General features: G+C 62.4%; 61 protein-coding genes, 3 pseudogenes and 1 riboswitch (2 of these 65 only partly in view). Of the genes and pseudogenes, 23 read left to right on the top strand and 41 right to left on the bottom strand.

All coding sequences use genetic code 11. From position 1 onward, the window contains the following. From rpsE to KBX19_RS05710, 7 genes are all read right to left on the bottom strand, one after another. On the bottom strand, positions 1-650 hold the 5' portion of the coding sequence (gene rpsE, locus KBX19_RS05740) for a 30S ribosomal protein S5 (RefSeq protein WP_005286663.1). It extends 73 nt beyond the left edge of the window; the window shows 650 of its 723 coding nt (coding positions 1-650); its start codon is at positions 648-650; the stop codon falls past the left edge of the window. A 46-nt stretch (positions 651-696) separates the two neighbouring features. Next, on the bottom strand, positions 697-1101 hold the full coding sequence (gene rplR, locus KBX19_RS05735; RefSeq protein ID WP_005286666.1) for a 50S ribosomal protein L18: 405 nt from the start codon (positions 1099-1101) through the stop codon (positions 697-699). Between the two features lie 3 nt (positions 1102-1104). After that, a complete protein-coding gene (gene rplF / locus KBX19_RS05730; RefSeq protein WP_255994423.1) occupies positions 1105-1641 on the bottom strand; it encodes a 50S ribosomal protein L6 in 537 nt (178 codons plus the stop codon). 17 nt (positions 1642-1658) lie between these two features. Next, positions 1659-2057, bottom strand: coding sequence for a 30S ribosomal protein S8 (gene rpsH, locus KBX19_RS05725; RefSeq protein WP_005286671.1), 399 nt, complete (start codon positions 2055-2057; stop codon positions 1659-1661). Between the two features lie 368 nt (positions 2058-2425). After that, a complete protein-coding gene (locus KBX19_RS05720; RefSeq protein ID WP_370687002.1) occupies positions 2426-3313 on the bottom strand; it encodes a lipase family protein in 888 nt (295 codons plus the stop codon). 113 nt (positions 3314-3426) lie between these two features. Continuing rightward, a complete protein-coding gene (locus tag KBX19_RS11370; protein ID WP_255997869.1) occupies positions 3427-3648 on the bottom strand; it encodes a hypothetical protein in 222 nt (73 codons plus the stop codon). 205 nt (positions 3649-3853) lie between these two features. After that, positions 3854-4021 (bottom strand): hypothetical protein, encoded by a 168-nt coding sequence (locus KBX19_RS05710; RefSeq protein ID WP_255997859.1) that lies wholly within the window; start codon positions 4019-4021, stop codon positions 3854-3856. Positions 4022-4234: 213 nt separating this feature from the next. Between KBX19_RS05710 and KBX19_RS05705 the strand changes: the two genes are divergently transcribed. The 4 genes from KBX19_RS05705 to KBX19_RS05690 all read left to right on the top strand — a co-directional run bounded on the left by KBX19_RS05705 (position 4235) and on the right by KBX19_RS05690 (position 6018). Continuing rightward, the gene (locus tag KBX19_RS05705; RefSeq protein WP_255997858.1) at positions 4235-4729 is read left to right on the top strand and encodes a hypothetical protein; all 495 of its coding nucleotides are present in this window, start codon (positions 4235-4237) and stop codon (positions 4727-4729) included. Between the two features lie 213 nt (positions 4730-4942). Next, positions 4943-5209 (top strand): hypothetical protein, encoded by a 267-nt coding sequence (locus KBX19_RS05700; protein WP_255997857.1) that lies wholly within the window; start codon positions 4943-4945, stop codon positions 5207-5209. 255 nt (positions 5210-5464) lie between these two features. After that, complete coding sequence (locus tag KBX19_RS05695) at positions 5465-5896, top strand: recombinase family protein (protein ID WP_255997856.1); 432 nt, start codon at positions 5465-5467, stop codon at positions 5894-5896. A gap of 11 nt (positions 5897-5907) precedes the next feature. After that, positions 5908-6018 (top strand): helix-turn-helix domain-containing protein, encoded by a 111-nt coding sequence (locus KBX19_RS05690; protein WP_370687001.1) that lies wholly within the window; start codon positions 5908-5910, stop codon positions 6016-6018. 243 nt (positions 6019-6261) lie between these two features. Here the strand turns inward: KBX19_RS05690 and KBX19_RS05685 are convergent, their stop codons facing one another. After that, positions 6262-6882, bottom strand: a complete 621-nt coding sequence (locus tag KBX19_RS05685; protein ID WP_255997855.1) for an NYN domain-containing protein — start codon at positions 6880-6882, stop codon at positions 6262-6264. 328 nt (positions 6883-7210) lie between these two features. Between KBX19_RS05685 and KBX19_RS05680 the strand changes: the two genes are divergently transcribed. Continuing rightward, entirely contained in the window at positions 7211-8374 is a 1164-nt protein-coding gene (locus KBX19_RS05680; protein WP_255997854.1) for a protein kinase family protein, read from the top strand. 247 nt (positions 8375-8621) lie between these two features. On the opposite strand, the gene KBX19_RS05675 is transcribed toward KBX19_RS05680, so the two are convergent. Beyond that, complete coding sequence (locus tag KBX19_RS05675; protein WP_255997852.1) at positions 8622-9269, bottom strand: hypothetical protein; 648 nt, start codon at positions 9267-9269, stop codon at positions 8622-8624. A gap of 133 nt (positions 9270-9402) precedes the next feature. On the opposite strand from KBX19_RS05675, the gene KBX19_RS05670 reads away from it, so the two are divergent. Further along, positions 9403-9768 (top strand): hypothetical protein, encoded by a 366-nt coding sequence (locus KBX19_RS05670; RefSeq protein ID WP_255997851.1) that lies wholly within the window; start codon positions 9403-9405, stop codon positions 9766-9768. Between the two features lie 443 nt (positions 9769-10211). Here KBX19_RS05670 and KBX19_RS05665 read toward each other — a convergent pair. Then, positions 10212-10789 (bottom strand): annotated as a pseudogene (locus KBX19_RS05665) (AAA family ATPase). A gap of 79 nt (positions 10790-10868) precedes the next feature. On the opposite strand from KBX19_RS05665, the gene KBX19_RS05660 reads away from it, so the two are divergent. Beyond that, entirely contained in the window at positions 10869-11078 is a 210-nt protein-coding gene (locus KBX19_RS05660; RefSeq protein ID WP_255997849.1) for a hypothetical protein, read from the top strand. Beyond that, positions 11072-11509, top strand: coding sequence for an MFS transporter (locus tag KBX19_RS05655; protein ID WP_255997848.1), 438 nt, complete (start codon positions 11072-11074; stop codon positions 11507-11509). The genes KBX19_RS05660 and KBX19_RS05655 overlap by 7 nt, the downstream gene beginning before the upstream one ends. Here KBX19_RS05655 and KBX19_RS05650 read toward each other — a convergent pair. Then, the gene (locus KBX19_RS05650; RefSeq protein ID WP_255997846.1) at positions 11506-12231 is read right to left on the bottom strand and encodes a DUF2786 domain-containing protein; all 726 of its coding nucleotides are present in this window, start codon (positions 12229-12231) and stop codon (positions 11506-11508) included. The genes KBX19_RS05655 and KBX19_RS05650 overlap by 4 nt on opposite strands. Positions 12232-12426: 195 nt before the next feature. On the opposite strand from KBX19_RS05650, the gene KBX19_RS05645 reads away from it, so the two are divergent. After that, positions 12427-13434, top strand: a complete 1008-nt coding sequence (locus tag KBX19_RS05645) for an L-lactate dehydrogenase (protein ID WP_255997845.1) — start codon at positions 12427-12429, stop codon at positions 13432-13434. Between the two features lie 335 nt (positions 13435-13769). Here the strand turns inward: KBX19_RS05645 and KBX19_RS05640 are convergent, their stop codons facing one another. The 4 genes and pseudogenes from KBX19_RS05640 to rplE (KBX19_RS05625) form a co-directional block, all read right to left on the bottom strand. Next, on the bottom strand, positions 13770-15173 hold the full coding sequence (locus tag KBX19_RS05640) for an FtsX-like permease family protein (protein ID WP_255997842.1): 1404 nt from the start codon (positions 15171-15173) through the stop codon (positions 13770-13772). Positions 15174-15177: 4 nt separating this feature from the next. Then, the gene (locus KBX19_RS05635) at positions 15178-15900 is read right to left on the bottom strand and encodes an ABC transporter ATP-binding protein (protein WP_255997841.1); all 723 of its coding nucleotides are present in this window, start codon (positions 15898-15900) and stop codon (positions 15178-15180) included. Positions 15901-16140: 240 nt separating this feature from the next. After that, a complete protein-coding gene (locus tag KBX19_RS05630) occupies positions 16141-17403 on the bottom strand; it encodes an esterase-like activity of phytase family protein (protein ID WP_255997840.1) in 1263 nt (420 codons plus the stop codon). Between the two features lie 174 nt (positions 17404-17577). Then, positions 17578-18064 (bottom strand): annotated as a pseudogene (gene rplE / locus KBX19_RS05625) (50S ribosomal protein L5). Here rplE (KBX19_RS05625) and KBX19_RS05620 point away from each other — a divergent pair. Further along, positions 18061-18246: pseudogene (locus tag KBX19_RS05620) on the top strand (HAD hydrolase-like protein); the annotation flags it as partial. The pseudogenes rplE (KBX19_RS05625) and KBX19_RS05620 sit on opposite strands and share 4 nt — an antisense overlap. A 35-nt stretch (positions 18247-18281) precedes the next feature. Here KBX19_RS05620 and KBX19_RS05615 read toward each other — a convergent pair. The 4 genes from KBX19_RS05615 to KBX19_RS05600 are packed head-to-tail and all read right to left on the bottom strand — an operon-like array spanning position 18282 to position 22121. Further along, positions 18282-19088, bottom strand: a complete 807-nt coding sequence (locus tag KBX19_RS05615) for an ABC transporter ATP-binding protein (protein ID WP_255997839.1) — start codon at positions 19086-19088, stop codon at positions 18282-18284. Positions 19089-19123: 35 nt separating this feature from the next. Further along, positions 19124-20152: an iron chelate uptake ABC transporter family permease subunit gene (locus KBX19_RS05610; RefSeq protein ID WP_255997838.1), complete on the bottom strand. Its 1029-nt coding sequence runs from the start codon at positions 20150-20152 to the stop codon at positions 19124-19126. Next, entirely contained in the window at positions 20153-21172 is a 1020-nt protein-coding gene (locus tag KBX19_RS05605; protein WP_005286706.1) for an iron ABC transporter permease, read from the bottom strand. 7 nt (positions 21173-21179) lie between these two features. Continuing rightward, the gene (locus tag KBX19_RS05600) at positions 21180-22121 is read right to left on the bottom strand and encodes an ABC transporter substrate-binding protein (protein ID WP_255997837.1); all 942 of its coding nucleotides are present in this window, start codon (positions 22119-22121) and stop codon (positions 21180-21182) included. Between the two features lie 130 nt (positions 22122-22251). Between KBX19_RS05600 and KBX19_RS05595 the strand changes: the two genes are divergently transcribed. Further along, complete coding sequence (locus tag KBX19_RS05595; protein WP_005286711.1) at positions 22252-23046, top strand: siderophore-interacting protein; 795 nt, start codon at positions 22252-22254, stop codon at positions 23044-23046. 91 nt (positions 23047-23137) lie between these two features. Here KBX19_RS05595 and rplE (KBX19_RS05590) read toward each other — a convergent pair whose 3' ends face one another. The 3 genes from rplE (KBX19_RS05590) to rplN are packed head-to-tail and all read right to left on the bottom strand — an operon-like array spanning position 23138 to position 24405. Then, complete coding sequence (rplE, locus tag KBX19_RS05590) at positions 23138-23722, bottom strand: 50S ribosomal protein L5 (protein ID WP_255997835.1); 585 nt, start codon at positions 23720-23722, stop codon at positions 23138-23140. Continuing rightward, positions 23722-24036 carry a 50S ribosomal protein L24 gene (gene rplX, locus KBX19_RS05585; RefSeq protein ID WP_005286714.1) on the bottom strand — a complete coding sequence of 105 codons (315 nt, stop codon included), beginning with the start codon at positions 24034-24036 and terminating at the stop codon, positions 23722-23724. The genes rplE (KBX19_RS05590) and rplX overlap by 1 nt, the downstream gene beginning before the upstream one ends. Next, complete coding sequence (gene rplN, locus KBX19_RS05580; RefSeq protein ID WP_040423424.1) at positions 24037-24405, bottom strand: 50S ribosomal protein L14; 369 nt, start codon at positions 24403-24405, stop codon at positions 24037-24039. 327 nt (positions 24406-24732) lie between these two features. Between rplN and KBX19_RS05575 the strand changes: the two genes are divergently transcribed. The 5 genes from KBX19_RS05575 (at position 24733) to KBX19_RS05555 (ending at position 31897) form a co-directional block, all read left to right on the top strand. Next, positions 24733-25527, top strand: a complete 795-nt coding sequence (locus KBX19_RS05575) for a formate/nitrite transporter family protein (protein ID WP_255997833.1) — start codon at positions 24733-24735, stop codon at positions 25525-25527. Between the two features lie 21 nt (positions 25528-25548). After that, positions 25549-27417, top strand: a complete 1869-nt coding sequence (locus tag KBX19_RS05570; RefSeq protein WP_255997832.1) for a GTPase domain-containing protein — start codon at positions 25549-25551, stop codon at positions 27415-27417. Then, positions 27417-29015, top strand: coding sequence for a GTPase (locus KBX19_RS05565; protein WP_255997831.1), 1599 nt, complete (start codon positions 27417-27419; stop codon positions 29013-29015). The genes KBX19_RS05570 and KBX19_RS05565 overlap by 1 nt, the downstream gene beginning before the upstream one ends. 356 nt (positions 29016-29371) lie before the next feature. Further along, positions 29372-29476: riboswitch (TPP riboswitch) on the top strand. After that, the gene (locus tag KBX19_RS05560) at positions 29466-31025 is read left to right on the top strand and encodes a bifunctional hydroxymethylpyrimidine kinase/phosphomethylpyrimidine kinase (RefSeq protein WP_255997830.1); all 1560 of its coding nucleotides are present in this window, start codon (positions 29466-29468) and stop codon (positions 31023-31025) included. Its footprint overlaps the riboswitch before it by 11 nt. Next, a complete protein-coding gene (locus tag KBX19_RS05555) occupies positions 31022-31897 on the top strand; it encodes a carbohydrate kinase (protein ID WP_255997828.1) in 876 nt (291 codons plus the stop codon). The genes KBX19_RS05560 and KBX19_RS05555 overlap by 4 nt, the downstream gene beginning before the upstream one ends. 71 nt (positions 31898-31968) lie before the next feature. On the opposite strand, the gene rpsQ is transcribed toward KBX19_RS05555, so the two are convergent. Genes rpsQ through rpsJ form a run of 11 tightly spaced genes read right to left on the bottom strand, consistent with a single transcriptional unit; the run spans position 31969 to position 37166 of the window. Continuing rightward, positions 31969-32283 carry a 30S ribosomal protein S17 gene (rpsQ, locus tag KBX19_RS05550; RefSeq protein WP_005286733.1) on the bottom strand — a complete coding sequence of 105 codons (315 nt, stop codon included), beginning with the start codon at positions 32281-32283 and terminating at the stop codon, positions 31969-31971. Positions 32284-32287: 4 nt separating this feature from the next. Continuing rightward, positions 32288-32518 (bottom strand): 50S ribosomal protein L29, encoded by a 231-nt coding sequence (rpmC, locus tag KBX19_RS05545; protein WP_005286736.1) that lies wholly within the window; start codon positions 32516-32518, stop codon positions 32288-32290. After that, positions 32518-32934 carry a 50S ribosomal protein L16 gene (gene rplP, locus KBX19_RS05540; protein WP_005286739.1) on the bottom strand — a complete coding sequence of 139 codons (417 nt, stop codon included), beginning with the start codon at positions 32932-32934 and terminating at the stop codon, positions 32518-32520. The genes rpmC and rplP overlap by 1 nt, the downstream gene beginning before the upstream one ends. A 4-nt stretch (positions 32935-32938) precedes the next feature. After that, a complete protein-coding gene (rpsC, locus tag KBX19_RS05535; RefSeq protein ID WP_005286742.1) occupies positions 32939-33688 on the bottom strand; it encodes a 30S ribosomal protein S3 in 750 nt (249 codons plus the stop codon). Between the two features lie 6 nt (positions 33689-33694). Next, the gene (gene rplV, locus KBX19_RS05530) at positions 33695-34051 is read right to left on the bottom strand and encodes a 50S ribosomal protein L22 (RefSeq protein WP_005286744.1); all 357 of its coding nucleotides are present in this window, start codon (positions 34049-34051) and stop codon (positions 33695-33697) included. Positions 34052-34054: 3 nt separating this feature from the next. Beyond that, the gene (rpsS, locus tag KBX19_RS05525) at positions 34055-34330 is read right to left on the bottom strand and encodes a 30S ribosomal protein S19 (RefSeq protein WP_005286746.1); all 276 of its coding nucleotides are present in this window, start codon (positions 34328-34330) and stop codon (positions 34055-34057) included. Positions 34331-34346: 16 nt separating this feature from the next. Next, positions 34347-35183 (bottom strand): 50S ribosomal protein L2, encoded by an 837-nt coding sequence (gene rplB / locus KBX19_RS05520; RefSeq protein WP_005286747.1) that lies wholly within the window; start codon positions 35181-35183, stop codon positions 34347-34349. Between the two features lie 46 nt (positions 35184-35229). After that, the gene (gene rplW, locus KBX19_RS05515; protein ID WP_005286752.1) at positions 35230-35535 is read right to left on the bottom strand and encodes a 50S ribosomal protein L23; all 306 of its coding nucleotides are present in this window, start codon (positions 35533-35535) and stop codon (positions 35230-35232) included. After that, positions 35535-36197, bottom strand: coding sequence for a 50S ribosomal protein L4 (rplD, locus tag KBX19_RS05510; protein WP_005286755.1), 663 nt, complete (start codon positions 36195-36197; stop codon positions 35535-35537). The genes rplW and rplD overlap by 1 nt, the downstream gene beginning before the upstream one ends. After that, the gene (gene rplC / locus KBX19_RS05505; protein ID WP_255997827.1) at positions 36194-36847 is read right to left on the bottom strand and encodes a 50S ribosomal protein L3; all 654 of its coding nucleotides are present in this window, start codon (positions 36845-36847) and stop codon (positions 36194-36196) included. Before rplC ends, rplD begins: the two co-directional genes overlap by 4 nt. 13 nt (positions 36848-36860) lie before the next feature. After that, positions 36861-37166: a 30S ribosomal protein S10 gene (gene rpsJ / locus KBX19_RS05500; protein ID WP_003848085.1), complete on the bottom strand. Its 306-nt coding sequence runs from the start codon at positions 37164-37166 to the stop codon at positions 36861-36863. A gap of 636 nt (positions 37167-37802) precedes the next feature. Between rpsJ and KBX19_RS05495 the strand changes: the two genes are divergently transcribed. From KBX19_RS05495 to KBX19_RS05470, 6 genes are read left to right on the top strand one after another with little or no spacing between them, the layout of a single operon-like run. Then, positions 37803-38333 (top strand): Asp23/Gls24 family envelope stress response protein, encoded by a 531-nt coding sequence (locus KBX19_RS05495; RefSeq protein WP_255997826.1) that lies wholly within the window; start codon positions 37803-37805, stop codon positions 38331-38333. Next, positions 38333-38668, top strand: a complete 336-nt coding sequence (locus tag KBX19_RS05490) for a hypothetical protein (RefSeq protein WP_005286765.1) — start codon at positions 38333-38335, stop codon at positions 38666-38668. Before KBX19_RS05495 ends, KBX19_RS05490 begins: the two co-directional genes overlap by 1 nt. 17 nt (positions 38669-38685) lie before the next feature. Next, the gene (locus KBX19_RS05485; protein ID WP_255997824.1) at positions 38686-38901 is read left to right on the top strand and encodes a hypothetical protein; all 216 of its coding nucleotides are present in this window, start codon (positions 38686-38688) and stop codon (positions 38899-38901) included. Further along, the gene (locus tag KBX19_RS05480) at positions 38901-39920 is read left to right on the top strand and encodes an Asp23/Gls24 family envelope stress response protein (protein WP_255997822.1); all 1020 of its coding nucleotides are present in this window, start codon (positions 38901-38903) and stop codon (positions 39918-39920) included. The genes KBX19_RS05485 and KBX19_RS05480 overlap by 1 nt, the downstream gene beginning before the upstream one ends. Beyond that, positions 39913-40545: a DUF6286 domain-containing protein gene (locus KBX19_RS05475; protein WP_255997821.1), complete on the top strand. Its 633-nt coding sequence runs from the start codon at positions 39913-39915 to the stop codon at positions 40543-40545. Before KBX19_RS05480 ends, KBX19_RS05475 begins: the two co-directional genes overlap by 8 nt. Then, the gene (locus KBX19_RS05470) at positions 40542-41105 is read left to right on the top strand and encodes a hypothetical protein (RefSeq protein WP_255997819.1); all 564 of its coding nucleotides are present in this window, start codon (positions 40542-40544) and stop codon (positions 41103-41105) included. The genes KBX19_RS05475 and KBX19_RS05470 overlap by 4 nt, the downstream gene beginning before the upstream one ends. Here KBX19_RS05470 and KBX19_RS05465 read toward each other — a convergent pair. The 5 genes from KBX19_RS05465 to rpsL all read right to left on the bottom strand — a co-directional run bounded on the left by KBX19_RS05465 (position 41102) and on the right by rpsL (position 46500). Continuing rightward, positions 41102-41806 (bottom strand): hypothetical protein, encoded by a 705-nt coding sequence (locus tag KBX19_RS05465; RefSeq protein WP_255994409.1) that lies wholly within the window; start codon positions 41804-41806, stop codon positions 41102-41104. The two genes, KBX19_RS05470 and KBX19_RS05465, sit on opposite strands and share 4 nt — an antisense overlap. Positions 41807-41913: 107 nt before the next feature. After that, positions 41914-43104, bottom strand: coding sequence for an elongation factor Tu (tuf, locus tag KBX19_RS05460; RefSeq protein WP_005286783.1), 1191 nt, complete (start codon positions 43102-43104; stop codon positions 41914-41916). A 264-nt stretch (positions 43105-43368) separates the two neighbouring features. Further along, complete coding sequence (gene fusA, locus KBX19_RS05455) at positions 43369-45492, bottom strand: elongation factor G (RefSeq protein WP_005286785.1); 2124 nt, start codon at positions 45490-45492, stop codon at positions 43369-43371. A gap of 165 nt (positions 45493-45657) precedes the next feature. Next, the gene (gene rpsG / locus KBX19_RS05450) at positions 45658-46125 is read right to left on the bottom strand and encodes a 30S ribosomal protein S7 (protein WP_005286788.1); all 468 of its coding nucleotides are present in this window, start codon (positions 46123-46125) and stop codon (positions 45658-45660) included. Positions 46126-46128: 3 nt separating this feature from the next. Beyond that, entirely contained in the window at positions 46129-46500 is a 372-nt protein-coding gene (gene rpsL, locus KBX19_RS05445; protein WP_005286791.1) for a 30S ribosomal protein S12, read from the bottom strand. Positions 46501-46785: 285 nt separating this feature from the next. Here rpsL and KBX19_RS05440 point away from each other — a divergent pair, with 285 nt between their 5' ends. Continuing rightward, complete coding sequence (locus tag KBX19_RS05440; RefSeq protein WP_255997817.1) at positions 46786-47442, top strand: DUF1707 domain-containing protein; 657 nt, start codon at positions 46786-46788, stop codon at positions 47440-47442. A 204-nt stretch (positions 47443-47646) separates the two neighbouring features. On the opposite strand, the gene KBX19_RS05435 is transcribed toward KBX19_RS05440, so the two are convergent. From KBX19_RS05435 to KBX19_RS05425, 3 genes are all read right to left on the bottom strand, one after another. After that, positions 47647-51657 carry a DNA-directed RNA polymerase subunit beta' gene (locus KBX19_RS05435; protein WP_255997816.1) on the bottom strand — a complete coding sequence of 1337 codons (4011 nt, stop codon included), beginning with the start codon at positions 51655-51657 and terminating at the stop codon, positions 47647-47649. Between the two features lie 98 nt (positions 51658-51755). Then, positions 51756-55253: a DNA-directed RNA polymerase subunit beta gene (locus tag KBX19_RS05430; protein WP_255997814.1), complete on the bottom strand. Its 3498-nt coding sequence runs from the start codon at positions 55251-55253 to the stop codon at positions 51756-51758. 313 nt (positions 55254-55566) lie between these two features. Continuing rightward, positions 55567-55855: the 3' end of a DUF3068 domain-containing protein gene (locus KBX19_RS05425; protein ID WP_255997813.1), read on the bottom strand. Its footprint extends 683 nt past the window's final position; the window shows 289 of its 972 coding nt (coding positions 684-972); its start codon lies beyond the right edge, outside the window; the stop codon is at positions 55567-55569.

Genomic DNA, 55855 nt, shown 5'->3' with positions numbered 1-55855 from the left:
GCAGCAACTTCCTCGGGGCGGACGAGTTCCTTCAGGCCGGCAACGGTGGCCTGAACCACGTTGAGGGCGTTGTCGGAACCGAGGGACTTGGCCAGGATGTCCTGGACACCAGCGCACTCGAGCACCGGGCGGGCAGCGCCGCCGGCGATGACACCGGTACCGGGAGCTGCCGGGCGGAGCATCACGATGCCCGCTGCGGCCTCGCCCTGGACCGGGTGAGGGATGGTGCCGCCGATCATCGGGACGCGGAAGAAGTTCTTGCGAGCCTCTTCAGCACCCTTCTGAATTGCGGCCGGAACTTCCTTGGCCTTGCCGTAGCCGACACCGACCATGCCCTGGCCGTCGCCGACGACCACGAGTGCGGTGAAGGACATGTTGCGGCCACCCTTAACGGTCTTGGCCACACGGTTGATGGTCACGACGCGCTCGATGTACTTGTCGCGCTCGTCGTCGCGGCCACCGCGATCGTTGCGGCGGTCGTCACGGCGGCCGCGGCCACCGCGGTCGCCTCGGTCATTACGGTCACCGCGGCCGTTACGGTCGCCGCGACCGCGGTTGTCGTTGTTGTCCGTTGCAGCGTTGTCTGCTGCAGCGTTCTGGTTCTGGTCCTCGGCGGATGCTCCGCCTTCACGCTGTTCACGCTCGGCCATTACGCGATCCTTCCGTTGATGTTTGCGAACTTTGCTGCGGTGATCATTAGAACTTCAAACCACCTTCGCGGGCTGCGTCTGCAAGCGCTGCGACGCGGCCGTGGTACTTGTAACCGGCGCGGTCGAAAACGACCTCGTCGATGCCAGCTGCCTTGGCACGCTCGGCGATCAGCTCGCCGACCTTCGCTGCCTTGGCCTTCTTGTCGCCCTCAACGCCGCGCACGTCCTCTTCCATGGAGGAAGCGGAGACCAGGGTGTGGCCTGCCAGGTCGTCGATGACCTGGACGTGCATGTGGCGGGAGCTGCGGTGCACGACGAGACGCGGGGTCTCCGGGGTGCCACGCAGGGTCTTGCGGATGCGGTTGTGGCGGCGGACGCGTGCTTCGCGGCGGCGGGTAGCAATGTCCCGGCCGACCGGGGTGCGCTTCTGAGTGTTTGCTTCAGTGCTCATTGTTTACTTACCCGTCTTTCCGACCTTGCGGCGAATCTGCTCACCCTCGTAGCGGATGCCCTTACCCTTGTACGGGTCATCCTTACGGAGGCGGCGGATGTTCGCGGCAATCTGGCCAACCTGCTGCTTGTTGATGCCTTCGATAGAGAACTTGGTGTTGCCGTCGACAGCGAAGGTGACGCCTTCCGGCGCCTGAATCAGAATCGGGTGCGAGTAGCCGAGGGAGAACTCAAGGTCCTTGCCCTTCTGCTGCACGCGGTAACCGACGCCGAAGATCTCCATGTTGATCTTGTAACCCTCGGTCACGCCGACAACGCAGTTGTTGATCAGCGAGCGGGACAGACCGTGGAGGGAGCGGTTGGTGCGGTGGTCGTCCGGACGGGAGACCACGATCTGGTTGTCTTCAACAGCAGCGGTGATCGGCTCCGGAACGTCCACGGACAGGGTGCCCTTCGGGCCCTTGACCTCGACGTGCTGGCCGTCGATCTTGGTTTCGACGCCGCTGGGGATAGCGATGGGTGCGTTACCTACACGAGACATGTTTTAACAAACCTCCCTTACCAGACGTAGGCGAGGACTTCCCCACCTACACCCTTCTCCTGGGCCTGGCGGTCCGTCAGCAGACCCTGGGACGTGGAGATGATGGCCACGCCCAGGCCGCCGAGAACCTGCGGCAGGTCGCCGGACTTCGCGTAGACGCGCAGACCAGGCTTGGACACACGGCGCAGGCCAGCGATGGAAGACTCGCGGGACGGGCCGTACTTCAGGTCGAGGGACAGGGTCTTGCCGACCTTTTCTTCCTCAACCGTGTAGTCAGCGATGTAGCCCTCCTGCTTGAGGATCTCCGCGATGTTGACCTTCAACTTCGAGGAGGGCATGGACACGGTCTCGTGGTGCGCGTTGTTAGCGTTGCGCACGCGAGACAGCATGTCCGCAATAGGATCTGTCATGGTCATGGTTGACCGTTTACCTTTCTCGTTGCGGTTCCCGTGACCCACCTGGTCTCCGCGCCGCAAGGGCGCTTTGGACTCGCGTTTTCCGTGTGTTCTGTCGGGGGCTACTACGAGCCAGAAAAACGCCTGACCGGCGCGTTTTCCGACTCAAACAGTGTGGGCGCTCCCTGCCGCTCAATAACGGAAGGTGCTCGCCGCCACCCTTCATACGGTCCGCATTTCGGCGGGGGGCCTGCAACAAAGTTGGATGTATACGTTCAATGCGGATCTGGCGCACGCGACTCGCGCACGCAGAACCGTTGCTAAACCATACAGGTCAGGGCGAAGAAAGCACAAATTGCTTATCGACGCCCCGTGTGCCCCTTCGTCCTCTAAAACTTCAGCATCTGGCTCAGGGCCGGCCACGCCGCCCCGACGCCGAACCCAACGATACCGAGCACCGCGATGATGATGCGGGCGAGGATGCCTTCCGGCGAGCGGATACCGGAGCCGTCCACACCGGAACTAGGGCCAGATTCCGGGGCATTGTCGGGCACGAGCTTGCTGCTCAACGGCAGCGACGACAGGGGGGAGCTCATTGCCACGCCCGAACCATAGGTGTCGTCGTTGCCGTTGAAGTTCGCGCACACCTGGTCGCCGGCAAGCTTGTCGTTGAATCGGTCGATCATGAAGCGGAAGCCGAAGGTCGGGCCACTCAGCGCCTGTATAAGGTGATTCTTCAATCCGTCTTCAATTTCAGGCACGACGTCGTCACGGTAGACCACCTTGGCGCCATCGATGGTGCAATACTTCATAGCCAGGTTGCGGGCCTGCTGGTACTCCACCTGACGGTCGTAGCGCCCGCTGATCACCATGACGGGCGCAACAGGAGAGCTGTTGCCGATTTCCTGCTCCTTCATCTTGTCCAGGGCTGGCGCCATGTCCGGCTCTTTGAGGATTTCCTCGAGCGAGCGCCCGTCTTTCGTCCAGTCGCGGGTGGTCATGTACGCGTATGGCTCGGAGGTGATCTCGTTGGTGCAGGAATTCTTGAAGGTCTCCAGGACCTTCTTTCCGTCCTCGCTCAGGTATTTGTCCAGGAGCTCGTCGCATCCGTCGTAACGTTCAACCATGCCGTTCATGGCGAAACCGATGGCGCCAGAGAGGTCGGAGCCGTCGATATTGCGGGCCACCTCGTAGAGGTTGGCTGGCGGTGCGGACGCGTAGGCCCCGGCGATAGTGGACTGCTCGTCGGCGCTGTAGTAATTGCGCGCCTCCTCCACTGCCGCCGCGGATGCGCCACCACCCTGCGAATGCCCGTAGAAGCCGATCCTGCCGAAGTTTTCCTCCCCACCAGGTTCTTCACCGCGCGCCCGGCGTCGAGCATCGCGTGGGCCTAGTCGAGTCGGTTCATGTACGTGTGCACACCTTCGGTGCCCATGCTGACCAGGTCGGTTACCACGACGCGCACCCCGTACTTCGACAGCGCGAAATCGTAGAGGCCTTCCATATTCACCGTGCGTTTCGACTCGATCGGGTTCGGCTGCCCATCCAGCGGCCAGTTGCGGGACGGCGCGCATTGGTCCCCCTGGCCGACCGTGCCGCGGCCGATGCCCACCGCGGGGCGCGGACCCTTGCCCCGCTACTTCGAGGTCGGCTCGACCATTTAACCGGTCACGGGAACGAGCTCACCGTTCGCGTCGGTCGTGGTGTACATGATCTTCGTGGCCTCATTGCGCAGATCCGAATCGGCCGAGCCCAAGATATTGGAGTACGGCACCGTCTTTTTATTCAGGATCTCGCCCGGAGTGCTCGGCGCGACATCAGCGGTGCCGTAGAAAGGATCCTCCGCAGAGGGGGTCTGGTGCCCCGGCCCCCTGCTGCGACGACCCTGCGCCGGAACCGTCCGTCTCTTCCGCGGCCGCAGTGCCGTTCACGCCCGTCGCCGCCAGCGCCGCGGCGACCAGGATTCCGCCCAATTTCTTCGCCATTGAAACTCCATCTCACGAATGAATATGTGTCGTGCGACAAATTAAGGCGAAGCTTGGACATACGTATGTTTCAATGTAAAAAAATAGCGTAAGTATGTTTATATGCTTCAGTTCGTCGCATTGTGGTGGCACTTTCCATGATGCTGTCCGCCCCTCTCTGCACCTCAAACCCATCAGCGATAGTATCCATGGAAAGACAATTAGGAGGTCGGGGTGATCGAGAACTTGGATGACGTGAAGCAGGCGCTGAATATTGAGTCGCTGCGGAATATGGGCGGCGAGAAGGTCATGGAACTCGTCGGATTGATGCAAGCTGGCCAGCTCACCGAAGCTGGCAAGATAGCGGTGTTCACAGCGGCACCAGAGCTCCTCGCAAAGGTCTCCGACGCAATGGATGACACCAACGAACAAGCGGTGCACAGTAACGACCAGAGCTCCGCGAGCGTTTATGAACACCTGAGGCAGAGCCAAAAAATCTGGGCGGCTATGGCAGTAGACCCCGAGGCCACTGAAGAAGAACGCCGAGACGCGCGCGACCGCCTGGAGCGGGTGGACGAGCGACTGATGAACCACGATGTCAACAACAAGCAATTCAACCTTGAGGTGATTAAAAACAAGAAAGAGGTACTACTGACTGCGGCAGGCTTTGCCGTATTAGCCATTGGCGGACTAGCAACCGGGGGGAAACTACCGTTACCGCGGCGTTAAGCGAGCTCAGCCCACCCAACTCAGGAAAGAAGAGGTGCGGTCATTTATCAGGACTTGGCCTACCTTTATTGACCGATTCGTTGAGGTATACCCAGTGAGACAGGCTCAGATTCAAAGTTTCCCCTGTCTCACCAAGCCTTAACCATTCATTCTGAAACCATTCATTCTGATCTCATTGAAGACAATGGCCTCAACGAGACAGAAAGGGTGGGGATGGCGAGGGTCGGCACACTACTCGATGAGCATGGGCGGTCGGAGGATCGGCTACGGATCATCCGCCTAGGCAAGAACAACACCCGGATCCGACGCTCCGCAAACCATGGCCGATCCTGGGCAGTGGAGGACGAGCAGGTCGACACCGACCGGGTCCTCGATGACGGCGGGAAGCGCTTCGAGCAGCACTCGCATAACCCCAAGCACGCCACCTACCTCACCAGCCTGGGTGAGTCGCAGGCTCGGCTGGAGGTCCAGCGGGTGTAGGCGACCATCACCAAAGCCCGGGTCTACCTCGGGGGCAACACCTGGTCCGAGCTCGAGGACATCTCCACCACGTCCATCCTCTTCGACGGCGTCGCCTCCTACGGCTGGGAACCCCCGACCTGGTACAGAAGTGCCGAGCCCGAGGGAACGGAGGCCCAGGACGACGACTGAGAAGAAACAGCATCGGAGGCCTCATCGCCTGTAGTCCAGGATCCGCCGGCTTCGTCAGTGCCGGTGGTAGGGGTGCGGCAGCGGGTGTCGTATATCCGTGTCTCGAGCGTGGACCAGAACCTGGCCCGCCAACGCGAGATGGTCGGGGCGGTGGACCGGGAGTTCGGGGATGAGATCTCCGCCCGGTCCCGCGACAATCGCCCCGGACTCGACGACTGCCTCGCCTACCTGCGCCACGGCGACACACTGCAGGTTGCCTCCATCGACCGTTTGGCCCGCTCCCTGGTGGATCTGCGTGGCATCATCGACCAAATCACCGCCCAAGGTGCCTCCGTGCGCTTCGTGAAGGAGCACCTGACCTTCTCGAAAGACTCCACCGACCCGCGGGCCACCCTGATGCTCGGGGTATTGGGCTCGTTCGCCGAGTTTGAGCGCTCGATTATTCGCGAGCGCCAGGCTGAGGGCAGTGCACTGGCAAAAAGGCCGGAAAGTACAAAGGGCGCAGACGCGCCTTAACCCCCGAAGACGTGGAGAAAGCCCGCAAGCGAGTGGAAGCCGGCGAATCGAAAGTCACTATCGCCAAAGACCTCGGCATCGGTCTAGCTACTCTCTACCGAGCTCTATCCAGAGGTGACTAACCCTGCATGATGAGCAGACGTGCAAGCGATTCCCTAGGGCTGCGCGCTGGCTTTCCAAAATGGCAGACATGCTGGAAAACATTTCCCAACAGGTCAAAGAAACCCAAGCTGTATCGCATATTCGGGGAAAGATTAAATCGCTGGGTAAGTAAAATACGCGCGCTTCAGAGCCCTAACTACCGGTAGTCATTACGATCCAGCGCAGCATGGTAAATCGTAGCGTCGAGGTTAGTGTTCCAGATTCTACGCCCGTCGGAGGCTCGTAAATGACTTCCGGGGTATTTTCCCTCTTTTTTTTGCCTGATAATTATACCAGGAGAGGGTTTCTATCGATGCCACTTTTTTATCTTCTTTGTGCAGGTCAAAGACCCTATCTAGAACGGGAACGAGATCCGTGTCCCGGGAGGCCAGGAGAACCAAATCTACTTCAGGATCGATTGCCTGGCTGAAGCACTCCAGAGCGCAGAGAACATCTACACCTTTCTCCTGCGGCTTTCCCTTAGGCATCTTCTTCCCATAGACGTCTTTGATGGCGGAGCCGGAACCATCTCTTTTAAACTGGTACTTTAAGTCACGCAATCTGACCTCTGCGCCATCTTTTCTCCACTGGGTGGCCTGATCGAGGCACCGACGGTTTTGCTCCCAGTCATAGTCGACATGAGGTAAACCCCGAAACGCAATAACTTTCACTAATTCTGCGTGAGGGTATCCAGGGCGTTGTTTCTGATTGCGTTGCCTGATTGCCGCTTCAGCAAACTTCATGGGATGAATCAAAGAGTTGTATGTTTCCCCAGCTGGATCGAACAGATCACGAGCCGTGAGGTGAACGTTCTGATAGTCCATAACCACGACGGAGCGGAGCACGCTACCTCCTACGCTTAAAAACCCCGCCAATCCGGAGACGGCGGGGAACAATGGTTACATTATGGCCCTCGCAGCCATGTATGTCAACTTACAGCTCAATAGAGCCGGTGTGGGCAGTCAGCTAGCCCATATAAAGATTCTTCAAATATTTGACGGTAAGCAACAACGCCTATCCTGTTTTCAAACTAATGTTCGAAGATACCGGGTACGAGTACGTTGAACTTTTCCGCTGCGGTTGGATCGGACCACTGCTGAGTGGAAGATTAACGGCTCGAGTAAGCGATTAGATTCAATATTGGAAAGGCGGACGGAAGAAGAGGATAGAAGAATGGCGCATTTTTTCATTGATCCCAAAGAGATGGCGTTGAAGGACTTTCAAGAAAAATACGCCCCCACAGCCGTTGCATCCGCCTTTATTCGCCTCTACCCGGATGAGCAGTTGGGGCATATGTTTGCGGTGCTCCATCAGTCTCTTAACGAGCACTTCAGCACCATTAATGACCGGGCCCGGACCACATCTCATTTCTGGGCAGAAAACAGTAGGGACTTGATATCCCTCATTGCCGAGATTCGCCAGGCGCTGCATGACCTCAAACGGGTTGGTGTTGAGGTGGAACTTGATGAGAAATATGAGAAGGCAATGGAGGCCTGTGAGGAATGGCTTTCTCCGAGCGGAGGAAGCTCAATTCCTGAAGATTTCAGTCCGCTCGAAGTTATCAGGTATCAGCCTGTTTTCACCCAGGGAGAGTCTACTGTTCTTGCGAAGTCCAACCTCACCCCGCAGCTGAAGATGGTGGGGGAAGGTTCCTATGCAATTGTCTACTCCTACGTGGATCCTGATTATGGCACCACATTCGCCCTGAAACGAGCCAAGAAGGGCATCGAGGATCGCGAGCTTGAACGATTCAAACGTGAGTTTGATGTCATGAAAGAGCTGAGCTTTCCCTACATCGTGGAGGTTTACTCTTACAACGAGGAAAAGAATGAGTACCGCATGGAGTACTGCGATGACACTCTCCGTGAGTACATCAAGCGGCGCAATAACACGCTTTCGTTTGGCTCTCGTCGGAGCATTGCGCTGCAGTTCTTGTACGGGCTCAACTATATTCACCGCGAAGGAATTCTGCATCGAGATATCAGCCTTCAGAATATTCTTCTTAAGGTCTACAACAGCAGTGCTGTACTGGTGAAGCTCTCGGACTTCGGTCTAATGAAAGAACAGTCGTCGCAGTTCACGCGCACCCATACAGAAATGCGCGGCACTATCATCGACCCCACTTTGCAAAGTTTCCGTGACTACACGGTAGTTAATGAGATCTATGCAGCTGGCTACGTGCTTGCATACATTTTTACGGGGCGTGAAGATCTAAAGGTTTCAAACGAGGACGTGCAGCGCATTGTCCATAAATGCATCACCTATCCGGTGACTGACCGTTACCAGACAGTCATGGAAATCATCGCGGAGGTCGAGGAGCTTAAAACATCTGGCTAACCCTCTTAGAGCAAACCAGAAGCGGGTTATTCAGGGGGGACCAGAGCAGAACCCCCTAAAAGCAGCTTTAAACGATCCCATCTCGCGAAAAGATGCCAGTCATCGTGCGTATATCTACCATCGCTCCAGTGGACTCCTACGATCCTGCCCTTTGCGATAGCGGTCTCCTAGGCCGAATAGACGCCACCGGAAGTCCAACGTTTCGGGGCAAGCCAGCCACGAAGTGGGTGGCGCGGCAGCCCCTTTCCTAAAGGTCAAAGCCCCGCTCGGTGCCGAGGCCTGGCGAGTACGAGTGGGGTTCGTGCCCCAGGTATATCGAGGACTCCTGGTCCTGGGTGGAGGTGCTGGCCTGGCGGATCGAGTCGTAGATCTGGCCCATGGTGCCCTCGATCAGGTCCCTGGCCACCGGCTGTGCGGCCGTTTGTCGGCGGGTCTGGTCGAACCGGACTGCTTCTGCAGGAGCCTCGGCCCGCCACGTGGCTTCCGCCTGGATTCCCGCTGGGTCATCCAGCGCGGTGACAGCCTGTTCAAGGCGCGTGGCGGTCCGGTGGGCCTGGTCGAGATCCTCTGCCACCGGGCGGGTCCGCAGCACCTCGTCCAGGCTGCGTACCGTCTGGCGGGCCTCCTCAACCTCTGCGGAGATCTGAGAGAAGACATTCTCGACCTCGGTGAGCTGCTCGCGGGCCTGGCGGGTTTTTCCACCTCGGAACAGTTTCCCGAACACCGACCGATTGTCTTCCTCGGCCACCGCATCCCGGGCCTGCCGAACCTGCCTGCCGACCGAGCCCATTCGGGTGCTCAGCTCCGTCAGGTGCTGCTGGGCGGCGGGAAGATCCTCGGTGGCCTGCCGGGCGGGTCTCCTGTGCGGCGAGCTCCCGGTAGCGTCCCTGCGCATCCTGGTACTCGTCCCGGAGGGCCTGCGGGTCGGTGAGCATCCGGCCCCGCAGGTCATTAGAGACATCGGCCAGTGGGCGGGTGGCCAGGGACTCCCCCACGAACCGCCCCGGCGTCTGCGAGATCACCGGCTGATGAGTCGGCAGCTTCCGCCCACCGGCCCGGGCACGGTAGTAGTTCTCGAACCGCTCGCGGCGTTTTGCCTGCCGCTCAGCCATGACCTCCGCCATCCGGGTGCCCATAAACGGGTTGGCATCGGTGTGCTGGTTACTGGACAAGGTGGCCAGGTCGAAGTCCTGTTTCGCGGCCCGCCACACCTGGTGCGGGGAACGATCCGCCCGGTCCTGCCACACGGCCTGGATGAGCAGGTCACGGGCGTACTCGGACGTCTCGCAGCGTTCCTCGGCGAGCACGTGGAAATGTGCGGCCTCCGGATCTCCGAGCGGTTTTCCCTCAGGTACAGGTGGTTTTCCACCCTGCCGCGGGTCATGGGTACATAGACCCCGGCCCGGTCGACCTGCCCGACCCCGGCCACGACCCGGCAGACATCGACGGTGGCCCCCTGGGCCGCGTGCCCGGTGGAGGCATAACCGAGTTGGACGTGCTCGCGCAGATACCCCGCGGGCAACGTCACCGAGGCGCCGGTCTCGTCGAGTCGGCGGGCGCTCAGGCTGCCATCGTGGTGGATCTGTTCGACCTTCCCGCGCTGCCCGTTGCGCACCACATCCCCAGCAGTGGTGGTCAGTTGGTAGTCGTTGCGGCGGGTGAGGATCACATCACCGACATGGGCCTTCGACTTGCCCGCCAGTCGGGTGGTGGGGCCGGTGAGGTCATGGCCGTGGGTTTCCAGGTATCAGGGCTGGGCCATCTCGTTAAGTACATCCACATCCTCCCGGGTGGCGGCCACCAGGAGGGAATCCCGCCCGTTCTCCACATCCGTCACCTATCCGTCCAGGGCATCGACGAGCATCGCCGAGGTGGAGCCGGCATGCAGGCGGCCCTGCTTCGCGTACCAGTCCGCCGCGCGCTTGGTATCCGTCTCATCACCATTGCGCAGCTGCTGGGAGGCTAGGCGTTCCTGCGTATCCTTTTGTCTAAAGACCTCGGTGTGCTCGGTGGTATCGGGCAGCTCATAGGCCAGGGTGGCCAGCATCCCGGACCGGGCCTTGACCGCCGAGTACTGGTACGGATCCCCGACGAAGACGACCCGGGCATCCGCCGCCTCAGCTATCTCCAACAGGTGCACCGCATCCGGGGTGGCGACCATCCCGGCCTCATCGACGACCACCACGGTGTTCTGATCCCAGCCCAACCGGGCGGCCACAGCAGTTGGGTCGAGATCCTCGGTGCCGATCAAGGCGCGCGCGATGGTGGCCGAGCAGTGCGCGACGCGAGCCCGACGACGGTCTTGCCCGCCCGCTCCCACGCCCTCCGAGCCGCCTTCAGGGATGACGTTTTTCCGGCTCCAGCAGGTGCCACGACGACTGAGGCCCGATAGCGGGAGGACACGATTGCGCGCATGGCCTCGGCCTGATTCTCCGACAGCTGGCCGTCAATTGGCTGGATCGACACCTCGCTCACCCCGCGGTCCGCCCGGGCGGTGGCCAGGTCGATGCCGCGGTTCGGCGCGATCGTCCTCGGCGGCGACACCGGAAACACAGAGAAGCTGCCGCTTATCGCTTACCGTAACTACTGGACAGTCTTCCTGACCCGCTTTGTCATGCACACTACCCAGTACACGGCGCTGTTTTACCTGCTCTACTACCTGCGCGATCACATAGGCGTGAACGACCCCGACACCTGGTGCTGATTCTCACCGCCGTCTTCGTCGCCGTGACCATGGCCGCCGCCGCTGTTGGCGGGTCGCTGTCCGACAAGCTTGAGCGCCGCAAGGTCTTCTTCATCGTCGCCGCCTTAGTGATGGCCGCCGGGCCCCAAATGATGACCTTCGTGAGCACCCTCGGATTCGTCGTCGCCGCCGCCGTTCTGCTCGGCGTGTCGTGGGGCATGTTCACCGCCGTTGAGCAAGCTATGTTCAACGAATCCTTGCCCTCGAAGGTTAACCGCGCCCGCGACGTGTCCATCATGACCCTGGCGGAGGGCTCCGTGAACATGATCGCAGGCCTGCTCGCTGCTGCCGGCCTGCGGTATCTGGGCGGCTACCCCGGCCTCTACCAGGCCTGCGCCATCGCCTGCATAGTCGCCGCGGTGCTAGCGTTGACCGTACGGTCCTCGCGCTAGCAGGGCAACGCCGGTCGCGCACGCACGCGCGTCTGCCCGAGGTCGCTGGTCTTCCCGGCGCTGGCGCCCTGGAAGAAGGCGCCGGCATCCACCGTCGCCCGGGAGGAGCGGTTGGTGAACTCGATACCGTGCTGCGCGGCGAACTCATTCATGGCATCACTGGCCTTATCGCGGTCGTCCATCAGCGCGAGGGCGTATTCCCCCTTCCCTGCCGCGACAGTTCCCTCAGCCGCCTGCAGGCGGTCGGCGATAACGCTGATGAACCTGCCCATGTAGGAGCGCCGCGCAACAACGGTGGCGACACCGAATGCGCGGTTACCGCTGATCTGCTGCGCGCCGGCGGCCATCTGCGGGTTGAGCACGCCGTAGAGCATGTCCACCCGCTCCAGGTGGCGGCGCAGACCGAAGGCGGTGACGGTGGAGACTTTGCGGGAGCGCCGGGCGCTTTCCATGTACGCCATGCAGTGCAACGTGTTGCAGAGATTGAGCAAAAGCGACGCCTGCATATCGGTGTAGGAGCCGCCGAGAGCGAATGTGCGCATAGTCACCTCGTCGCCGTCCGACGGGTTTTTCAGGTCGCGTTCCTCGAAACCGTACGCCGCCATGAGGTCGAAAGCCTTCTGGTAAAACACCTCCCCCTCGGCCGTCCCGGCCCGGTCCGCTGCCTGGTTAAGCAGCTTTTGCACGCGTTCTTTAATCTTGTCGATATTCGTCGTACCCATAATGTCCCCCTTGGTTTTGTTGTATGGAAGGTACGCCACTGGTTCTATCGCGCGCATGCACCCACGTCGCCCGCTGTCGAACACCGCCCTGTGGATAACTTCGTCCCCGGCACGATTTTGTAGCCGGGACTAGGGTCGGGAACTAAGGCTGCCAACTGCTTTTGCACAGCAGCGACAACGAGCGAAGGAGCATCAATGATCCATCCGAACGCATCGCGCAAGGTCGACGTCGACACCAACAACCCCACCCCCGGCAACAAGGTCGTTCTGATCGGTGCCGGCGACGTCGGAATGGCCTACGCCACGGCCATCGTCAACCAGGGCCTGTGCGACCACCTCGCCATCATCGACCTGAATGAAGAGAAAGTCTGGGGCGAGGTCGCTGACCTCAACCACGCTGTGCCGTGGTCCGGACACAACACCCGCGTCACCCAGGGCACCTACGAGGATTGCCGCGACGCCGCTGTCGTGGTCAACTGCGCGGGCGTCGCCCAGCGCGACGGCGAGACCCGCCTCGAGCTCGTCGGCCGCAACGTGAAGATCTTCAAGTCCATCGTCGACGAGGTCATGGACCACGGCTTCAACGGCATCTTCGTCGTGGCCACCAACCCGGTCGATGTCCTCGCGTACGCGACCTGGAAGTTCTCCGGCCTGCCGTCCAACCGCATCATCGGCTCCGGCACCGTGCTGGACACCGCACGCTACCGCTTCGCTCTCGGCGAGTACTTCGGCATCAGCGCTTCCTCCGTCCACGCCTACGTCATCGGCGAGCACGGCGACACGGAGCTGGCTGTCGTCTCTTCCGCTTCCGCAGCAGGCATCCCGCTGACCACCCGCCTGGAAAAGATGGCGTCGACCGACCCGAACACCTCCAACAAGATGGAGGAGATCTTCGTCAAGACCCGCGACGCGGCCTACGACATCATCCGCGCGAAGGGCTCCACCAGCTACGGCATCGGTGGCGGTCTCGCCCGCATCACCCGCGCTGTACTCAAGAACGAGGATGTCGTCCTGCCAGTCAGCGCCCTGCTCGAGGGACAGTACGGCGAAGAAGACATCTACATCGGCACCCCGGCCGTGATCAACCGCAACGGCATCCAGGACATCGTCGAGCTCTCCCTCGACGAGCGCGAGTCCGAGCAGTTCGCTCACTCCGCTAAGGTCCTGCGCGATGTCATGAACAGCTCTGGGCTCACCAACTAAACACTTTCCCTCGTGAGGGAACCTGCACGGACCTTCGATGTGGTCGTTGAACCGTTCAGCTATGTTTTCATGGTGATCGGCAACCTCCACATCGTCGAGGACGCGGAGCTGGATTATCCGCACATACGACTGGGATATTGCTTGGGCTTCTCCCCATCGCGCTGCCGCAATGGTTGTCCAGAGTGGCTGGAGAAATGAACCACCACCACGACCAAGGCAGCACAGGCGTGAACTTCCTCATATTCTCTGACACCCGCGACGAACAGCAGGTGTCGATGCGGTGAGCGTCCTAGCTACCCGGGCGGGCTCGGTGATCTGGGGACTACTCTCCCGGTTCAGACTCCCTCGCCCCGGAGTTGCGCGCTCGGCCCGTTGCGGAGCGGTCCGATCGTGGGGATGGCCAAGATGAGGAACAGCAATAACCACGCCCCGAGCATGCCAAGCGACATCATCTTGAATGGCCACTCGACAACCGGTGGTCCATTGAGAGCAGTCGCGGTTGCGAAGGCACAGACCACGCCACCCACAACCACTGGGACAGCTGCGACCAATGTCGCTGCAAGCGACATCGCGAAACTCTCCGCCCCGATCAGCGCGATCACCTGCCGCGGAGACATTCCGGCAGATTGTAGGAGAGCAACTTCATGACCGCGTCCGCGCGCGGACAGTGCGACAACGGCGGCGCTGGTAGCGAACATCGACACAATCACGACGGCGATAATGATCCAAGTATCGGTCATGTTGATTTCCGCCCCCGGTTCGAGGATCTGGACGACTGCTCCAACCGAACCCAATGCGCACAACAGCAGCCCGACTCCGCCAAGACCTGCAGCCAACGGCGCGATTGTGGTCACGTTCATGCGCGACCGTGCTGCTGCTGCACGGGTACCCAGTGCCGAAACGACCAGGTCAGTAACATCAAAAACTTTGTGCAGAACTCGAAAGAGGAATCCCACTATCTCTGGGCACATCAGGTAAACGCCGATCAAGGCGCTGGCACCTGCGTTGAAGGCGAGGTTGATGATTGGGGCTAGCCCCGCAGAAGCGAGCTGCTGGTCCAGTTTCGAGGCCGCGACGAGCGCCACAGCAATCAGGAGAAAGAACGAACCGCTGACGATCCGCAGCACCGACGATGTGGATTTGTGGTCCGGTTGCTGGACCGTACGCAAAGCGACACCGGGTTGGATGCGGGACGCCCGGTACGCAGGCACCACACCACCCACGATGGCCGTAGCGACACTGATGACGACGACCACGAGCGGAGCCCACAGCGCGACAGTGAACCTCGGCATATCTACTGCGGGGGACACCGCGCCATCGAATGCAGGGAGCACCCAGAAACCTAAAAATGTCGAGGCGATCGCCCCCATCATGGCTCCGCAGAAACTCACGATCAGCAAAATGTACAGCGTGGACAGAAACACTGCCCGCGGTGATGCCCCGAGCAAAAGCCATAGCGCGTGGGTATGCCGGGAAGCGTGAACGCTCGCTTTCCCCACAACTGTCAGAGCGACCCACGACACCAGCGCGATCACGACGTAAATGGTGATGGAAAGGATTTGATACTCGGCTAGTGGGGCGCCTGCGGCAGCCACCGCGTCACGGAACTGCGGGGTCATAGTCCAGGCGTACTGGTGCACGCACAGCCCAATCATCGTGGAGATCACGCCGACCACGGCCATGGCTGGCGTCCATTCACGCCATCCGTCGGCAAACATCTTCAGAACATAGCGCTGCATCTGGTTACTCCCCGAGGCTCGAGATGATAGTCAGTAGCTCCTGGCTGGTCGTCCTCCCAACTGCCCCAGCCACCTGACCGTCGTGCATGACAATGACGTTGTCTGCCATTGCCGCAGCCTCCAGATCGTGGGTGACCATGACGATCATCTGTCCCTCGTCCGCCATGCGTCGGAGGGTGTTCAGCACGATTCCAGTGCTCTGCGAATCCAACGCGCCTGTCGGCTCATCCGCGAAGACGATGTCTGGCCGTCGCGCTAGCGCCCGGCACAGCGCGGTCCTTTGTTGCTCGCCGCCGGACAACGTCCGGGCCGGCGCGTCGCGCCGCGCGCCTAGATGGAATGCCTCTATCAAGCCGTTGACTACGCGGCGGGGAACGTTCTCCCGGTTCAGGCGAAAAGGAAGCGTGATGTTCTCTTCAACGGAGAGAAAGGGAACGAGATTGTACTGCTGGAAGACGAACCCGATGCTCGTACGCAGCATCCGGGCCCGGTCGCTCGCGGACTGGCGGTAAATGTCCTGCCCGTTAATACTGACAAAGCCTGACGATGGTTCGTCGAGACCGCTCAGGCACATGAGCAACGACGATTTTCCGGATCCCGAGTGCCCAACTATCGCGGTGAGGCCGCCACCGTGCAGTTCAAGATTGCATCCGCGCAGTATTTCAGTAGTTGTCGGCCCCGATTGAACATCTCGTCGAACGTCGCTGGCGGTGAGTGTCGCGGTCATCAAAGTCTCCCTGGCAAGTACACATCTGTCGTGCGGGGCACATCCCCTATCAAGAGTCCACCGGTGTTCTCATCGAACCGGCATACAGACTCAACCATTCTTACTGAAACGTGCCCAGCCCGGTAGTGATCGGGTTGAGATCTTTCTCCACATTCGATGTGAATTCCGTGCATGCCGGGCATGACGCGGGAGAGCACAGCTTGCCCCACTTTGCTCGCACAGCCACCGTGGAAGCACGTGTTAGCGCACGGCAAGCAGGTGCATTAGCGTCGACTGGGAATCGTTGAAGTTGTCGTCGGTGACGACCACCATCGAGCGGCCACCGTTCGCAGCCGCGTTCTTCGGCCCCCAGGCGAGGCCCTCGACGTTGTCGGGGTGGGGCTTGTGCTTGTCAAAGTCGAAAACGAGGGTCTTGGACGCGGTCTTCTCCAAGCCGGTGAGTGCTTCGGTGCCCAGCACATCATCTGCGCCCTCGAGGTTCAGCGTGTAGATCTGCGCCATGTTCGTCTTGGTGGCTTCGTTGAATCCGCGCTCGAGCATGAACAGGTTGCCGTTGTCGTCGGCAAGCAAAGACGTCACCCCGCGGCCCGGGCTCACACGAACTGCGTGCTCTTTGACGGCTTTACCGGAGTTCAGATCGTACACCGTGATGCGGGCCAGGGAACTGTGCGTGTCAGAGTTCTCCGGTCCGTCTTGGGCGAGAGCATCCTCGTTAATGGTGATCATCGTCTTCCCATCAGCGAGAACCGCCATCGCCTCTGGACCCTTGTTGTTGTGCACACCCTTTGTTCCCTTTTCATCGGGAGCGTGGTGCCCTGGAGCGTCGATGCGCCGGACTTCCTTCCCATCCGGCGTGGACTCAATGATCTGTGGGGTGATGAACGTGCCCTTGTCGGATGAGCCTTCGGTGGTCCACAGGTAGTTTCCGTTCGGCAGCAAGCGGATTTCCTCGGGGTCGAGGTAATCGGAGTACACGCTCCCGTCCGCCTGCGTGAACCTGACCTCTCCATCTTGGGTGAAGGTCTTTCCACCGTCAGCCGTCTTGAAGTAGTACGCACGAATCGGACCGTGCTCCTTCTTGTCGTCCGAGATGGCAATGTAGCGGTCCTGGTCGACGAGCTCGATGCCGCTGAGCCCGCCGATCTTCTTGTCGCCGTTCACTTCGCTGAAGTCAAAGCGACTCAGGTACTCAGCGTGAGGCTTCTCATCCCCCGGTTTGCGGGAAGAACCACCGGGTGCAGACCCGTCCTTCTGCCCCGCTGCCGCATTGATGATTGCCTGCACGATGAACGCGCTCAGCCCACCAAGGGCTACAGCGATTCCGGCGACAGCGAACAGCGCCGCTGGCATAGGCACTTTCACGCCATTAGTAACGACATCCTGCTGGGGCAGGGTGCCGATCTCCAGCGGTGCGGGTGCCGCGTCAGCGGGCTGGACAGTTGCGGTAGTTAAAGACAGGGCGGTGGCGGCTGCGATAACCGCACGGGCTGGACGACGGGACATATGCGAGCGCTCCTCGGGCAGACGGCAGAACTGGCAGATCTGGCAGAACCAGCCCCCACCCTAATTCGAGATGCCGGCCACGGCACGGGGAACAGCTGCCCGCATGACAAAATCCCCGTGACCACGGTGTGAAACCCGGGCCACGGGGCGTCGACAAGCGAATGCGTTATGCGCTTACGGGCGCTGCATCTTGCCGTCTTTGTCCTTGAACGGGAAGCCGAAGTGGCGCAGGAGTGCGCGGCCTTCCTCGTCGTTGACTGCGGAGGTCACCACGGTGATGTCCATACCGCGGGGGCGGTCGACCTTGTCCACGTCGATTTCGTAGAACATGGTCTGCTCGGACAGGCCGCGAAAGTTGCGGATACGCGGCAAAGCGACCGTCAGCAGGCGGTCGAGGAACTCCCACATGCGGTCGCCGCGCAAGGTGACCTTCGCACCGATCGGCATGCCTTCGCGCAGCTTGAAGTTAGCGATGGACTTCTTCGCGCGACGCAGCTGCGGCTTCTGGCCGGTGATCGCGGTGAGATCCTCGAGCGCACCGTTGATCATCTTCGAGTCGCGGGCAGCGTCGCCCACACCCATGTTCACGACGATTTTGGTGATGCCCCGGGATCTGCATGACGTTGTCGTAACCGAACTCGTCAGCGAGCTTGCCGCGGATGTCGTCTTTGTACCGATGTCAAAGCCGGCCTCGAAGCCGGCATGCGCACCATCCTCGTGCGCACCGGCATTTCCGACGACACCGAAATTACCCGCTTTCTCTACCGCCCCACCACGATCCTCGACTCCGTAGCCGAGCTGGCAGGTCGCGTCCACGACCCGTTCAACAACAACGAGGCCTAGGGGTTCTCCTCCACACTCGCCGGTATGGGAAGCACCTAACGCACGGTCCCGCGCGGGACGATGACGGGGGCAACACCGGCTGGGTCGTCCCACACCTCGGCCCGAAGCCCGTAAGCCTGTGCCAGAACTTCCGCTGTCAAAGCCTGCTCCGGCGTGCCATGCGCCACGATGGCGCCGTCGCGCATGACCATCATCCTGTCGGAAAACATGCCGGCCAGCATGAGGTCGTGCAGGACCATTACCACGGCCTTGCCGCCGCGCGCCTGCTCCCGTGCGAGGGAGAGCATGTCAATGGCGTGGGCGGGATCGAGGAAGGTAGTTGGCTCGTCGAGCAGCAGCACGGGTGTGTCCTGCGCCAAGGTCATGGCCAGCCACACTCGCTGACGCTGTCCGCCGCTCAAAGCGTCGATATCGCGTTCAAGGAGGTCGCTGATCCCCGTGGCCTCGCAGGCGCGGGCGATAGCCTCATGGTCAGCGGCGGACGGACCAGCCATGCGAGCTTGGTGCGGATGTCGCCCGCGGGCGACGAGCTCCCCGACATACAACCCGCCCGGCGCGCTCGGGTGCTGCGGCAGGAGAGCCACTCGGCGAGCGGCCTCGCGCGCCGACAGGGAGTGGATATCGACACCGTCGACGTGCACCATTCCCGCACTGGGCACGAGGAGTTTGGACATCGCCTTGAGCAGTGTCGACTTTCCGCAGCCATTCGGCCCAATAAGCGTGGTCACCTCCCCTGCGCGCGCCGTTAAGTCGATGCCGTGGAGCACCTCCGCTCCGTCCCCGTAACCCACCCTGATGCCCTGAGCCACAAGTGCGTCCGCGGTCTGTGTCTTGCTGTTCATTTCCTTGCTTTCCTTCTGGATTGTTGCGCCTCGCGCTAGCGGTCTCGGCTCCACACCAGCACCACCAGAACGACCCCTCCTAGAGCGGCGGAAACAGCTCCCACCGGCGCGGTCGACGGGATGAAACCGCCGATCACAGCGCACACCCCCAAGATCGCCGCCCCCGCAGTCCCCGCCACCACCGGCGGGGGAGTCGGGGTGCCGGCGACGAGCCGACCGAAGTGCGGAGCGATAAGCGCGACGAAGCCGATCGGCCCGGCAGCTGCTACCACCACCGCCGATACACCCGTGGCCGCGATGAGCAACGCCCTGCGCTGCGCAGTAATGCTCACTCCGAGCATCGCGGCCGAGTCGTCGTCATGCGCCAAAACAGGCAGGTCGCGTCCGCACCACACCCCGAGCGCGACGAAGGGCGCAAGTCCCAGCAGCAGCGGGAGGATGGCATCCATGCGGACAAACTCAGTGGACCCAGCCAGCCAGGTCTGTGCCTCGGCGGCGCGCAGGATCTCGGCGCGAAGCAGCAGGTAGCTCACCGCCGCATGCAGCATGAGAGACAGCGCGACACCAACGATGACGATCCTGTCACTTGTGCCGATTCCCCCGATCAGCGCCAGCACCGCGACGACGGCAGCCGCGCCCACCAGTGCGAGCAGCGCACGCCACCAGAAGACGGGGATCTCGTCCGCAAAGGAGGGGCGGTAGGTGATGCTACCCAGCACCACGAAAGCCGCCGCACCGGAGGTCACCCCCAAAATATCCGGGGAGGCCAGCATGTTGCGTGACATCGACTGCGTCCACGCCCCCGCCATTCCGAGCGCTGCCCCGACGATGAGTGTCGCCAGGGCGACGGGCATCCGCAGGTCCCACACCGCCATGATCTCGCGGTTGGTGCCACCTCCGGTAAGCACGTCCACCACACGCGCTGGGCTCAGCTCCAACGCCCCCTGCCCGAGAAGGACCAGGTAGGCGGCTCCAGCCACGGTGGCGAACATAGCTCCGGCGACGGCCGTCCTTCTCCTGCGCTCCCGCCGCTGCGCACCCAGGATCTCTACGATCCGGTCCATCTACGCCACCGCCTTCTGCATCGTCGAGCCCTGGCGCACCGCCGCGATGAGCACAGGCCCGCCAATCACGGCCATGACAATCGACATCTCGACTTCGCCGGGACGCATGATCAGGCGCCCAACGACATCTGCGAGCAGCACCAACGCTCCGCCGAACAGGGCCGATGACAGCAGGAGACGGCTAACCTGAGGACCGACGACGCGACGCATGATGTGCGGCGCCGCAAAGCCGACGAAGGCGACGGGTCCGGCGGTCGCGGTGGCGCAACCGGCGAGAATCACCACGCCGAGTGCCGCGAAAACCCGCGCCAGCCGGGGCGAGCCGCCCAGCGCGAGGGATGTCTCCTCCCCCATGGCCAAAAGGTCCAGGGGACGTGCGGCTAACACAGCGACCAGCATCCCGACAGCGAGCCCGGTCCACGCAACAGCAGCGTCGGCATAGCCGCGGCCGATGGTCGAGCCGACCACCCAGTGCCGCATGCTGTCGAGCACCTCAGTGTCGAACAGTCCGATGAGGACTGAACCCGCGCTCAAGGAGGCGCCGACTCCCATACCCACCAAAATCAGAGTGAGCGGGCTGGCAGAGCGGCGTGACACGACGAGCACCAGAGCAGAAGCGGCAGCCGCACCAACGAAAGCGTGCACGGTGGCTCCGGCAAGGCCCGCCACCGTGCCCATGGCGCTACCGAGGGCCACCGCGAACGCTGCGCCCGCGGTGACTCCGATGAACCCGGGGTCCGCTAGCGGATTGCGTGTCCACGCCTGAGCCAAAACGCCGGCAACGGCCAAGCACGCCCCGACGGCATAGGCGAGCAGGGTGCGCGGAACGCGTAGCTGCCAGAAGATGGTGCGCACGTCGATGCTGCCTTGCCCTGCTGCCGCGCCGGCGAGCTCACCAAGCGGGATCGCGCGTGATCCAAGAGCGAGTGAGGCCACCACCGCCATGGCAGAAACGGCAACAAGTGTGATGAGCGCTCGTCGCGTTGCCGCGGTGCGGACCAGGATATTAGCTGTGCTCATCGGGCTCTCAGAGCTGTTCCTCGAACCTCTCCGCGACCCAAGGGATGGTCACCGGGTTGGGCATGCTCATAGCGCTGCCGGTATCGGTGTCGAGGTAGTGCACGCGCCCATCGCGCACCACATCGAGATTCTTGAACGTCGGGTCATCTTTGATCTGGTCGACCAGGCCGTTGTAGTCGAGGACAAACAGGTAGTCCACGTTATTGAGCTCGGTGTAGTTCTCCGGCGCATAATCGACGAAGAAAGTCGAGCCGTCGCCCTGCAGCTCATCCGGGATATCAAAGCCTAAGTCCTCGATGAACTGCCCTCGCCCGTCCTCGGCCGTGTAGAGGCCGATCTTGCCGTCGTACGGCATGACGATGGCGGCACGCGCGCCCTGCACCTCAGGGTGGTCCCGGCGGAAATCATCGAAGACCTGCTGCGTCTGCTTGATCAGCTCCTGGCCCTCAGATCCCTTTCCGACGCCTTCGGCAATCGCAGTGACCTGATCTTCCCAGGGGACCTGCCAGTCGTCGAACTCTTCAGGAGCAAGCGTCGTCGGCGCGATGTTTTCCAGTGATTCCTGGGCTTCGACATCGACCGCCTGGTTCACGGCGACAATGTGGGTGGGGTCCGCGGCAGAGACCTGCTCGAGAATATCGGCGGTAAAGCCACTAGCGGTGTTATAGATGGCCACGGGGTCGGCATCGCCAAGCAAGTGCTCAGACCACGGACCGACTCCGGAAGGGCCAATGTCTCCCTCCGCTCCCCACGGGGCAACGGCGACAGGAGTGATGCCGAGGGCGAGCAGCGTGTCAGCGTCGCCGAGGCCGAGGCTAGCCACGCGCATCTCGGCGGAGTTCGCCGCTGGCTCGGGCTCACCCTCGCCACGCGAGCAGCCCGTCAGTGCGACGGCGGCGGTTGCCACGAGGGCGACGGTGCTGGCGGCACGCTTTTTCAGAAAGTTCATAGTGGGGTCCTTGGAGCATCTAGGCCCATTTAGGGCACAAAAATGTGTTCAAATTGTGTCGACTGTCGTACCGTAGACCCCACAGGCAGAATAAAGCAAGCCTCACCTTACTTAGAAAACTCTACGACACATGCCAACACACCTCCTCCACCCCGTCACCCTCGTCGCCAACGAGCAGCTCAAGCCACGTCTGCACCGCCTCACCTTCACCGGGGAGGCTTTCGCGGACTACCCCTTGAGCGGCCCCGACGAGTATTTCGGCTTAGTCATGCCGAAGCCGGGCCACCCCTTCCGCCCCTTCAGCTTCAGCGGCGTCAACATCCGCGCGGCGGTGGCAGCAATCCCCGAGGAGACACGCCCCGCCCTCCGCTGGTACACCATTCGCAGCCTCGACAGGGCACGCAAGCTTATCGACGTCGACGTGGTCACCCACGGCGATTCCGGCCCCGGTTCCCGGTGGATCCGCCAGGCACGCCCAGGCGACACCGCCGGCATGTTCACGTGCCCCGCCCTGTGGAAGCCTCCGGCATCCTCGCAGCTACTCGTCGCCGATGCCTCAGCGCTGCCCGCCTTGCGCCATATCCTGGCCTACCAGGAGGCCAACGCACCCCAGGCCCTCACACAGACCCACGCCGTCGCCGTCGTCACGTCCCCAGAGGAAATCGAGGACGGCCTGGCTGAGCAGTGGCACGAAAAGCTCGCCTCCCTCACCGTCATAGAAGCACCGAAAACCGCCGAGACCGAAGCCACTCTGGCCGTCCTGCGCGAACACTTCGACGCAGGGCAACCGCCGCGCTCCGTGTGGGTCTCCGGCGAAGGGAACCTCACCAAATCCGTACGCGCACTCGCCGTGAAGGACTGGAGCCTTGCCCCGTCCGACGTGGTGTGGGTCCCGTTCTGGTTCCACGGCAAGGCCCGGCCATAACTTCCCCATAAACGACAAACAACACCCCCGTCACAGCCCGGAGAGCGGGCGGTGCGAGGGTGAGACGTCGGCAAGCGAATGCGTTATGCGCTTACGGGCGCTGCATCTTGCCGTCCTTGTCCTTGAACGGGAAGCCGAAGTGGCGCAGCAGCGCACGGCCTTCCTCGTCGTTGACCGCGGAGGTCACCACGGTGATGTCCATACCGCGCGGACGGTCGACCTTGTCCACGTCGATTTCGTAGAACATCGTCTGCTCGGCGAGGCCGAAGGTGTAGTTGCCGTTGCCGTCGAACTGGGTGTCCGACAGGCCGCGGAAGTCACGAATACGCGGGAGAGCAACCGTCAGCAGACGATCGAGGAACTCCCACATGCGGTCGCCGCGCAAGGTGACCTTCGCGCCGATCGGCATGCCTTCACGCAGCTTGAAGTTAGCGATGGACTTCTTCGCGCGACGCAACTGCGGCTTCTGGCCGGTGATCGCGGTGAGATCCTCCAGTGCACCGTTGATCATCTTCGAGTCGCGGGCAGCGTCGCCCACACCCATGTTCACGACGATCTTGGTGATGCCCGGGATCTGCATGACGTTGTCGTAACCGAACTCGTCAGCGAGCTTGCCGCGGATGTCGTCCTGGTAACGCGTCTTCAGGCGCGGAGTGTAGTTCTGAATCTCAGTCATTAGATGTCCTCCCCGTTCGACTTGGCCACGCGGACCTTCTTGCCGTCCTCGTCGAAGCGGTAGCCAACGCGGGTCGGGGTGCCCTCGGAGTCAAGGATCATCACGTTGGACACGTGGATCGGAGCCTCCTGGGTGACAATGCCGCCGGACTCAGCGCCGCGCTCGTTGTACGAGTTAGCAACGTGCTTCTTCACACGGTTCACGCCCTCGACCAGGACACGCTCACGCTTCGGGTACGCCTCAATGACGCGGCCTTGAGCGCCCTTGTCCTTACCGGCGATGACCTGGACCATATCGCCCTTCTTGATCTTCAACTAGATCACCTCCGGTGCGAGAGAAACGATCTTCATGAACTTCTTGTCGCGCAGCTCACGAGCAACCGGGCCGAAGATGCGGGTACCGCGCGGCTCGGTGTCGTTCTTGATCAGAACAGCTGCGTTCTCGTCGAACGAGATGTAGGAGCCGTCCGGGCGACGGGTCTCCTTCTTGGCGCGCACGACGACGGCGCGGACAATCTCGCCCTCTTTCACGTTGCCGCCGGGGGCGGCTTCCTTCACGGTGGCGACAATCGTGTCGCCGATACCGGCGAAGCGTCGAACAGAACCGCCGAGGACACGGACGCACAGAATCTCACGTGCACCAGTGTTGTCGGCGACCTTCAGACGCGATTCCTGCTGAATCACTTTTGGTCTCCTGACCTGGATCAATGTGCGCCAGATTTCCGTCCTGAACGCACGTGGTCAATTGCTTTTTGCGCCTTCGCTTATCGACGGACCTCGTCCACTACAACGAGGCCGAAGGGTCTCGGCCATTCCGCTCGGAAACGCGCGTCGTGGCCGACCAGCTCCAGGCAACTGATGTATTAAAGCACGTCAACAGGTGTTGGACCAAATCATCCCAGCATGGTTTGGCTGCCGCTGCCTACGTCCCGCAAAGAGGGGGCCGAGATCACACTAAGACGTTGATCAAACACCAGGTCAAACGCATAAAGTACCGCTAATGTTGAGGGTATGAATTTCCACAAAACAGCACCAGGCATCATCGGCAGAAAACTGGACCTGTTCTCCACTGAACCGTCCCGGTTCGCAGTACGCGCGATCATGGCTGGCGTCTACCTCGGAATCATGACGTCCTTCGCCGCGGCGACCGGAACGATCATGGAAAGCTACGCCCCGGGCTGGGGCGGCTACGTCTTCGCGGCCATCTTCGCAACGACGCTGTACATCATCATCGTCCTGCAAGGCGAGCTTGCCACCGGCGACATGATGTTCATGACCTACGGGGCGGTGACCAAGCACGTGTCCCTCCTACGCGGGTTGGCGCTAATCCTCTTCGTCACACTCTTCAACCTGGTCGGCGCCGTGGTGATATGTTGGCTGATCTCCCATACGGTGTTCATGAGCAACATCGACCCCGAAAGCCGCCTGCTGCACACCGTGCTGGAAAACAAACTCGCGAAGCCCACAGGGGGTTTGTTCGTCGAGGCGATTCTGGCGAACATGGTGGTCAACATCGCGTTCATGATGTCCGCGCAGGCGGGCCAAGATTTCTCCGCAAAGTTGCTCGGCATTGTCGTGGTCATTCCGGCGTTCGCCGCCATGAGCTACGAGCACTCGATCGCGAACTTCGTGATGGTCCAACTCGGCGGCTTCGTTTACGGGCCCGAGACGATCGACGGGTTCACCATTGCCAATATTCTGCGCAACTGGTCCGTGGTGTGGCTGGGCAACATGGTGGGCGGCGGCCTGATTATGGGCGGCGTATACGGCTGGTTGAATCTGACCAAGACTGAGTACAAGGATTAACTTTCTGCAACAATGGGCTGGGTGACTAGCCCCCAAACCACCACCCCGCCGAGCGACCCGTTAAGCGCGGTCAAGCAGCTGCGCGACTCGTTGGCCGCGACCACGTTGCCCGCCGACGCCGCCGAGGAAGCCCGCGCGTTGGTCAACCAGCTCGACGACTATATCCTCCCCCGCCTGGCCAACCTCGACGCGCCGCTGTTGGCCGTGATCGGCGGGTCCACCGGATCCGGCAAGTCCACGTTGGTCAACGCCTTGTTGCAGGAGCATGTGTCGAACCCTGGGGTCATCCGCCCCACCACCCGACAGCCGGTGCTGGTGGCTAATCCGGGCGACGCGGAATGGTTCAACTCGCCGCAGGTCCTGCCCGGCCTTGCCCGCTCCCACGGCGCGGGCAACGAGCAGTCCACGACGCTGCGAGTGGTGGAAACACCCAGCATTCCTGAGGGTCTTTCGCTTCTCGACGCCCCGGATTTCGACTCCATCGATGACCGCAACCGCGCCCTTGCCAGCCAGCTGCTCGCCGCAGCGGACCTGTGGATCTTCGTCACCACCCCCGCGCGCTACGCCGACCAGCTGGTCTGGAACTTTCTGCATGACGCCGCCGGCCGCGGCATCGAAGTCGTGGTCGTGCTCAACCGCCTCGACGAAGCAGCCGCAGCCACGGTCCCGGCCGATCTGCGGCGCATGATGAATGAGGCCGGCCTGGAACGCGCCACCGTCTTCGAAGTGCCGTACGTGAAGGACTTGCAGGAGGAGTTCCTCCCGACTGAGATGGTGGCGCCGCTCCGGGACTACCTGACCTCATTGGCGGACGATTCTGCTGTCCGGCGCGAGGTGGCCGGCAAGACCGTGGCAGGTGCGGCCAACGGCGCCCTTGCTCGCGTGGATGAGTTAGTGGCTACGCGCCAGCGCAGCGAAGAATTCGCGAACCACATCGACGAGTCGATCTTGGAGCTGTACCGCTCCGCGCACCACCACATCATTGATGCCACGTCCGACGGAAAGATGCTGCGCACCGAGGTCATGGACCGCTGGCAGGACGTGGTAGGCACCTCGGACGTGTTCCGCGGTGTCGAGCGCTGGTTCAGCCAGGCGGTAGACAAGGTGGGCAGCTTCTTCAGCGGCGAGCCCGCTCCCCTGCGGGAAGTGGAGACAGAGCTGGAGTCGGGTTTGCACGCCGTGATCGTGGATGCGGCGGACTCGGCGGCGTCTCGGGCGTGGGCGCATGTGGGGGTGGTGGCACCGGAGCGTCGTCACGCAGCTGATCCCTCCTTGGCCCGCGCCAGCCAGGACATCGACGTCAAGGCCGCGCAGCTCATCCGCGAATGGCAGGGGGCGATGCTGACGCGCATTCAGGACACCGCGGGCGAGAAACGCCAGCGTGCCCGCGTGATGTCGCTGGGGCTCAACGTGCTCACAGTCGCACTCATGCTGGTGGTGTTCTCCACCACGGCCGGACTGACCGGCGCTGAGATCGGCATCGCGGGAGGTTCCGCAGTGCTAGGCCAGAAGTTGCTGGAGACGGTGTTCGGCGAGGACACAGTGCGCCGCATGGCTGCCGACGCGCGCGAAGACCTCAACCAGCGTCTCGATGTGCTGCTGCGAGGCGAACGCGAGCGCTACTACGCCATCACTGACCCGCTGCTTGAGGGAACCTCTGCCGAATCCCTCCGTACCGCCGCTGCTGAGGCGCGTGTGTCGATCGACGAGCGTTTCCCCGGCATCCTCACCCCGGCCCCCACTGAGCAGGTTCCCGCCGCCCATGTCCCCGAGGATGTGCGGGAAAGCTACGAGCACGGCACCCTGCGCGGCTTATTCGACCAGCTGCGCGGCTCGTTTGGCACGCAATCGTCTGACGCTGAAGCTCACCGAACGGAGGGCGAGGGATAGTGGCGCTTTTCAAACGCACAACTCCGCTCGGCGACCGGCTCGCCGCGTTGGAGGAAGCTGCCTCCATCGGCGCGCCCTACTTGCCTGCCGACGAGATCCAGCGCTTCCAAGCGGTCGCGCGCGCGGGAGCGGAACGCCGCGCCCTGTCTGCTGACCACACCGTCGTAGGATTCTTTGGCGCGACCGGCTCCGGCAAGACGTCCCTGTTCAATGCAGTCGTCGGCGAGGACTTAGGTAAGGCAGCCGCGCGCCGCCCAACCACATCCTCGCCTCTCGCGGCGATTTGGGAGCCGGAAGGGTCCGAAGCGCTGTTGGACTGGCTTGGGGTGGAAGACCGCCGGAGCCGCGAAGGTGAGTTCGCTCCCGGCGCCGGCCCACTCATCTTGTTGGACCTGCCTGACTTCGACTCGGTGGAAGCCTCCAACCGTGCGATCGCGGAACGCCTTGCCGGCCAAGTCGACGTGCTGGTTTGGGTCACCGACCCCGAGAAGTACGCCGACAGCGTGATCCACGACCAGTTCATCCGCCCCCACGCCGGCCACGCCGAGGTCACCCTCGCCGTATTGAACAAAGCTGACCTGCTGCATGCGGACGATGTGCCCACGGTTGCCGGGAACTTCGAGAATTTGCTTCTCGACGACGGCCTTTCCCGCATCTCCGTCATCCCCACCTCCACCCGCACCGGTGAGGGCATTGAGGCGCTGCGGGGCTCCATTTCCAAGGTTGCCCGCGCGCACACTGCTCAGGCCGCCCGCATCGAAGCTGACATTCGGGCGGTGACGGAGGACTATGCGCCGGCAAGTGGGGTGGGTGGCGTCGAAAAGCACGCGAAGCGTGCCCTTGACGCGACCTTGTCTCAAGCGGCCGGGGCGGAGCGCATCGCCTCGACCACTGCCGCCGCCTACCGCAAGCGGCTGCATGAGCGCACCGGGTGGTTGTTGACCAGCTGGATCACCAGGTTCCGCCCCGATCCTCTGCGCCGGCTCGGCCTGCGGGAGGAGTCCGATGACGTCGGCGTGCACCGCACCTCGATGCCGGAGCTGGATGCATCCGGCAAAGCGGTGGCGAACAAAGGTCTGCGTGACTATTCCGCAGCCGCCGCTGCCGGCCTGCCCCACGCGTGGTCAGCGGCGGTGGCGGACCGCACCGAGGAGATTTCCCAGTCTCTGCCGGGTGAACTGGACCGCGCCGTGGCGCGCACCCGCCTCCCCGCAGAACCGTCCCGCGGATGGTTCCTGCTCACGGTGATTCAGTGGCTGGCGCTCATCGCCGCGCTGGCTGGAGTGGTTTGGTATCTGCTCGTGGCATTCGTGCCGGGCGCCCTGATGCCGCTGCTTGGCGACGATCTCGTCCCCACCGTCGAAAGCTGGCCCGTCCCCACCCTGCTGATCATGGCCGGACTGCTGACAGGTCTGATCATCGGTCTAGTCACCACCGTCTTCGGCGGGGTGATCGGCTCCGGGGTGAAGCGCCGCACCCGGAACGCGGTGCGCAGAGAGATAGCGGAGATCTCTCAAACAGCCGTGGTGGAGCCGCTGGAGCGCATACGCGCCGATTACGACAGTTTCGTCGGTACGGTGACGAGCGCTGTGAGGTAGAAGCGGCGGCCGCGCTTGGACTCGAATGCAGAACCTTGATCAGAGCAGAGTGCTGCAATGACCCCGAGGCCGTTGCGAAGGGTAGCCGTACCAATGGGGGCACCATCCAGCCCGGAATACTACTGGCGGTTTTCCGGAATACTGCTCATCTAAACTCGCAGGTCAAAAGCGTGCGTTAATGCTTATATGCCTGAGCAGTATTCCAGCGTCCAAAGGGGGCGAACCGCCCCCCAGGAATCCGCAACAGTCCGAAGCCGCGGCTCTTCAGCCGCGAGACCTGGCCTTGATACACGTCGAAGTCAGGTCTTCAATTGTTTGAAGACCCCCGACGGACGCAAGCCTCACGTATGATCGAGGGATAAGACACGGGGTGCCCAGCCCCCGATGAGGCCGGGCTGAGATTACACCCGTTGAACCTGATCGAACTCGAATTCGCGGAGGAATTGTCTGATGGCCCAACGCACGCCCAGCGCTATCCCTAACATCCTGTCCATTGCCGGAACGGACCCGACGGGCGGTGCGGGCATCCAGGCCGATCTGAAGTCGATCGCCGCTGCGGGCGGCTACGGCATGTGCGTGGTCACCTCGCTGGTGGCGCAAAACACCCACGGTGTGCGCGATATTCACACCCCGCCGCAGGAGTTTCTCAAGGCACAGCTCGACGCGGTCTTCGACGACGTCCAGGTCGACGCGGTGAAGATCGGCATGCTGGGTGACGCCACGACCACGAAGACGGTCTCCGACTACCTCACGGAGCACCCGGTGCCCATCGTCGTGGTGGACCCGGTGATGGTGGCCACCAGCGGTGACCGCCTGCTGACTGGGGATGCGGAGGAGGCGCTGCGGCAGTTCGTGAAGGAGCACGCGACCGTGGTCACGCCCAACATTCTGGAGCTGGCGGTTCTGGCGGGCACGCAGCCTGCGGACGCGCTCGAGGAAGCCATGGAGCAGGGCCGCGCCTACGCAGACGCCAGCGGCGTGAAAGTGGTGGTCAAGGGTGGCCACCTGCGCGAAGGCATGGCCTCGAACGCGCTGGTTTCTCCCGGCGGTGACACCGAGGTCGCAGAAGTCCCCCGTGTAGACACGAAGAACACGCACGGCACGGGCTGCTCCCTGTCGTCGGCCTTCGCCACGCGCATGGCTATTGACCCGGACACGGCACTGGCGTGGACGTCGAGTTGGCTGCATGAGGCGATCGCGCACGCGGACGACCTCAACGTTGGCACCGGCCACGGCCCCATCGACCACTCCCATCGCGCGCGCCGTCTCGCAGCGGCAGGCTCCGCGCAGCCCTGGAAGCTTAGCGACGATTGGACCGTCCCGAACACCACCTCCTCCCCCATCCTCGAACCCAAGATCGAGGCTGCCGGCCCCTTCACCCGGGACCTCTGGGAGAAAGCAGCAGCGAAGGTGTGGCCGGAAACCCTGGACTCTCCGTTCATCCGCGCTCTGCGCGACGGCACGCTGCCGCGGGAGCAGTTCTCCTTCTATTTGGTTCAGGATGCCTACTACTTGCGGGAGTACTCGCGGGCGCTGGCGTCGTTAAGCGTGAAAGCTCCCGACGCCGAGGACCAGGTGTGGTGGTCCCAGTCCGCGACTGTCGCCATCGAGGCGGAATCCGATTTGCACCGCAGCTGGATCTCCGCGCACGAGGTCGCAGCGGACACTCCCCCGTCACCGGTGACGCTGGGGTACGTGAACATGCTCACGTCTACCGCGGCGCTGGCGGACTACGCCATCGGCGCCGCCGCGGTGCTGCCGTGCTTCTGGCTCTACGCCGAAGTGGGCATGCACCTTGCAGAGAACAACCACGATGCCCACCCCTACAACGCATGGCTGTCCACGTACGGCGGCGATGACTTCGTAGACGGTGTGCGCATGGCACTGCAGAGCGTGGAGAAGGCTCTGTCGAACGCGTCCGAGGAGCAGCGCGCGAAGGCTACCGAAGCCTTCATGTACGCCTGCTATTACGAGCGGGAGTTCTTCGACCAGGCAACGCGCACCCAATGATCACGGTCTACGGCGAGGCACTGGTGGACCTGGTGCCCGCCGGCACGCTTCCACTCGCGCCTCTGCGGCCAGCGCTCGGCGGTGGCCCGTTCAATGTCGCACGCGCGCTCGGCCGCATGGGATCCACCGTCTCGTTCCAATCGCGGTTGTCCAGCGATAGTTTCGGCCGCGAGCTGCGCGCCTCGCTTATCGACGCCCACGTCGCCCTCCCCCACTGCCCCACCGGGCCCGAGCCCACCACATTGGCGGTGGCATCCATCGGGGACGATGGATCGGCAAGCTACCAGTTCTACACCGAGGGCACTGCCGACCGCCAGGCAGAACCAGTGCCTGTGTCAGAGGGCTTCGCGGTGTTCGGGAGCCTTTCGCTGGCACTTGAGCCGGCCGCGTCGCGCTACGTGGCTGCCGCTCGTTCGAGTGCAGAAGCCGGTGCCGTCGTCTGCCTCGATCCGAATATCCGCCCTGCCACTGCAACAGAAAAACACCGCGCGTTCCTGCGGGGCATGCTGGAGTGTGTCACGGTGCTGAAGCTGTCCGAGGACGAGGTTGGATTCCTCGGTGATACATCCAACGTCCCCGTCGTGGTGACCACGTCCTCGAACGGCATTCGCGTGCGCGCTCCGTTTGGCCAGTGCTCCGTCGCACAGCACGACGTCCACGTTGTAGACACCATTGGCGCCGGTGACACCGTGATGGCCGCGCTGGTGCACCAGTTCGACCGGCGTGGTTTGGGCCGCGACGACCTGCTGAATTTGAACGACAGCGAGTGGCGGGAATTCCTCAATTTCGCCGCTTTCGCCGCATCGATCACGGTGTCCCGAGCAGGCGCAGACACACCCTACGCGCGCGAACTCGAGCACCTCATTCAATGATGTAGCCGATGCACTAAACAGCAAGAAACCCGCCGATTGAAATCGGCGGGTTTCTTCGCGAAGAGAGAGGACTAGCGAGCCTTCTCCACAATGTCCAGGAGGCGGAAGTGCTTGTCCTTGGACAGCGGACGGGTCTCGATGATGTGGACGAGATCGCCCACGCCAGCCTCGTTGTTCTCGTCGTGAGCCTTCACGCGCTTGGTAGTACGGACGATCTTGCCGTACAGGGCGTGGGACTTACGGTCCTCGACTTCGACGACGATGGTCTTGTCCATCTTGTCGGACACGACGTAGCCACGGCGGCGCTTCTGCAGCCCCTTCTCCTTCGGCTGGGCCTCAGTGTGCTTCGGACCCTTGCCGGTGGCGGTTCCAGTTGCTTCAGTCATTTACTTACGCTCCTTCACCAGGGACAGTGGACAGGCCCAGCTCGCGCTCGCGCAGCACCGTGTAGATGCGGGCGATGTCGCGCTTGACCGTCGAGATCCGGCGGTTGTTGGTCAGCTGACCGGTAGCGTTCTGGAAGCGCAGGTTGAACAGCTCTTCCTTAGCAGCGGACAGGCGGTCCTTAAGCTCAGCCTCGGTGAGCTCGCGGAACTCGTGTGCGGGGGTACCAGTAGCCATTAGTACAGGTCCTCCTTCGAGATAACGCGGGTCTTGCAGGGCAGCTTCGCGCCGGCGCGGCGCAGAGCCTCCTGGGCGACCTGCTCGTTCGGGTAAGACATTTCGAACAGGATGCGGCCAGGCTTGACGTTGGCCACCCACTTCTCCACCGGGCCCTTACCGGAACCCATACGCACACCGAGCGGCTTCTGGGTCAGGGGGCGGTCCGGGAAGATGTTGATCCAAACCTTACCGCCGCGCTTGACGTGGCGGTTGATGGCGATACGTGCGGACTCGATCTGGCGGTTGGTGATGTACGCCGGCTCGAGAGCCTGCAGGCCGTAGTCGCCGAAGTTGATGGTGTTGCCGCCCTTGGACACGCCCGAACGGTTCGGGCGGTGCTGGCGACGGTACTTGACGCGCTTCGGGATAAGCATGAACTTAACCCTCCTTCTTCTGCTCAGCGCGCTGGCGGCGCTGGCCGCCACGGCGCGGACGACGGTCGCGGTCGCCACGGCCACCGCGCTCGTTCTTCGGTGCGTTGAGTTCGGACTCGCGGACACCGCCGACGACGTCACCCTTGTAGATCCAAACCTTGACACCGATGATGCCGAAGGTGGTCTCTGCCTCAGCGAGACCGTAGTCGATCTCGGCGCGCAGGGTGTGCAGCGGGACGCGGCCCTCGTGGTAGCGCTCGACGCGGGACATCTCAGCGCCGCCGAGACGGCCGGAGCACTGAATCTTGATGCCCTTGACCTGCGGCTGGCGCATCGCGGACTGGATGGCCTTACGCATGGCGCGGCGGAATGCAACACGGTTGACCAGCTGCTCTGCCACGGACTGGGCGACCAGAGCGGCGTTGGCGTCGACGTTCTTGACCTCGAGGATGTTCAGGGCGACCATCTTGCCGGTGAGCTTTTCCAGCTCGCGGCGGATGCGGTCAGCCTCTGCACCGCGGCGGCCGATCACGATGCCCGGGCGGGCGGTGTGAATGTCGACGCGGACGCGGTCGCGGGTGCGCTCGATGACAATGTCAGCGATGCCTGCGCGCTGCAAGTTCTTGTTCAAGAACTCGCGTATCTTGATGTCTTCAGCGACATAGTCTGCGTAGTTGTTGTCGGCGTACCAGTGGGACTTCCAGTCAGCGGTGATGCCCAGCCGGAGGCCGTGCGGGTGAATTTTCTGACCCATGTGAGTTTAAGCCTCCTTCTGGCTCTCAACTACCACGGTGATGTGGCAGGTGCGCTTGCGGATCTGGAATGCGCGGCCCTGGGCGCGCGGCTGGTAGCGGCGCATGGTCGGGCCTTCGTTGGCGTATGCCTCGGAAATGACCAGCGTGCGCGGGTCAAGACCGAAGTTGTTCTCAGCGTTGGCAGCTGCAGACGCGACGACCTTGGCCACCTGGGTGGACACGGACTGCGGCGCGTACTTCAGGATTGCCAGGGCCTCGGACACGGACTTGCCGCGGACGAGGTCGAGGACCCGGTTCGCCTTCATCTGCGAAGTGCGAACGTACTTGGCGGTAGCGCGTGCGGAGGTGATGGTGTCACTCATTGCTTATCGACGCCCCTTCTCTTCCTTGACGTGACCCTTGAAGGTCTTCGTCGGTGCGAATTCACCGAGCTTGTGGCCGACCATGGACTCGTCGATGAACACCGGCACGTGCTTGCGGCCGTCGTGGACGGCGAAGGTGTGCCCGATGAAGTCGGGGAGAATGGTCGAGCGGCGGGACCAGGTCTTGATGACCTGCTTGGTTCCGGCCTCGTTCTGAGCATCCACCTTGTTGAGGAGGTGCTCGTCAACGAACGGGCCTTTCTTTAGGCTGCGTGGCATGTGAAGTTACCTCCTCTTAGCGCTTCTTGTTCGGGCGACGACGGCGCACGATCATGTTGTTGGAATAACGGTTCGGGTTGCGGGTACGGCCTTCCTGCTGGCCCCACGGGGAAACCGGGTGGCGGCCACCGGAGGTCTTACCCTCACCACCACCGTGCGGGTGGTCGACCGGGTTCATGACAACACCGCGGACAGTGGGCCTCCAGCCCTTCCAGCGCATACGGCCGGCCTTACCCCAGCGGATGTTGATCTGGTCAGCGTTGCCAACCTCGCCGACGGTCGCGCGGCAGCGGATGTCCACGCGGCGGATTTCGGAAGACGGCATACGCAAAACGGCGTAGGTGCCTTCCTTACCCAGCAGCTGGATGGATGTGCCTGCGGAACGGGCCAGCTTGGCGCCGGCGCCCGGCTTGAGCTCCACGGCGTGGATGGTCGTACCGGTCGGGATGTTGCGCAGCGGCAGGTTGTTGCCCACCTTGATGTCGGCGTTGGCGCCAGCTTCTACCGTGGTGCCCTGGGTCAGGCCCTTCGGTGCGATGATGTAGCGCTTCTCGCCGTCTGCGTAGTGCAACAGAGCGATGTTGGCGGTGCGGTTCGGGTCGTACTCGATGTGAGCGACCTTTGCCGGGATGCCGTCCTTGTCGGAGCGGCGGAAGTCAATAACGCGGTACTGGCGCTTGTGGCCGCCGCCACGGTGGCGGGTAGTGATGTGGCCGTGAGTGTTGCGGCCACCCTTCTTCGGGAGCGGGCGCAGCAGGGACTTCTCCGGGGTGGAACGAGTGATGTCCTCGAACTCGGAAACGGAGCTGTTGCGGCGACCCGGGGTTGTCGGCTTGTACTTACGAATAGCCATAGTAGTTCCTTTTCGATCTAACTCTTTTCGTTAGCGCTGGCTACCGCTAGGCAGTCGCGCCTCCGAAAATGTCGATGGAGTCGCTGCCCTCGCGGAGGGTGACGTAGGCGCGCTTGGTGTCCTTCCGCTTGCCCCAACCGGTGCGGGAACGCTTGCGCTTGCCCTCGCGGTTGACGGTGTTCACGGAATCGACCTTCACGCCGAAGATTTCCTCCACGGCAATCTTGATCTGGGTCTTGTTGGCTTCCGGAGCGACGTAGAACGTGTAGGTGTTCTGCTCCATCAGGCCGTAGGTCTTCTCGGAGAGGACCGGGGCGATGATGATGTCGCGCGGGTTGGCGATCTTAGCCATTAGTTCTTTGCCTCCTCTGCGGCACCAACAGCGTTTGCGCGGCCCACGAAGTCGTGGAGAGCTTCCACGGAGAAGACCACGTCGTCTGCGTTGAGCACGTCGTAGGTGTTCAGCTGACCCGGCTCAAGGATGGTCACGCCCGGCAGGTTCCGTGCGGAAAGACGGGAGTTGACATCCTCACGGCCGATGACGAGCAGAACCGACTTGCGGTCGGTGAGGCGCTCGACGAAGGCGCGGGCGGACTTGGTCGACGGGGTCTGACCCGGAACGAGCTCTTCGACCACGTGAATGCGGTCGTTCTGAGCACGGTTGGTCAGGGCGCCGGCAAGAGCTGCCTTGATCATCTTCTTCGGGGTGCGCTGCGAGTAGTCACGCGGCACCGGGCCGTGAACCGTGCCACCGCCGGTGTAGTGCGGTGCGCGGATGGAGCCCTGGCGTGCGCGGCCGGTGCCCTTCTGGCGGAACGGCTTGCGGCCACCGCCGCGGACCTCGCCGCGGGTCTTGGTCTTGTGGGTGCCCTGGCGTGCAGCTGCGAGCTGCGCGTTGACCACCTGGTGCATCAGGGGCACGGAAGCTTCACGGTCGAACAGCTCGGCCGGGAGCTCGACAGTGCCCTTGGTTGCTCCGTCAGCGGTGTGGACATCAAGTGTCAGGTTCGTCATGCGTGAGCACCGCCCTTCACTGCGGTCTTGACGGTGACCAGGCTGCCCTTGGTACCGGGAATGGCGCCCTTGATCAGCAGCAGGTTGGAGTCGCCGTCGATGCGTTGAATCTTCAGGTTCTGGGTAGTCACACGGTTGCTGCCCATGCGGCCAGCCATGCGCTTGCCCTTGAACACGCGGCCCGGGGTGGCGCAGCCACCGATGGAGCCGACGCGGCGGTGCGCAGCCTGGTTACCGTGAGCGGCACCCTGGCCTGCGAAGCCGTGGCGCTTCATGGCACCTGCGTAGCCCTTGCCCTTGGTGGTGCCGGCAACGTCGACGAAGGTATCGCCGTCGAAGATGTTGACGGTCACTTCCTGGCCAAGTTCGTAGGCAGAGGTGTCGTCCATGCGGATCTCAGCCACGTGGCGGCGCGGGTTCTGGCCGGCCTTCTGGTAGTGGCCTGCCTGCGGCTTCTTCGCCTTACGGGGATCAATGTCGCCGTAAGCGATCTGGATGGCGGAGTAGCCATCGGTTTCTTCAGTGCGGATCTGGGTGACAACGCACGGCCCAGCCTCGACGACGGTCACCGGGATAACACGGTTCTCCTCGTCGAAGATCTGGGTCATACCGAGCTTGCGGCCCAGAATGCCCTTGATCTCGTTAGTCATGTGTCAGTTCTCCCTACTGGATGTTCACGTCGACGCTGGCAGGAAGGTCGATGCGCATGAGGGCATCCACCGTCTTCGGCGTCGGGTCGAGGATGTCGATGAGGCGCTTGTGGGTGCGCATCTCAAAGTGCTCGCGCGAGTCCTTGTACTTGTGGGGAGAACGAATAACGGCGTACACGTTCTTTTCGGTAGGCAACGGCACCGGTCCAACGACGCGGGCACCCGTGCGGGTGACCGTCTCAACGATCTTCTTCGCAGATGCGTCAATCGCTTCGTGGTCGTAGGCCTTGAGCCGGATGCGGATCTTCTGTCCCGCCACGTAAACCTCTTCCTCGCTTCCCCACGTTCACTCTCTCGCTTCGCTCGATGTGAACAAAGTGAATTGAGAGCGAAGAGGTGAGGACTAGCTTGCTTCTTTTCTCTATAACGTTGTCCGGTTCAGGGCCCGGCTGACAACGCCAGTGTCTTTCAAACGAATTGACTGCCATGACAATCGGCGGAAGATGCATGGCGTGAAAACAACGCGCTTGTCAGTGCTTCCGCTGAGCAAGAAAGCTCAGTGTCAGGCTTGGAAGGGGGTGGGCAGATCGCTTATCGACGATCAGCGCCCCGTGGCCTTCGTGTACTGCCGCTGTTTATTTGCCATGCCCCTTCTCCGGTCCCCGGTCTCGAGAGTGCCTCGTGGTGGCCTGTGCTCGATCGCAGGTCCTTCGTCGATAAGCAACGTCGCTTACCGTGCAAAAGGTGTCATGTTCGCCTTACCAGCGACGCCGTGTTGAAGACGCCGTGTTAAAGCAACCCGGATATTTAAACACACAGCTCAAACGGAAAGCAAATATAAGAGAATTGTCTCGAATCGGTACCGATATCTTTTTAGCGTGGCCGGATTCTGCGGCCGCGCCTAGTATGGCGGGTGTCGCATAAGCGCAACTCGCCCAACTTTCCCGGAAGGACCATGATGGACACCAACAACCAGAACCCGACCTCCGCTGACGTTCCCGCAACCGCTCAGACCGGCGGCTCCACCACCCCTGAAGCAGCAGCTCAGCCGCGCAACGATGTGCTCGAGACCGAGCACGGCTCCACCGTCATCGACGACAACGTTGTGGGCAAGATTGCCGGCATCGCTGCCCGTGAGGTCTCCGGTGTCCACAACCTGGGTGGCGGCGCTGCTCGTATGTGGGGCGCAGTCCGCGAGTCCTTGACCGCTTCCACAAACGTCCAGCAGGGCGTGAATGTCGTTGTGGAGAACGGACACGCTAACGTCGCCGTCGCCATCATCGCCGAGTACGGCGTGGCTATCCACGAGCTGGCCAACGCTATCCGCGAAAACGTCACCATTGCCGTGACCCGCATGACCGGCCTGATCGTCGACCGCGTCGACGTCACCGTCCACGACGTCAACCTGCCGGAGCAGAACACCGAGGAAGAGGCCGTCCGCAACGAGCCGACCTACCCGGCTAACGGTCAGGTCCTGGAACAGTAATGGCTTCGTTCTCCGTCACCCGCGACACCGCCGAGCAAATCTGCGGTGCCGCGACATCCGTGAAAGGCGTGGCGGGGTTGACCAGCGGCCGCATGGGCAGGGCTTTCCTGCGGGTGCCGGGCGCAATGATTGAGGGCATCGAGCTGATCGGGCCCTCGCACATTGCCATCCACGTCATCTACGACCTGTCCTCCCGCCGCGAGATTCCGCACATCGTCGCCGACATTCAGAGCGCCGTCGCACAGACCCCCGCCATTGCGAGCATGGGCGCGCCGCGTATTGATGTCGTCGTGGCGGACGCCGTGCGCAGACCCCAGACGGCTACGCAAAACTAAGAGTATGGGACACAGAAATGAACACTTTCTCCAATAAGACCGTCCTGAATAAGACCGTCCTGGGCGCGCTGATCGGTGTTGTGCTGGCGTTCGCGCTCATCTTGGGCGGGTGGCTCGGCTTCTTCTTCACCGCGCTCTTCGGCGCCATCGGTGGTGTCGTCGGCGCCCAGCTCGAAGGCCGCATTGACCTCGCCGAGCTGGTGAGCACAACCTCGGGCCGGGGTCGCGGCTAATGGATCCAGATTCCTACCGCATCAGCGAGAAGGCCGTTGGTCGCGTCGCCGAAGCGGCTGTGCTGACGGTTCCAGGCACCTGCGCGATCGACGCAAAACTGGCCGGCCTTGCCGGTCGTAGTTTTCCGCGCGTGGATGCCCATATTGACCGTCCCTCCGGCGCTGTCGCACTCGACGTAGAGATGGTGACCACCTACCCCGCCCCGGTCGGCGCGATTACCGACGAAGTCCGGCAGACGGTGGGCACCCATGTGGAAACGCTCACCGGTCTGACGGTCACGCGCATCAACATTGCCGTGGGGGATGCGGAAGTGTCCTCCCAACGGCGCGTGACGCGCACCGACTTAGCACACCACCCCGTCGGCATTGTGCCGGCCCCGGTGGAGACCAGCCCGTCGGCAGTCTCATCGCCCGTGGTCAAGCCGCAGGCCGAGCTGACCCCAATCGTTGTGGACGACTCCACGTACGACCAGATCGCTCACGTGAGCACGCCGCCGGCACCGACCGTGCAGCACGTGTCCGCCCCGCCAGCGCCAAGCGTTCGCGGGGTGCCACAGCCGCCGATTCGCCCGCTCGATCCGGTGCTCACTCCCCCGCCGCTACCGTTGGCGGGTATTCAGCTGCCGCAGCCTCCGGCGCCACGCTCCCCCGTTGCGCCGGCACCGGCCCCGCTGCGCAGCATCACCGTCACGCAGTTCGTTCCACAGCGGCCGATCACGGTTACCCGCGCATTCCCGCGCAAGCCGGTGATTATCCCGCCGACGGAGCCGCTACGCCAGATCACCGTTACCGCTCCGGCGCGACTCGCACCTGTGTCCCTGCCGGCACGTCGACCGCTCGAGCCGATCTACGCACCGAAGCCCCAGCACGTTGAGGTCCTCCGGCCGGAGCCGCAACCGCTGCGACGCGTGGGTGTGGACAATCCCAAGCAGATCCTCGTTCCGCAAGCACCTAAGCCGCAAGCGTTGACACCGATCACCGTCAGCCCGGACAACCTCCAGGAGGAAAGCGATGGCTGAGATCCACGACAGCACTGAATTGGCGCAGCCCCAGGTTCCCCAACCTCAGGCGCCGCCAGCTCAGGGGCCCGATCATATCGCCCCGCAACCCGGCGGCGAACCGCGCGGCAATCCGGCTGTGCGCTGGCTGACCGTCCTACTCGGCCTGCTCCTGCTCGGTTTGGCAGGCGTGATCGGACGCGACCTGTGGTACCGCTACCAGGAGAACGACCCGCAGAACTCGTGGATCCGCCCGGTCTTCGAGTGGCTCGGCGGTGCCGCTGTGAACCCCGTGGGTGTCACCGTTGGCATCATCGTGGCGCTGGTGGGCCTATGGTTGCTCATCACCGCGCTCATGCCGCGTCCACGGACCCACATGCAGGTCGCTTCGCCGTCCTCCATCTGGGTTCGCCCGGTGGACGTGGCCCGCAAGGCGACCGCATCTGCACGGTCCGAACTCGGCCGTTCGAGCATTTCCTCCAAGGCGACCCGCAAGAAGCTCATCGTGGACGTAGAGGATGACGGTTCCGGCCACCTCGACCAGCGTCTGGCGGCAACCCTGACCGAGCAGGTTCAGAGGCTCAATCCGCCGCCGCACGTCAAGGTCAACATCCACCAACCCGAACCGGTGAGGGAGCTGCAATGACACGGACACTCGCGTTCTTCGACCGCCTGATCATCTTCCTGCTGGGGCTGCTCCTGTTCCTTGGCGGGTTGATCCCTGCGGCGCTGTACTGGAACATTCCGTACGCTTCGGACTTTGTCCGCGACATCAACCGCTCCATGATTGCCGACGTGCCAGGAATGAATTGGTACACCGGCGCGCTCATCGCCGTCATGGTCGCCTCCATCATCCTGGGGCTGTGGATGATCCTGTCGAACATTCGCAGTCGCGGGTTCAACAACCGCGCCATTGCCCCCGCCAATCCGGCGCTGGGTGAGACCCGCGTCAATGTCGCCCGCCTCGCTCAGGCTGCGTGCAACTACGCCGAATCCACTGAGCCGATCACCAAGGCGACCCAGAACGTGTCCTACGTGGGACAGCGCCCAACCGCGACGTTCACCATCACAGCGAACCCCGAGTTCGACTTCGAGACGATCGTCGCCCACGTCGAGCAGGTCGACGAGGACTTCCGGGACGCTGTGGACACCATGGATATTGACACGGTGTTCAAGCTTCACCTCGACAAGGTGGCGGCAAACTAGCTCTCTAAGAGCACGATCTGCTCCACCCGGCCCAAGACCTGGTCCTCTCCCCCACCTACCGGGGAGACGACCAGGTCTTCGCCTATTTCGCACCGCACAACGCGCTCCCACGCCAGCGTAGTTTTCTTGACCTCCCGCCCCTCGACGCGCCATGTGTGGAGGCGATGGCTGATCAGGGCGCGGGCACCGTCGATAAGCACAAGCCACACAGCGTTGCCCACTTCCGCGAGCTCGAGCCCCTCCAGCTCAGGCGCGTCCCCCAGCGCTTCAATTCGCGTGACGACGCCCAAGCGGTGCTCAACCCCCTCCCCATCCCTGACCACAAGCAACCGGCCGGGACCCGTCGCCCGGACAGACTCATACGCCCACATGCTCGGCTGCCGGTCGCGGTCCTGTACCGACCTGACGACGACATGGGACCGGGTGAGCGTGACGCTATGGTCGGGCGATGCGGTTTCAACGAGGAAAGAATGCGCTGCGCGACCGTTCTCATCACGGGGCACGTCTGCTGGATGAATGGCGCGCTCGGCACGGAGAGCCTCAATCAACTCCTCGTCGGAGGTGCCCCACCCCACCCCGCGGTTAGACAGCACACCGAGAAGCGTGGCCAGCGACAACTCAGGCTGCCCCTCCCACGTCAGGCGCAGCTCATCCAAAACAGTGGGGATCCGGGTCGGGTCAGGCATGTCGGACGGGCTCACGCAACTGAATCTACACTCGCCCGGGTGAAGGCACGAAAAAACCGCTGCCCCGGGATGAACCCGGAAACAGCGGTTAGATCAGAGCGCTAGCGCTCGATCGCGAGTGACTACTCGACGATCTTGGTGACACGGCCAGCGCCGACGGTGCGGGAGCCCTCGCGGATAGCGAAGCGCAGTCCCTCGTCCATAGCGACCGGCTGGATCAGCTCGACGGACATCTCAACGTTGTCGCCCGGCATGACCATCTCGGTGCCCTCCGGCAGCTTCACAACACCGGTCACGTCGGTGGTGCGGAAGTAGAACTGCGGACGGTAGTTGTCGAAGAACGGGGTGTGGCGGCCGCCCTCGTCCTTGGACAGGACGTAGACGGAACCCTCGAACTTGGTGTGCGGGGTGTAGGCGCCCGGTGCGATGACGACCTGGCCACGCTCAACGTCCTCACGCTTGAGACCACGCAACAGCAGAGCAGCGTTGTCGCCAGCCTCAGCGGTGTCGAGAAGCTTGTTGAACATCTCGATGGAGGTAACGGTGGTCTTCTGGGACTTCTCACGGATGCCGATGATCTCAACCTCGTCGTTGAGGTTCAGGACACCACGCTCAACACGGCCGGTAACAACGGTACCGCGGCCGGAAATGGTGAAGATGTCCTCGACCGGCATCAGGAACGGGCGGTCGGTCTCGCGCTCCGGGTCCGGGATGGAGTCATCGCAAGCCTGCATGAGGTCGACGATGGACTGAACCCACTTCTCGTCGCCTTCAAGAGCCTTCAGAGCGGAGATCTGGACGATCGGAGCTTCTTCGTCGTACTCCTGCTCAGCCAGCAGCTCGCGGACCTCCATCTCGACGAGCTCGATGATTTCCTCATCGTCAACCATGTCGCACTTGTTCAGAGCAACGAGGATGTACGGAACGCCAACCTGGCGAGCGAGCAGCACGTGCTCACGGGTCTGCGGCATCGGGCCGTCGGTAGCAGCAACCACGAGGATCGCGCCGTCCATCTGAGCAGCACCGGTAATCATGTTCTTGATGTAGTCGGCGTGGCCCGGGGCGTCAACGTGCGCGTAGTGACGCTTCGGGGTGTTGTACTCAACGTGGGAAATGTTGATGGTAATACCACGCTCGCGCTCCTCCGGAGCCTTATCGATGGCAGCGTAGTCGAATGCCTGGTTCTCCTCCGGGTACTGGCTAGCCAGAACCGTGGTGATGGCAGCAGTGGTGGTGGTCTTGCCGTGGTCGACGTGACCGATGGTGCCGATGTTTACGTGCGGCTTGCTGCGCTCAAACTTAGCCTTAGACACTGATTGTCCTCCTGGACGATCGTGTGATTGTGAATCTCACAATCACGTGGTTGTTCATTTGCAAATGTGCCAGTTACATGATCCTAGATTTGTTAATGCCGTTTTTCAAACCACAGGCCGGGGCTAGTCTAGGGCTCCGACCACTGCGGTAGGCAGTTGATCTGTGGTAACGGCCGGCTCAGTGAAACGTCGTCAAGCGATGCTCCGCTCAGCTCGGCCGCTACCGCCCCTCCCTCCTGGCACAGAAGGGAGGGTTAGCTGGGCTTAAGCCCGGCCGTTGCGCTCGTCGATGATGTCCTGAGCGATGTTGGACGGAACCTCACCGTAGGAGTCGAACACCATGGTGAAGTTCGCACGGCCAGCGGTGGAGGAACGGAGGTCACCGATGTAACCGAACATTTCGGACAGGGGCACCTTCGCCTTGACAACCTTGGCGCCGGAACGGTCTTCCATGGCGTACACCTGGCCGCGGCGGGAGCTGATGTCGCCGTTGACGGTACCCATGTACTCCTCGGGGGTGACAACCTCGACAGCCATGAGCGGCTCGAGCAGCACCGGCTTCGCCTTCGCGACAGCTTCCTTCAGGGCCTGGGAACCAGCGAGCTTGAACGCCATCTCAGAGGAGTCGACCTCGTGGTAAGCGCCGTCCTCGAGCGTGGCCTTGATGTTCACCAGCGGGTAGCCAGCAAGGTAGCCGTACTGCATCGCATCCTGGATACCAGCGTCAACCGACGGGATGTACTCCTTCGGCACGCGGCCACCGGTGACGGCGTTTTCGAAGGTGTAGGTCGGGGACTGGCCCTCCTCGAGCTCGTCTGCCTCCGGAGCGTACGGCTCGATGGAGATGATGACCTTCGCGAACTGACCGGAACCACCAGTCTGCTTCTTGTGCGTGTAGTCGAGGTGCTCAACCGGCTTGCGGATGGTCTCGCGGTACGCAACCTGCGGGGAACCGATGTTCGCTTCGACCTTGAACTCGCGCTTCATACGGTCAACCAGGACGTCGAGGTGGAGCTCGCCCATGCCGCCGATGACGGTCTGGCCGGACTCCTCGTCGAGCTGCACGGTGAAGGTCGGATCCTCCTCCGCGAGCTTCTGGATAGCGGTACCCAGCTTCTCCTGGTCAGCCTTGGTCTTCGGCTCAATAGCGACCTGGATCACCGGGTCCGGGAAGTCCATAGACTCCAGGATGATCGGGTGGTCCGGGTTGCACAGGGTGTCACCCGTGGTGGTTTCCTTCAGACCGATGAACGCGTAAATGTTGCCGGCGTCAGCGTGCTCGACCGGGTTCTCCTTGTTCGCGTGCATCTGGAAGAGCTTGCCCACGCGCTCCTTCTTGGACTTCGTGGAGTTGAGCATCTGCTCACCCGGGATGGCCTGGCCGGAGTACACGCGCACGTAGGTCAGCTTGCCGAAGAACGGGTGAACGGCAATCTTGAACGCCAGAGCGGAGAACGGCTCCTCGACGGACGGCTTACGCGTCATCTTCTCTTCACCGTCGACAGAGGTGCCCTGGACCTCGCCAATGTCCAGCGGGTTCGGCAGGTAGTCAACAATAGCATCGAGCAGCGGCTGCACACCCTTGTTGCGGTACGCGGTACCGCAGAAAACCGGGTAAATCTCGGAGTTGACGGTCATCTTGCGGATGGCGCCCTTGATCTCCTCGACAGTGAGCTCCTCGCCGCCGAAGTACTTCTCCATGAGTTCCTCGTCGGACTCAGCGACAGCCTCGAGCAGCTGCTCGCGGTACTCCTCAGCCTTGTCCTGAAGGTCAGCCGGGATCTCCTCGATGGTCGGCTCCGCACCGGTCTCGACCTTGCCGCGCCAGGTGATGGCTTTCATGTCGATGAGGTCAACGACACCATCGAAATCGTCCTCAGCGCCGATCGGCAGCTGCATGACCAACGGCTTAGCGCCCAGGCGGTCAATGATGGTCTGGACGGTGTGGTAGAAGTCCGCACCGAGCTTGTCCATCTTGTTCACAAAGCAGATACGCGGCACGTCGTACTTAGCGGCCTGACGCCACACCTGCTCGGACTGCGGTTCCACACCCTCTTTACCGTCGAACACTGCAACAGCACCGTCGAGAACACGCAGGGAGCGCTCAACCTCAACGGTGAAGTCAACGTGGCCCGGGGTGTCGATGATGTTGATCTGGTTGTTGTTCCAGAAGCAGGTAACAGCAGCGGAGGTAATGGTGATACCGCGCTCCTTCTCCTGCTCCATCCAGTCCGTGGTCGCGCCACCGTCGTGCGTCTCGCCGACGCGACGGTTAATACCCGTGTAGAACAGGATGCGCTCGGTCGTGGTCGTCTTACCGGCATCGATGTGGGCCATGATGCCGATGTTGCGGACCTTAGCTAGGTCCTTAAGCACTTCTTGTGCCACGTTGTATACCCCAACTTGTCGTCTTGTTGCGGCCGCTTCCACCCGCACCTGCGGGAAATGCGACAGCGATTTGAATGTTTTCCTTTGTCGATTCTGCCACTAAATCGCGATTATGGCAGGCCGAGACACTAAATGCGCCCCTGGCAACCGGAGCTGTAGCGACAATTACCAGCGGTAGTGAGCAAAGGCGCGGTTAGCCTCAGCCATCTTGTGCGTATCTTCGCGACGCTTCACGGATGCGCCAAGACCGTTGGACGCATCCAGGATCTCGTTAGCCAGACGCTCGGTCATGGTGTTCTCGCGGCGCTGACGGGTGAAGGTGACCATCCAGCGCAGAGCCAGAGTGGTCGAACGGCCCGGGCGGACCTCAACCGGCACCTGGTAGGTGGCGCCACCAACACGGCGGGACCGGACCTCCAAGTCCGGGCGAATGTTGCCCAGCGCCTTCTCGAGGGTGCCAACCGGGTCAGTGCCGGTCTTCTCGCGACACATCTCCATTGCGCCGTAGACGATGCGCTGCGCGGTGGACTTCTTGCCGTCCTTGAGGATCTTGTTGATCAGCTGGGTGACCAGCTCAGAATCGTAAACCGGGTCCTTGACTACGGGACGCTTCGGTGCTTGCTGCTTACGCATTGATTACTGTCCCTTCTTCGCGCCGTAACGGGAGCGAGCCTGCTTGCGGTCCTTGACACCCTGGGTATCCAGAGCACCACGGATGATCTTGTAACGGACACCCGGAAGGTCCTTCACACGGCCACCGCGCACGAGCACCATGGAGTGCTCCTGCAGGTTGTGGCCCTCACCCGGGATATAAGCGGAAACCTCGATGCCGGAGGTCAGGCGCACACGCGCGACCTTACGCAGAGCGGAGTTCGGCTTCTTCGGAGTGGTGGTGTACACGCGGGTGCACACACCACGGCGCTGCGGGGAGCCCTTCAGGGCGGCCGTAGCGACCTTGGCTTTCTTGTCGTGGCGGCCCTTGCGGACCAGCTGCTGAATAGTTGGCATACCAACACTTTCTTGTCGTCGTCTGGTGTCTTTAGCCTCCAACGACCGGCATCGCGCCCGAACACGCAAAAATGGGGGCTCTTCTTCGGGGCCCTTCCGCGTGAGCGAACATCGCGCCGTCCGAGGAGAACGGGGAGTTCTTTTCCATCTCCGCCGTGCGTTAGACGCACGGCGGCGGAATCGGGTTAAAAAGTACAGGGTACGGGCGGCGGAAAGCAAATCGTTTCTTCGCTCCCCGAGGCGATCGGTCCGCTTCGCCGCTTAAAACTAAGTAGCTTTGGGGGCATGTCGACCGATTCTGCAGACAATTTTCCCCGTAAGCGCGTTTCACACGCCCGGCGTCAAGAGATCGCCGATGTCCTCGCCGCGGCCTTTGCCGACGGCCAACTGAACACCACGGAGTTCGACGAGCGCACGGCGGTAGTCTGGCGCGCCACCTACGCCGACCAGCTCGACGAGCTCACTGTCGACCTCTCCCCTGTCCAGCAACTCCCGGACACAGCAGGCTGGTCCCCTGCCCCACATCAGCCGCGATCCAAGGCTCTCGACTTTGTCACAGCCGAGCCTGGCGGCACGTCCAGCTCCATCGCCGTCATGGGTGGCGTGGAGCGCTCGGGGGATTGGCTGGTGAGCAAGAACCACTTCTCACTCGGACTCATGGGTGAAACCGAGCTCAACCTGCTTCAGGCACGCTTGGCCTCCGACCACATTCGGATTAGTGCCAACGCGATCATGGGCGGGATCACCATCGTCGTCCCTGAAGACGTGCGGGTGAAGTCCGAAGGTTTCGCGCTCATGGGCGGTTTCGGGGTCACCGACCACCCAAGCGTCACTATCGCTCAGCGCGATCTGCCTGATGACGCTCCCACCGTCACCATCGCCGGCATCGCCCTCATGGGTGGCGTGGATGTCGTCCGGGCGGCGCGGGGCGCGAAGGTATAGAACTCACGGCACTGTGCAAAAGTTGACAAACTGGATTCCCGCCTAGAACCGTCTGCGCTGGTCAGAGCATTCTAAGCCGGTAAATCGACATCGGGTTTGTCAACTTTTCCGCAACCGCCCTCCCAACGAGCCCTGAACACAGCGAAAGGCCCGGCCTCCCACGCGGGAGAGACCGGGCCTTCACGCTTAAGCGCGACGGGCTAGCTACTGGTAGGTGTCGTAGCCACCCATGCCGTACTCGTCGAGCGGCACGGACGCACCAGTGAACTCGCCGTAGCCTTCGTCGCCGTAGATGGCGTCGCCGAAGGTCGGGATCGAGTAGGCGGCCGAGCGTGCAGCCTCGGTCGGCTTCACGGAGATGTTGCGGTAGCGGGAAATACCCGTACCGGCCGGGATCAGCTTACCGATGATCACGTTCTCCTTGAGGCCGATGAGCTTATCGGAGCGCTTGTTGATGGCGGCGTCGGTAAGCACGCGCGTCGTCTCCTGGAAGGAGGCGGCGGACAGCCAGGACTCCGTGGCCAGCGAGGCCTTGGTGATACCCATGATCTCGCTGCGCAGCTCTGCCGGCTCGCCACCCTCGGCGACTGCCTGACCGTTGATCTGGCGTGCCTCGGACAGGTCCACCAGGGTGCCCGGGAGGAACTCGGTGGAGCCTGCGTCGATGACGGTGCCGCGACGCAGCATCTGGCGGATGATGATCTCGATGTGCTTGTCGTGGATCGACACACCCTGCGTGCGGTACACAGCCTGCACCTCGTCGATGAGGTGCTTTTCGACGCCGCGGCGTCCCAGCACCTCAAGCACGTCGTGCGGATCAGCGGCACCGCGCAGGAGGCGGTCGCCGACCTTGACCGTGTCGCCGTCGCGAAGCGAACGCTCGATCATGGCCTCCGGGTTGGACTCCATCGGGCGGCGCACCTGGGCCAGGCCCTGGCGCTTGGACAGCTTCTCGTAGACCACGTCGTCGGAGCCGTCCTCCGGGTGGATGGTCAGGGTCCAGAAGTTGCCCTCGTCCTCCAGCGAGATCTCGCCGGCGACAGAGGCGATCGGGGCGCGGTTCTTCGGAACGCGGGCCTCGAACAGCTCCTGGACACGCGGCAGACCACCGGTAATGTCGCCACCGACACCACCCTGGTGGAAGGTACGCATGGTCAGCTGGGTACCCGGCTCACCAATGGACTGGGCGGCGACGATGCCGACGGCCTCGCCGATGTCGACGAGCTTGCCCGTCGCCATGGACTTGCCGTAGCACTTCGCGCAGACACCGGTCGGGGTCTGGCAGGTCAGCACGGAGCGGACCTTGACGGACTCGATGCCGGCGTCGACGAGAGCGTCGATACGCTCCTCGGACAGGTCCGAGCCTGCCTCGAGAAGGACGTTGCCGTCAGCGTCGGTCGCGTCGGACGCCAGCACGCGGCCGGAGACAGAGGTCTCGACCAGGTCGTGGCGGTTGAAGCGGCCCGTTCCTGCAGCCTCAGCGACCGGCACCTTGACACCCTGGTGGGTGCCACAGTCCTCTTCGCGGACGATGACGTCCTGAGCGACGTCAACAAGACGACGGGTGAGGTAACCGGAGTCAGCTGTACGCAGAGCGGTATCAGCCAGGCCCTTACGGGAACCGTGGGAGTTGTTGAAGTACTCCATCACGCTCAAGCCCTCGCGGAAGGAGGTCTTGATCGGACGGGTGATGTACTCACCGCGGGAGTTCACGACCATGCCCTTCATGCCGGCCAGCGTCCAGATCTGGCGCATGTTACCGGCAGCACCGGACTTCACGATCATCGGAATCGGGTTGTCGTCCGGGTACAGAGCCTCGACAGCCTTACCGACCTTGTCGGTGGCGTCCTGCCACAGCTCAACCAGGCGGTCGTAGCGGTCCTTCTCGGTCAGCGCACCCTTCTCGAAGTACTTGCGCTCAATGGCCTCCGCCTCACGCTCGTACTCGTCGAGGATCTCGGTCTTGTTCGGCAGAACCAGAACGTCAGACATAGTGATGGTGATGCCCGAGCGGGTCGCCCAGTAGAAACCGGCGTCCTTGAGCTTGTCCATCGTCTGCGCGACGGTGATCATCGGGTACTTCTCCACCATCGCCTGGATGATGTCACCGAGCAGCACCTTGTCCTTGCCGCCCTTACGCACCATCGCGCCTTCCTGGTACGGGAAGTTGAAGGGGAGCATCTCGTTGAACATGATGCGGCCCAAAGTGGTGTCAGCCATCCAGGACTGACCCTTCTCCCAGCCATCGGGGAACTGCTCCGCCTCAATCTCCGCGGTCGGGCGCAGGTGATCGATGCGGACCTTGATCGGGGCCTGCAGGCCCAGAACGCCACGGTCGTAGGCCATGATGGCCTCACGGTGGGAGGAGTACACACCGCGTGCCGGGCCGTTCTCGTCGGCCGGAGCGTACGCGCCCTCGCCACCGATCTCGCCCTCGCCCTTGACCATGGTGAGGAAGTACAGGCCGGTCACCATATCCAGGCGCGGCATAGCCAGCGGCTTACCGGATGCCGGGGACAGGATGTTGTTGGAGGACAGCATGAGGACGCGTGCCTCTGCCTGTGCCTCCGCGGACAGCGGAAGGTGGACAGCCATCTGGTCGCCGTCGAAGTCGGCGTTGAAGGCCTCACATGCCAGCGGGTGCAGCTGGATCGCCTTGCCCTCCACCAGGACCGGCTCGAAGGCCTGAATACCCAGGCGGTGCAGCGTCGGTGCGCGGTTGAGCAGCACCGGGTGCTCAGCAATAGCCTCTTCCAGAACGTCCCACACCTCAGGGCGCTGGCGCTCCACCATGCGCTTCGCGGACTTGATGTTCTGCGCGTAGTCGTTGTCCACCAGGCGCTTCATCACGAACGGCTTGAACAGCTCGAGAGCCATGAGCTTCGGCAGACCGCACTCGTGCATCTTCAGCTGCGGACCCACGATAATCACGGAACGACCGGAGTAGTCCACGCGCTTACCCAGCAGGTTCTGGCGGAAGCGGCCCTGCTTACCCTTGAGCAGGTCGGACAGGGACTTCAGCGGACGGTTACCCGGGCCAGTGACCGGACGGCCACGGCGGCCGTTGTCGAACAGTGCGTCGACGGACTCCTGCAGCATGCGCTTCTCGTTGTTCACGATGATCTCGGGAGCACCGAGGTCAATCATGCGCTTGAGACGGTTGTTGCGGTTGATCACGCGACGGTACAGGTCGTTCAAGTCGGAGGTGGCAAAGCGTCCACCGTCAAGCTGAACCATCGGGCGCAGCTCCGGCGGGATCACCGGGATCGCGTCGAGGATCATGCCGGCCGGGTCGTTGCCGGAGCGCTGGAACGCGGCGACAACCTTCAGGCGCTTGAGAGCACGGACCTTCTTCTGGCCCTTGCCCTCAGCGATGATGTGGCGCAGCTCCTCGGACTCAGCGTCCAGGTCGAAGTTGCGGATCAGGGTCTGAATCGCCTCAGCGCCCATGCCGCCGGTGAAGTAGTCCTCGTAGCGGTCGACGAGCTCTTCGTAGAGGTTCTCGTCGATGATCATCTGCTTCGGAGCGAGCTTGATGAAGGTGTTCCAGATCTCGTCCAGGTGCTCGATCTCGCGCTCGCCAGCCTCGCGCATGTGCTGCATTTCCTTGTCAGCGGCGTTCTGCACCTTCTTGCGGGCAGACGCAGCAGCACCGGAAGCTTCCAGCTCAGCGAGGTCTTCCTCGAGCTTCTGGGCACGGTCGGCGATCTCAGCCTCGGTGTCCTGCTCGATTTCCTTCTTCTCCAGGATCATCTCCGCCTCGAGGGTGGACATGTCGTTGTGACGTGCCTCCTCGTCAACGGACGTGATGATGTTAGCGGCGAAGTAAATGATGCGCTCAAGGTCCTTCGGCGCCAGGTCCAGCAGGTAACCCAGGCGGGAAGGCACACCCTTGAAGTACCAGATGTGGGTGACGGGAGCAGCCAGCTCAATGTGGCCCATGCGCTCACGGCGGACCTTGGACTTGGTCACCTCAACACCGCAGCGCTCACAAATGATGCCCTTGTAGCGGACACGCTTGTACTTACCGCAAGAGCACTCCCAGTCGCGGGTCGGGCCGAAGATGCGCTCGCAGAACAGACCGTCCTTCTCCGGCTTGAGGGTGCGGTAGTTAATGGTCTCCGGCTTCTTGACTTCGCCGTGGGACCAACGGCGGATGTCTTCGGCGGTGGCCAGGCCGATGCGGAGCTCGTCGAAGAGGTTTACGTCAAACACGTAAATGTTCCTTTTCTTCTAGGTTTTATGAGTTCAAGTTCGTATCTGTGGGAGCGGGCGGCGCTTTTCGCTTATCGACGCCCGCCCCCGCCTAGCACTTATGCCGTGTCAGCCGCGGAACCCTCGTCACGGGACAAGTTAATGCCCAACGAGGATCCAGCCTGGTCGTACTCGTCATCATCGCCGGACAGCTCCATCGGGGTGCCGTCGGTGGAGAGGACCTCCACGTTCAGGCACAGCGACTGCAGCTCCTTGAGCAACACCTTGAACGACTCCGGGATTCCCGGGTCGGGGATGTTGTCGCCCTTGACGATGGCTTCGTAGACCTTGACACGTCCGACCACGTCGTCCGACTTGATCGTCAGCAGCTCCTGCAGGGTGTAGGCGGCGCCGTATGCCTGCATCGCCCACACCTCCATCTCGCCGAAGCGCTGGCCACCGAACTGGGCCTTACCACCCAGCGGCTGCTGGGTAATCATGGAGTACGGGCCGGTGGAGCGGGCGTGAATCTTCTCGTCCACCAGGTGGTGCAGCTTGAGCATGTACATGTAGCCGACGGAGATCGGGTACTTGAACGGTTCGCCGGAGCGTCCGTCGAAAAGCACCGTCTTGCCGTCGCCATCGACCATGACGTCGCCATCGCGGTTCGGCTTGGTGTTGGCCAGAAGACCTGCGATCTCGTCGTTCGTCGCGCCGTCGAAGACCGGGGTGGCGGTCAGGGACTCGGGAGGCACGTCGTAAAGCTGCTCAGGCAGAGTCTCCAGGAGCTTCGCGTTCGCCGGGTCATCCGGGTTGACGGTCCAACCAGCGTGAGCCAGCCAGCCCAGGTGAACCTCGAGCACCTGACCGATGTTCATACGACGCGGCACACCGTGGGTGTTCAGGATGATGTCCACTGGGGTGCCGTCAGCCATGAACGGCATGTCCTCCTCAGGCAGGATCTTGCCCACGACACCCTTGTTGCCGTGGCGGCCGGCCATCTTGTCGCCGTCCTGGATCTTGCGTTTCTGAGCAACGTAGACACGGATCATCTCGTTGACACCCGGCGACAGATCGTCGTCGTCCTCACGGGAGAAGCGACGGACAGCGATGACCTTGCCGGTCTCACCGTGCGGCACCTTCAGGGAGGTGTCGCGGACCTCACGGGCCTTTTCGCCGAAGATGGCGCGCAGTAGGCGCTCCTCCGGAGTCAGCTCGGTTTCACCCTTCGGGGTGACCTTACCCACCAGGATGTCGCCGTCGCGCACGTCCGCACCGATGCGGATGATGCCGCGCTCGTCGAGGTCCTTGAGCACGTCCTCAGAGACGTTCGGGATCTCGCGGGTGATCTCTTCCGCACCCAGCTTGGTGTCGCGGGCATCGATCTCGTGCTCCTCGATGTGCACGGAGGTGAGCACGTCCTGCTCCACCACGCGCTGGTTGAGGATGATCGCGTCCTCGTAGTTGTGGCCTTCCCACGGTATGAAAGCGACGAGCAGATTGGTGCCCAGTGCCATCTCGCCGTCCTTGGTGCCCGGGCCATCAGCGATGACCTGGCCAGCCTCGACGCGGTCGCCTGCAGACACAATCGGGGTCTGGTTGTAGCACGTGCCCTGGTTCGTGCGCTCAAAGGTGCGCAGCAGGTAGGACTCGCGCTGACCCTCGTCGTCCATGATGGTGATCACGTCGCCGGTCACATCTTCAACGACACCTGCGTTGTTCGCGATGACGATGTCGCCAGCGTCATACGCCGCGCGCATCTCCGTACCGGTGGCCACGTATGCAGCCTCAGAGCGCAGCAGCGGCACAGCCTGCTTCTGCATGTTCGCACCCATGAGCGCACGGTTCGCGTCGTCGTGCTCCAGGAACGGAATCATCGCCGTCGCGACTGAAACCATCTGGCGCGGGGAGATGTCCACGTAGTCGACGTCTTTCGGACCGACGACACCGATATCGCCGTCCTTGAGGCGCACCTCAATACGGTCCGCGGTGATGTTGCGGTCAGCGTCGTGGGCCGTAGCGGCCTCAGCGATGGCGAAGCGATCCTCTTCATCGGCGGTGAGGTAGTCGATCTCGTCAGTGATCTGACCGTCGACGACCTTCTGGTACGGCGTCTCGATGAAGCCGAACGGGTTCACGCGAGCGTAGGACGCCAGCGCACCGATCAGACCAATGTTCGGACCTTCCGGGGTTTCGATCGGGCACATGCGGCCGTAGTGCGACGGGTGCACGTCGCGGACCTCAATGCCGGCGCGCTCACGGGACAGACCGCCCGGGCCCAGCGCGGACAGGCGACGCTTGTGGGTCAGACCGGACAGCGAGTTGTTCTGGTCCATGAACTGCGACAGTTGGGAGGTGCCGAAGAACTCGCGGATCGCGGCAGACACCGGGCGCACGTTGATCAGGGACGTCGGAGTGATGGACTCCGCGTCCTGGGTGGTCATGCGCTCACGAACCACACGCTCCATGCGGGACAGGCCGACACGGACCTGGTTCTGCACCAGCTCGCCCACGGTGCGCAGGCGGCGGTTGCCGAAGTGGTCGATGTCGTCGGTGTTGATCGGGATGACCACGCCCTCCGGGGAGGTCATCTCGCGCTCGCCGGCGTGCAGGCGCACCAAGTACTCGAGGGTGGTGGCAATGTCCTCTTCAGTCAGAGTCATCTCACCGTCGTGGTCGCCGCCCAGACCGAGCTTGCGGTTGACCTTGTAGCGGCCGACGCGAGCCAAGTCGTAGCGCTTCGCACGGAAGAACGCGTTCTCCAGCAGGGACTGCGCCAGATCGCGCGTCGGCTGCTCACCCGGGCGCTGCTTGCGGTAAATCTCCAGCAGAGCCTCATCGGTGTTGGCCACGCCGTCGTTCTCCAGCGTGGTCATCATGATCTCGGAGAAGCCGAAACGTTCCTTGATCTGCTCAGTGGTCCAACCCAGGGCCTTGAGCAGCACAGTCACCGGCTGACGACGCTTACGGTCAATGCGCACACCGACGGTGTCGCGCTTGTCCACGTCGAATTCCAGCCATGCGCCGCGGGAAGGAATGACCTTCACGGAGTGCAGCGGGCGCTCGGTGGACTTGTCGATTGTCTCGTCGAAGTACACACCCGGGGAACGCACCAGCTGCGAGACAATGACGCGCTCGGTGCCGTTGACAATGAACGTGCCCTTGTCCGTCATCAGCGGGAAGTCGCCGATGAAGACGGTCTGGGACTTGATCTCCTGGGTGTCGTTGTTAATGAACTCCGCCGTCACGTACAGGGGTGCGGAGTAGTTGATGTCCTTATCTTTGCACTCGTCGATCGTGTACTTGATGTCCTCAAAGTACGGATCGGACAAAGACAGGCTCATGTTGCCCGAGTAGTCCTGAATCGGGGAAATCTCCTCGAGGATGTCCTCGAGGCCGGAGGTAATGCGGGCATCCGAGCCACGCTCCTCCGCCTGGCGCTCACGCCACTCAGGCGTGCCGACGAGCCAGGCGAAAGACTCCGATTGAACGTCAAGAAGACCAGGCAGCGCGATTGGCTCCGCGATTTTCGCGAAGGAATAACGCTCCGGGGCTCCGGGGATTGCGGCCACTGACTTGGTCTGGGGCGAGACTGCCAAGATGGGTCCTTCCAGCACCTCACGCGGGGCACGTGCATCGGCGCTTATGCTCGTGGACACCCGCTGGATAAATAGCGTTTCATTTAGTGGAAGCCCCGTCCCCCTAAAATGCACAAAGTCACCTTGTCAAACCCATTTTTCTAAAACATGGATCCAAGGTTTCATTCACGCACCGGCGACGGCTTCCAGCGCAAGGAGACAGCTTATACCCCCGATGACTGTTTGTAAAGCAGTCTTGCATAATGCTGCGTCGAAGCGCGATCGCTTGTCGTGGAACTCTACCACCTCACTGCTTGCGGAGTGCAACCCTGGAGGGGTGATTCGGCGCGTGTCAGGATGTGACCTGCGCAGACCTTCCCCGGCCCGGGCGCAGCGCTCCAATCAAACCGCCGATTGCTAGCAGTGATCCCAGCCCGATCGTGCCCCATGTCACCCAGCGAGAGACAGACTGAGTCACGGTGGTCAGCTGGCCCGCCATCTGCTCCACGTCGGCCGGGTCCATTACTGCGTCGTACGCGACGATGTCTTGGGCACGGCGGCCGGTGTGGTCGGCATAGTAGTCGTCCACACGCTCATTGATCCCCACGACAACACCGGTGATCTGATCGACAGTGAACTCA

The sequence above is a fragment of the Corynebacterium sp. CCUG 71335 genome, assembly GCF_024454075.1.
GTDB lineage: Bacteria > Actinomycetota > Actinomycetes > Mycobacteriales > Mycobacteriaceae > Corynebacterium > Corynebacterium genitalium.
Note: the sequence above shows the minus strand (reverse complement) of the source record. Positions and strands in the feature narration are given on the sequence as shown.

Coding starts and splice junctions, on each gene's coding strand:
- KBX19_RS05700 (WP_255997857.1), top strand. CDS start 4,943: ATGGCGAGGGTCGGCACACTACTCGATGAGCATGGGCGGTCGGAGGAT.
- rpmC (WP_005286736.1), bottom strand. CDS start 32,518: ATGGCTACTGGTACCCCCGCACACGAGTTCCGCGAGCTCACCGAGGCT.
- rpsG (WP_005286788.1), bottom strand. CDS start 46,125: ATGCGTAAGCAGCAAGCACCGAAGCGTCCCGTAGTCAAGGACCCGGTT.
- rplB (WP_005286747.1), bottom strand. CDS start 35,183: ATGGCTATTCGTAAGTACAAGCCGACAACCCCGGGTCGCCGCAACAGC.
- KBX19_RS05710 (WP_255997859.1), bottom strand. CDS start 4,021: ATGGCGAAGAAATTGGGCGGAATCCTGGTCGCCGCGGCGCTGGCGGCG.
- KBX19_RS05615 (WP_255997839.1), bottom strand. CDS start 19,088: ATGAACAGCAAGACACAGACCGCGGACGCACTTGTGGCTCAGGGCATC.
- KBX19_RS05675 (WP_255997852.1), bottom strand. CDS start 9,269: ATGCGCAGGGACGCTACCGGGAGCTCGCCGCACAGGAGACCCGCCCGG.
- KBX19_RS05640 (WP_255997842.1), bottom strand. CDS start 15,173: ATGCAGCGCTATGTTCTGAAGATGTTTGCCGACGGATGGCGTGAATGG.
- KBX19_RS05440 (WP_255997817.1), top strand. CDS start 46,786: ATGTCGACCGATTCTGCAGACAATTTTCCCCGTAAGCGCGTTTCACAC.
- rpsQ (WP_005286733.1), bottom strand. CDS start 32,283: ATGACTGAAGCAACTGGAACCGCCACCGGCAAGGGTCCGAAGCACACT.
- KBX19_RS05650 (WP_255997846.1), bottom strand. CDS start 12,231: ATGGGTACGACGAATATCGACAAGATTAAAGAACGCGTGCAAAAGCTG.
- KBX19_RS05470 (WP_255997819.1), top strand. CDS start 40,542: ATGACACGGACACTCGCGTTCTTCGACCGCCTGATCATCTTCCTGCTG.
- rpsC (WP_005286742.1), bottom strand. CDS start 33,688: ATGGGTCAGAAAATTCACCCGCACGGCCTCCGGCTGGGCATCACCGCT.
- KBX19_RS05605 (WP_005286706.1), bottom strand. CDS start 21,172: ATGAGCACAGCTAATATCCTGGTCCGCACCGCGGCAACGCGACGAGCG.
- rplC (WP_255997827.1), bottom strand. CDS start 36,847: ATGACTAACGAGATCAAGGGCATTCTGGGCCGCAAGCTCGGTATGACC.
- KBX19_RS05495 (WP_255997826.1), top strand. CDS start 37,803: ATGATGGACACCAACAACCAGAACCCGACCTCCGCTGACGTTCCCGCA.
- KBX19_RS05555 (WP_255997828.1), top strand. CDS start 31,022: ATGATCACGGTCTACGGCGAGGCACTGGTGGACCTGGTGCCCGCCGGC.
- KBX19_RS05635 (WP_255997841.1), bottom strand. CDS start 15,900: ATGACCGCGACACTCACCGCCAGCGACGTTCGACGAGATGTTCAATCG.
- rplR (WP_005286666.1), bottom strand. CDS start 1,101: ATGAGCACTGAAGCAAACACTCAGAAGCGCACCCCGGTCGGCCGGGAC.
- KBX19_RS05475 (WP_255997821.1), top strand. CDS start 39,913: ATGGCTGAGATCCACGACAGCACTGAATTGGCGCAGCCCCAGGTTCCC.
- KBX19_RS05630 (WP_255997840.1), bottom strand. CDS start 17,403: ATGTCCCGTCGTCCAGCCCGTGCGGTTATCGCAGCCGCCACCGCCCTG.
- KBX19_RS05480 (WP_255997822.1), top strand. CDS start 38,901: ATGGATCCAGATTCCTACCGCATCAGCGAGAAGGCCGTTGGTCGCGTC.
- KBX19_RS05595 (WP_005286711.1), top strand. CDS start 22,252: ATGCCAACACACCTCCTCCACCCCGTCACCCTCGTCGCCAACGAGCAG.
- KBX19_RS05670 (WP_255997851.1), top strand. CDS start 9,403: ATGAGTCGGCAGCTTCCGCCCACCGGCCCGGGCACGGTAGTAGTTCTC.
- KBX19_RS05610 (WP_255997838.1), bottom strand. CDS start 20,152: ATGGACCGGATCGTAGAGATCCTGGGTGCGCAGCGGCGGGAGCGCAGG.
- KBX19_RS05680 (WP_255997854.1), top strand. CDS start 7,211: ATGGCGCATTTTTTCATTGATCCCAAAGAGATGGCGTTGAAGGACTTT.
- KBX19_RS05560 (WP_255997830.1), top strand. CDS start 29,466: ATGGCCCAACGCACGCCCAGCGCTATCCCTAACATCCTGTCCATTGCC.
- rplD (WP_005286755.1), bottom strand. CDS start 36,197: ATGACGAACCTGACACTTGATGTCCACACCGCTGACGGAGCAACCAAG.
- rplF (WP_255994423.1), bottom strand. CDS start 1,641: ATGTCTCGTGTAGGTAACGCACCCATCGCTATCCCCAGCGGCGTCGAA.
- rplE (WP_255997835.1), bottom strand. CDS start 23,722: ATGACTGAGATTCAGAACTACACTCCGCGCCTGAAGACGCGTTACCAG.
- rplW (WP_005286752.1), bottom strand. CDS start 35,535: ATGGCTAAGATCGCCAACCCGCGCGACATCATCATCGCCCCGGTCCTC.
- KBX19_RS05645 (WP_255997845.1), top strand. CDS start 12,427: ATGATCCATCCGAACGCATCGCGCAAGGTCGACGTCGACACCAACAAC.
- rplP (WP_005286739.1), bottom strand. CDS start 32,934: ATGCTTATCCCGAAGCGCGTCAAGTACCGTCGCCAGCACCGCCCGAAC.
- rpsL (WP_005286791.1), bottom strand. CDS start 46,500: ATGCCAACTATTCAGCAGCTGGTCCGCAAGGGCCGCCACGACAAGAAA.
- rpsH (WP_005286671.1), bottom strand. CDS start 2,057: ATGACCATGACAGATCCTATTGCGGACATGCTGTCTCGCGTGCGCAAC.
- rplV (WP_005286744.1), bottom strand. CDS start 34,051: ATGAGTGACACCATCACCTCCGCACGCGCTACCGCCAAGTACGTTCGC.
- KBX19_RS05490 (WP_005286765.1), top strand. CDS start 38,333: ATGGCTTCGTTCTCCGTCACCCGCGACACCGCCGAGCAAATCTGCGGT.
- rpsS (WP_005286746.1), bottom strand. CDS start 34,330: ATGCCACGCAGCCTAAAGAAAGGCCCGTTCGTTGACGAGCACCTCCTC.
- KBX19_RS05485 (WP_255997824.1), top strand. CDS start 38,686: ATGAACACTTTCTCCAATAAGACCGTCCTGAATAAGACCGTCCTGGGC.
- KBX19_RS05575 (WP_255997833.1), top strand. CDS start 24,733: ATGAATTTCCACAAAACAGCACCAGGCATCATCGGCAGAAAACTGGAC.
- KBX19_RS05600 (WP_255997837.1), bottom strand. CDS start 22,121: ATGAACTTTCTGAAAAAGCGTGCCGCCAGCACCGTCGCCCTCGTGGCA.